This window comes from Bradyrhizobium huanghuaihaiense (assembly GCF_007830635.1).
Lineage (GTDB): Bacteria > Pseudomonadota > Alphaproteobacteria > Rhizobiales > Xanthobacteraceae > Bradyrhizobium > Bradyrhizobium huanghuaihaiense.
Genome location: NZ_VLLA01000031.1, coordinates 1 through 56,642 on the forward strand (window position 1 = coordinate 1; position 56,642 = coordinate 56,642).

Genomic DNA, 56,642 nt, shown 5'->3' on the forward strand with positions numbered 1-56,642 from the left:
GACCAATAGGCGGAGTTATCCGAAGCGGTCGACACGCGCTGGCCGGTCGAGATCCGGTTCTGCGTGGTCGCGAGCTGCGAGCTGACGTTGCGGAGAGTCTGCAGCGCGGTCATTGCAGACGAGTTGGTGAGAAGGCTAGAACCCATTTTTGATGTCCCTTTGAAGATTGAATTGAGTTTGGGGACATACCGGGCTTGCACCGGTACGGCAGGGCGGCGTCATGCCTTTGGGTCACCGAAATGCGGTGAAGAACCCAACCTGTCGTAGCGGTGAGGTTACCCGCCGAAGCTTGTGCGAGGCTTGTGGCTCTGTGACTCGGTTGCAACAACGAGCCGGATCATGGCGCGGACGCGCGGCGTCACACCGGACAAAAAAAGGGCCGCGCTTCGCGAGAAGCGCGGCCCGCCTTCAGATGACCTGAAGTTTAGCGGAACAGCGACAGGATGCTCTGGCTGCTGTTGTTGGCGATCGAGAGCGCCTGAACGCCGAGCTGCTGCTGGACCTGGAGGGCCGACAGACGGGTGGACTCCTGGTTCATGTCGGCGTCGACGAGCTGGCCGATACCACGATCCACCGAGTCCATCAGGTTCTTGACGAACTCCGTGTTGGTCGAGATGCGGTTCTTGACCGCACCGAGATTGGCGGCGGCCGAGGCAACCGTGCCGATTGCGGCGGTGACCTGCGCGATGTAGCCGTCGAGCTTGGCCTGGTCAGTCGCCGAGTCGGTCAGCGAGCCGATGTTGAGCGAGGAAACCGACGCGAACCCGGTCGTGCTGTTGCCGGTCACCGTATCCAGAATGCCGCTGGCCGTTGAGCCGCCGGTGGTGTAGAGCGCGTAGGTGGCGGTCGTCACGGTGATGGTACCGATGGTGGGCGTGCTGCCGACACGCGAGTACGACGACACGAGATTGAAGCTCGTCGGCGTGGCCGTGGACGACGAGGGCGTGACGTCGATGCTCAGCCAGTTGATGCCGTTGATCGTCGCCGAGTTCGCCGTCGACTTCAGCTGCGCCTGGATCTGGGTGACGTCTGCCTGGATCTTGGAGCGGTCGATACCGGCGGTCTTGGCTTCGACCAGCAGCGCCTGGAGCTTGGTCAGACCGGAGTCCTTGTCGCCGATGACCGTGTTCAGAGCGGTGTATTCGGTGTCGACGGTCGCGGCCGACAGACCGAGCGAGTCGGAGACCGCGGCGAGCGCGGCGTTGTCGGAGCGCATCGACGTCGCGATCGACCAGTAGGCAGCGTTGTCCGAAGCGGTCGACACACGCTGGCCGGTGGAGATGCGGGTCTGCGTGGAGGCGAGCTGCGAGCTGACAGACCGCAGGGTCTGGAGCGCGGTCATGGCAGTCGAGTTCGTAAGCAGGCTTGACATTGCGAATGTCCCTTTATGTACGCGTTACATTTTCACGAGGGGACATACCGGGCTTTCACCGGTACGGAGGGGCGGCATCATGCCTTTGGACTGATGTGGGTGAGGTCCAACCCGCCGTGCCGCATTGCTAGCACGCGAAATCTTGCCCGCAGATTAAGATCGGCTTGAATTTCTCAGCAAAATCATATGGTTACCATTACCCTCCAGTAACCATAAGCCGGTACTTCTCGCTAACCATAACCTGCCGGCCGACGATCGCGGCTACGAGAACGACCGCACCAGTCCGGAGGCCAGCAGGTTCCAGCCGTCGATCAGCACGAAGAACAGCATCTTGAACGGCAGCGCGAGGATCGTCGGCGGCATCATCATCATGCCCATCGACATGGTCAGCGTCGCCACGATCATGTCGATCACGAGGAACGGCAGCATGATGAGGAATCCGATCTCGAACGAGCGCCGGAGCTCGGAGATCATGAAGGCAGGAATGATCACGCGCAGATCGACGCGCTTGTCGTCGAACTTCTTGCGAAAGCTTTCGGCGGCGAGCGACTCGAAGGTCTGAAGATCCTTGTCGCGGACATGGGCCAGCATGAATTCGCGGAACGGATCGGTAATCTTCAGATAGGCCTCCTCCTCCGATATCTCGTTCTTCATGAGAGGCTGGACGCCGGTCTCCCAGGCGCGGTCGAAGGTCGGCGCCATCACGTAGAAGGTCATGAACAGCGCGAGGCTGACCATCACGAGATTGGCCGGCGTGGTCTGGAGGCCGAGACCGGAGCGCAGGAACGACAGCGCCACCGCAAATCGCGTGAAGCTCGTCACCATGATGAGCAGCCCCGGCGCCACCGACAGCACCGTGATCAGCGCCATCAGCTGAATGATGCGGCCGCTGGTCGAGCCGTTGCCGGGCGGCAGCAGCGAGTTGAGGTCCGGGATCTGGGCCAGCGCCACCTCGGGCAGCACGGCCAGAAGCAACGCGAGCAGCAGGACTTTCACTCTCACTGGATCACCAACGTCTCTATGATCAATTCGCGGACCTTGCCGGACGAGCGAATATTGGCGCGCTCGGTCAGGTCGTCGCGCAGGTGCTGGAGGCCGCGCGATCCCTCGAATTGCGTGACCGACGACGACCGCAGATAGGTCACGATGTCCTCGCTGATATGGGCGGCCAGGATGCCGGCATCCTCGTCGCTCATGCTCTCCGTCACCATGGAGGCTTCGACGCGGGCCCAGTTGTTGGCCGGCGCGGCCAGATTGGTCACGATCGGGGACAGTTTGCGAAGTCGGGCGCTGCCGGCGTAGCTCGACGCGATCGGCGGCTCCGAGGCGCTCTTCTTCGCGTCGGCGACGCGCTCGGCGGCCGCGAACAGATGCAGGCCCGCGAGTGCGCCCGCACCGATCGCGACCAGGGTCAGCGCCAGGATGGCCGCAATCAGGCGCATGGCGCCCCCTGCCCTCGCAGCGCGGTCATGCCGCCACGAACCTCAGAACGGTGCCACGGTGTCATAGATCCGATGCCCCCATCCAGGCTGCTGCACGTCAGACAGGTTTCCGCGACCACCATAGGACACGCGCGCCTCCGCGATTTTGTCGTAGGAGATCGTGTTGGTCCGCGAAATATCGCGCGGACGCACGATGCCGCCGACATTGAGCACGCGCATCTCGGTGTTGACGCGGAATTCCTGCGAACCGCTGATCATCATATTGCCGTTCGGCAACACGTCGGTGACGATTGCGGCGATGGACAGCTTGATGTCCTCGGTGCGATCGATCTGACCGTTGCCCTTGATCTGCGTGTTGGTGCTGAGGTTGGCGCTGGTGGAGCCCTTGTCGCTCCATCCCGCGACGTCCATCAGCCAGTCCAGCCCGAACTTGATCTGCGAATCGCGCGAGCGATCGGTCTTGTTGTCGAGCTTGGCCTTGTCCTGCATCGAGATGATCACCGTCACGACGTCGCCGGTGCGCCGCGCGCGGGGATCGCGGTAGAGATCGGTGCCATCGTCCCAGGTCGAGCGGTAGCTGACGGGCGTGCGCACGCGCGGCGTCACCGGGATCGGGTCGGCCTGCGTCCTCAGACCGCTGCCGACCGGCGACAATCGCGGACCGGTCAGGACCTCGGCCGGGTCACCGACGCATCCGGCAAGCATCAGGAGCGACAGGATGAGGATCAGATTCTTCATCTATTTGGTCTTTCCGTCATCCACGCGGCGCATTCCGCCGAGCACGTCGGCGAGGTGCGCGGCACGCGCCGTATCCATCTCGTTGAAAATTGCGCTCGAGCTCCTCGGGCTGAGCTTGGCAAGCACGGCTGCAGCGGTCTCGTCCGACATGCCGGCGATCTGGGTGGCCGCGGCGTCCGGCTTCATCCGCGAATAGATCTCGACGACCTGGGCCTCGGCCTTCTTCAGGAAGTCGTCGCGCAGCGCCATCCACTTCTCGTATTCGGCGCGCTTGGCCTCGACCTCGGCGATCCGCTCGCGGAGCTGTATCTCGGCCTTCTCCATTTCCTTGATCTGCCAGGCGAGCCTCGCATCGACGGCGGGATCGGCCACGTTGCTGCAGAACAGGGCGACCTCGTTGTCGGCGGACACAGCGGCCTGCTGCGGTGCAGGCTTCGGCGGCGCCGTGACGCTGCCGGGCTTGGCCGGACGCGCGGGCGCGGCTGCCGGTGCGGGTGCCGCTGCACGGGCAGGAGCAGAAGCAGGAGGCTCGGGTGCCGGCACCGCGCCGGTAGTCGCGGGCCCGGAATCTTCGGCCGCCCAGGCAGCCGCCCGGATTGATGCATTATCGCCTGGGATCGGCGACGCGGGGGCCGGCTTCTGCGGTCCTGGCGCGCGAGCACGCGCGAAGGAAAGCAGGTTGAGCGGCTTCGACGCCTTGGCTTCATCCAGCGCAAGCACGGGCGAAGCGCCCGTGAGCGCCACGGCCGCGACCAGCAGAAGGAGTTTGGCTTTGTGATCCAGCTTCAGCATCGGAGCGCGTGCGATTCTCGGTCGAGACCTGAGCATTGAGCGACCAAGCTTGCACGACGCTTATGCATCATTGGACGATGACATCTGCCTGCAGCGCGCCGGCCGTCTTGATCGCCTGGAGAATGGCGATGATGCCCGATGGCTTGAGGCCGATCTGGTTCAATCCGCGAACCAGGCGCTGGAGGTCGACGCCGCTCAGAATGGCCACCTGCGATCCGGCCTCGTTCGCCTCGACCACGGTCTGAGGGACGACCACCGTCTGGCCCCGCGAGAACGGTGCCGGCTGCGACACCACGGGCATCTCGGTGACGCGGACCGTCAGATTGCCGTGCGTCACCGCAACCGTCGATATCCGCACGTCGCGTCCGATCACCACCGTACCGGTGCGCTCGTTGATTACCACCCGCGCCGGAGTATCCGGTTCGACCGTCAGCTCGCCGATTTCCGCCAGGAAGCGGACCGGGCCGACATGGCGCGGCTTCGACAGCACGATAGTCCGATAGTCGCGCTCGAAGGCGATCTGCGAACGGTAGCGGCCGCCGGCGTAGCGGTTGACGGCGTCCAGGATGCGCGTCGCAGTGACGAAGTCGGGATTCTTGAGCTCCAGCACCAGGAATTCCATTTCATGGAGGCTTCCCTGCACCTCGCGCTCGACCAGCGCGCCGTTCGGAATGCGTCCGGCGGTCGGCGTGCCCTGGCTGACGCTCTGGGCCTGGCCGCCCACGCTGTAGCCGGCAACCGTGACCGCGCCTTGGGCCACCGCATAGACCGCACCGTCGGCGGCGCGCAGCGACGTCATCACCAGCGTGCCGCCGAGCAGCGAGGTCGCATCGCCGAGCGAGGACACGGTCACGTCCATGCGCTCGCCCGCGCCAATCGAGGGCTGCAGGTCCGCGGTCACCATCACGGCCGCGACGTTGCGCGTGCGCAGCGTCGTCGGGCGCGGAGGATTGTTGGTGCTGGTGGTCTCGTTCCTGACGTTGATGCCCATGTTCTCGAGCATCGATTGCAGGGACTGCTCCGTGAACGGGGCATTGCGCAGCGTGTCGCCGGTGCCGTTCAGGCCGATGACGAGGCCATAGCCGACGATCTGGTTCTCGCGCAGCCCCTTGATATCGGCAATGTCCTTGATGCGGACGGCGGCCTGGGCGCTGGCGGCGCAAAGGAGCAGGGCGAGCGCAAGCAGGACTCTGGTCATGATCCGTCCACGACCTTGACGGTGCCGTCCGGCTGGACGACGCCCCTGATGATCACGCCGGTATCGGTGTTGCGTACCGGGATGAGCGCGCCGGCCGCGCCCGACTGCATTGCCGAACCGTAAGTGACGATCGACAGCCCGCTGTCTTCGACGACGACCTTGACCATGGCGCCGCGGGCGACGGTCCAGGGATCCTCCACCGAGTTGGTCGGGATCGGCTGGCCCGGCAGCAGCGCGCGCCGGGCCATGCGACCGACCAGGACCTGGCGTCCTTCGATGAACATGGCGACGCCGAGCACGTTCGGCGCGAAGGCGCGCTCCGTGATCATGTCGTCCCGGATCAGCTCGCCGGCGCGGATCGAGACGGCAGGCACGGGAAGCCGCTTCTCCTCGGCGACGGCGACGCGCACCGAGGCGAGAACCAGCAGCACGGCGGCCAACCCGCGCACGATCAGGCCCACCCTGTTCAACATGGATACACCGGAACTAGCGAAGGCCCTTCGATACGGTCGAGGCCATTTCATCCGAGGCCTGAATGACCTTGGCGTTCATTTCGTAGGCGCGCTGCGCCGAGATCAACTCGGTGATTTCCTTGACGGGATCGACGTTCGAGGCTTCGAGATATTTCTGATTGATCTTGCCGTAGCCGGCATCGCCCGGGAGCCCGACGACCGGCGTGCCGGACGCCGTGGTCTCGCGATAGAGATTGCTGCCCAGCGGCTCGAGGCCCGCTTCGTTGGCAAAATTGGCGAGGTTGAGCTGGCCGATCTGCCGCGGGTTCACTTCCGTGTCCAGCTTGGCAAATACCTGGCCGGTAGCATTGACCGTGACCTCGACCGTTCCCTGCGGGATGGTGATTGCGGGATCCAGCAGATAGCCGTCGGTGGTGACAAGCTGACTGTTGGCATTGACGTTAAACGAACCCGCACGGGTGTACTGCACCTCGTTGTTGGGGCCCAGCACCTGGAACCAGCCGCGACCGTTGATCGCGAGGTCGTAAGGGTTGCCGGTTTGGGTGAGCGCACCCTGGATGTGCAGCTTGCGGATCGCCGCCGACTTGACGCCGAGACCGAGATTGGCGCCCTCCGGGATCGGCGACGAACCGTTGACGTTGGCGACGCCCTGCATGCGGTCCATCTGATAAAACAGATCGGTGAATTCGGCGCGCGCCCGCTTGTACGACGTCGAGTTGATGTTGGCGATGTTGTTCGCGATGACTTCGATATTGGTCTGCTGGGCATTCATGCCCGTAGCCGCAATGGCGAGCGATTTCACTTAACCCACTCCTTCAGATCAAATCGACATCCGGACGACTTCCTGGTAGGCCTGCACGACCTTGTCGCGAACCGCGACCGCCGTCTGCAAGGCCTGCTCGGCCGACATCAATGCTTCCACGACCTTTCGCGTCGATTCCTTGCCCTGCATCGCCGAGATCGACGCCGCTTCGCCGGCCTTCAGCGTGCCGATCGCGTCCGTCGTCACCTGCTTCATCACCGACTCGAATCCAACATCGTCGATCGACTGGATTGACGTCGGCGCAGCGGGCGCGATGGCCTGCGTTTCGGTGGCGCGGGATGCCGCTTGGCCTGCGGAAATCGCGGTGGATGAAATCGCCTCAAGCATTGTCAGCTCCTCAGAAGGTCGATGGTCATGCCCAGCATCGACCTCACCTGCTTCACCACCTGGAGATTGGCTTCATAGGATCGGTTGACTTCCCGCATGTCGGCCATCTCGATCATCATGTTGACGTTCGGCAGCTTGACGTAGCCGGCCTTGTCGGCGGCGGGATGCCCGGGGTCGTACTCGACGCGGTACGGTGTGGTATCGACGCCGATTTCCTTGACCTTCGCGAGCTGCGCGCCCGAGGCACGGTCCATCGCGGCATCGAACGTGATGGTCTTGCGCTGATACGGATCGGCGCCGGCAGTGCGGCCCGTCGAGGTCGCGTTGGCGAGATTTTCCGAGACGATGCGCATGCGCGTCGACTGCGCCTCGAGCCCGGAGCTCGCAACCGTCAGAGAGGCGCTCAGTGAGTCCAGCATGTCAATTCACCTCAGGTCTTCACGCTCGACAGCAGCATGCGGTGGAACGAGCGCACGACCGCCGAATTCATCGAGTAGTCGCGATTGACGTCGTTGCCCTTGATCATCTCTTGCTCGAGGCTGACGGAATTGCCGGAGTGCACCACTTCCCAGCTGTCCTTCTTGGCCGTCGCGCGCGTGTCGGTTTCGGCCGCGGACAGCTGCAGGTGTGACGGCGATGTCGCCGCAAGCCTGACCGGCATCGTGTCGAGCACCTTGTTGAACGGCTCGACGTCGCGCGCCTTGAAGCCCGGCGTATTGGCATTGGCGACGTTGGTCGCGATGGTCGACTGGCGGAGCTCGAGGTACCGCGCCTGCGACGATGCCAGTTCGAAGAGATAAAGCGGTCCCACGACAGCCCCATTCTGGTCCATTCGGGAGAACCCTAGGGCGTTAAGCTTTCGTCAAGCTGTTGGGCGAAGCACCATCCTCGGAAATCTACTGAACCTTCTCGGGGCGCGGTGCCTGCTTCGACTGCAGGAAGTAGATGATCTCGGCGACGGGCCGGAAGAATTCCGCCGGAATCACCTGGTCGACCTGAACCGCCTCGTAGAGCGCGCGCGCCAAGGCCTTGTTCTCGATCACCGGGATCCTGTTCTGCTCGGCGACCTCGCGGATCTTGAGCGCGATCACGTCCATGCCCTTGGCCACGACGAGCGGCGCCGGGTTTTCTTCACGCTTGTAGCGCAGCGCGATCGCAAAGTGCGTCGGGTTCGCGATCACGAGCGTCGCCCGCGCAGCGGAAGCGATCATCCGTTGCCGCGAGCGGTCGCGCGCCAGCGAGCGCAGGCGCGCCTTGACCAGCGGATCGCCCTCGGCCTGCTTGTGCTCGTCCTTGATTTCCTGCTTGGTCATGCGCAGCTCGCGCCGCCAGTGGAAGCGCGCCCAGGCGAGATCGATCGCGACCAGGACGATGGTCGCGATGCAGATGGCCGAGACGATCCGCATCGCGATGTTGAGGATCATCTCCGGCAGCGCAACCGGATCGGTGTACATCGCCTCGAACGCCTTCGCTTCGGACGAGCGCAGCACGAAGGCGACGACGGCGCTCACCGAGCTGAGCTTGAACAGCGACTTGGCGAACTCGACGAGGCCCTGCGTTCCGAACAGCCGGCTCCAGCCGCCGATCGGGGAGATCCGCGACAGGTCCGGCGCGATACGCTGCAGCACCAGGCGCGGCGCATTTTGCAGCAGCGATGCAGCGAGTCCGAACACCACCAGGATGACGAGCAGCGGCACCAGGAATCGAAACGCCTGAAGCCCCACTACGGTGAGGAGGTTCAGCGCGTCGGCCCCGGTGCCGAGGGGAAAGCCCTCGGGATCGTCGAGCAACCCCTTCAGCGTCGGCACCAATTGCTGCACGCCCTGGCCGATCAGGAATGCCTGGATCACCATCAGCGCGGCCATCGAGGCGAAGATGGATGCCTCCCGAGAGACCGGAATTCTGCCCTGTTCGAGCGAATCGCGGACTTTCTTCTCGGTCGGCTCTTCTGTCTTGCTCTCCTGATCGGATGTTTCTGCCATGCCCGTTCAGCGGTCAGCGGAAGACCAGCTCATCCTCCTGGTCGGGGTTGAGCTCAATTTCGCCCTTCTCCGCAAGGTCGAGTGCGAGGTCGGTGATCACACGGCGCGCCTCGAGCACGTCGCGCTGGTTCGACGGCTCGCCGATCGCGAGCTCGGCCTCGACGACGCGGCGGACGCGCGAGGCGACCGCGGACAGGATCAGCTCGCGGAAGTGCCTGTCGGTGCCCTTCAGCGCGACCACGATGCGGTCGGTCGGAACCTGGTCGAAGATCATGGTGCGCGCCTTCGGCGCCAGGTTGATGACGTCGTCGAAGGTGAACAGCAACTCCTTCAGCACCTCGGCCGACTTCGGTCGCTTCTCCGACAGGCTCTTCAGGATGTCCTCGATGTGGCCACGCTCCATCTTGTTGATGATGTCGGCGACACGGGCATAGGTGTCCGCGCCGAGGTTGCGGGCGAAATTCAGCGTCAGATCTTCGTGCAGCGTCTTCTCGAGGACCTTCATCGCGTCGTCGACAATCGGCTTGAGGCTGAGCACGCGCCGCATCAGCTCGTTGCGCAGGCTCGACGGCAGCTGGCTCATCACCTTGGCGGCGCAGGACGGCTTGACCTTGGACAGGATGAGCGCCGCGGTCTGCGGGTGCTCCTTGGACAGGTAGGTCGCCAGCGAATTTTCCGACACCGACGAGACGCGGTCCCACACCGACCGGCTCGAATTGCCGAGCAGGTCCGTCATGATCGCCGAGACTTGGTCGGCCGGAAGCACGTCGCCGAGCACGGCTTCCAGGCCACCGAGGGTGCCGAGAATGTTCGCGCCCATCGAGAACTGCTGGGCGAACTCCTCGACGATTCCCTCGAGCTCCTGCGCGGTGATCGGCCGCAGCTCCGCCGCCGCCTTGGTGACGATGCGGATCTCCTGCGGCTCAAACTGCTGAAGCACGCTCGCGGCCGCCTGCCGGCCCATCGCCAGCAGGAGCGCGGCGACCTTTTCCGTGCCGCCCAGCGTGGTAACGCCTCGCTGCTTGACGGGAGCGATGCCGACCGGTGCCGCCATGGTCAGGTATCACCCTGCCCCAGCGGCCCGACGATCTCCGTGAGCGAGACGCCGAAGCGGGAATTGTCCTCTTCGACCACAACCACCTCGCCGCGGGCGACGATGCGGCCGTTGACGACGACGTCGACGGGCTCCCCGACCCGGTGATCGAGCGGAACCACCGCGCCACGGCCGAGCTTCATCAGGTTCGCCACCGGAATGGTCGCCGAGCCGAGCACCACCTGCATGGTGACGGGAATGCGCAGGATAGCGTCGACATTGGCGAACTTGCCAGTCTCCTCAGCCGTGCGCTGGGCGATCTCCGCCAGCCGCTCCAGCGGGGACGTCTCGGCCTCTCCCGATGCAGGTGCAGACTCATAGTCGAAGGATTGCGCCATTTGGTATCGCCTCTTGGGTATTTCCACTCCCGGAACGCCGCGACGTCCCGATCGTCATTATTCCGCCAGTCCGGGCTTCAGTGCTTGTTCACGTCCGCGCCGCCGGCAGCCGTGACCGGTGCGAGCCCGCTTCTGGCATCGAGCGCCGCGATCGCCTCGTGAGCCTGGTCGATCTTCGCGCTGAGCACGTTGGCGATTCGCCCGAGGTTTGCCGTGGAGTCATGTGCCGCGGTGATGACCGTGTCGAAGGCGCCCGCCGTCTCGTGGACGACGGTGGAGAATTCGCCCTGATAGCTGCGCAACCGCGCCAGCTCGCGGTGCATCTTGGTCACCCGCATGCTGGTGAAGGCCAGCGCAATCAGCAGCACGGCATCAACGAGATAGGATATCATCGACGAACTCCCGTTTCTGATCGACGGGATCGGACACCTGCATGGCGTAATAACCATCCAGCTGGCCGATCTGACACCAGAACAGCACCTGATTATTGCTTTCGAGACGAGCCAGCGTGCGTGGCGTGGCTTCGAGCTCGAGCACCTGCCCGACCTGGAACTTCACGACGTCGTCGAGGGTCACCATCTTCTCGTCGAGCACGGCAGTCAACGTCACTTCGGTCTTGTTGACCTCGCTCTCCATCTGCTCGCGCCAACGCGGATCCGACGCACGACCGTCGCTGACGACGACATGGGCGAGCTTCTGGCGCAGCGGGTTGAGCGCAGAGTGCGGAATGATCAGGAACATCTGGCCGCCGCGATAGAGCGCCTGCACCATCATGTTCGCGCAGATCGACATATTGCTGCTGCGGCCGATCGCCAGCGACGCCATCGCCGTCTCGACCCGCTCGACACGGAAGGTGACGTTGGACGTGCCGGCAAAGGCGCCCTGCAGCGCCTTGGCGAACCGCTCGAACAGGGCCTGGACCAGGCGGATCTCGATGTTCGAGAACGTGCGCTCGACGTCGAGCGGCGGCTCGGCCCCGTCGGAGCCGAACATCGCCTCGACCATCGTGAACACGAAGTCGCGATCCAGCATGATGATGACGCGCGAGTCCCACTGCTCGGCATAGAGCACGGCGGCGACCGCGTTGCCCTCGTAATCCTTGATGATGTCGCCGAGGGGGTCGTTGGTAATGCCGTTGACCGAGAAATAGCAGGGCGTTCCCGCCATCGGCTGCAGGCTGTCCGTGCACGATGCCGCCATGCGATCGAAGATCACATTGAGCATCGGCATGCGTTCGATCGAGATACCCGCCGCATCCAGCAGGTAGTTCGGCAGCTGCTTCCGCTGATCGACCTCGACGTCTTCCATCGTCATGCGCGGGCCGCCTTCGGTTCAGCTTCGGTCGGGACGGCCTTGGGACCTGCAATCGTCTCGTTCTCGACGACATCGATCGAGGGACGCTCATTGCTCGAAATCATCTTGCGGCCGTGCTCGACCGCGATCTGCGGCATGGCGCCGTTCATGAAGGCCAGCAGCGTCTGCTTGACGATGATGTAGGGCCGGCACTTCTTCTCGCGCGTCATCTTGATCTTGATCGCGAACGGCGAAAGGACGCCATAGGATATGAAGATGCCGGCGAAGGTGCCGACCAGGGCCGCGCCGATGAAGCCGCCCAGCAGCTTCGGCGACTGGTCGAGCGCGCCCATCGCCTTGATGACGCCGAGCACCGCGGCGACGATGCCGAGGGCCGGCATCGCCTCGGACACCGTCACCAACGCATGGTAGGGCGCCAGTTTGCCCTTCACGATGGTGTGGATCTCCTCGTCCATCAGCGCCTCGATCTCGTGCGTGCGTGCGTTGCCCATGATGATGAGACGGACATAGTCGCAGATGAACTGCAGCAGCGACGGGTCGCCGAGCACGCTGGGGAACGCCTTGAAGATCTCGGACGACGAGGGATCGTCGATATGCGCCTCCACCTCGTTGCGGCCCTTGCCCCTGAGCTCACGCATCAGGGCGTGCAGCGCGCCGAGCAGGTCGAGGTAATAGCGCTGCCCCGGCACCGCGTTTGTGATGGCCTGCATGCAGGCGACCCCGGTGTCGACGACCGTCTTCCATGGATTGGCCAGGATGAAGGTGCCGACCGCGGTGCCTATGATGATGACGAATTCCCACGGCTGCATCAGCACGGCCAGATGCCCGCCCATGGCGGCAAATCCGCCAAGCAGCGCCGCCACCGTGATGAAAATCCCCACGAAACTGAGCAACGCGCCACTCCATCGCCGATCCCACCGGAAATATCTAGTCGGCGAGCCTTGCGCGAAGCTGGCTTCCCGCATCGCCAGCCTCGCGCAAGCAATTCGCGGCAGCTTGGGACGATGTCGCCATTGCGGCCAAAGGGACGCGTGTCATGCTATCCACCATCGCGGATTACACCAGACTGACCAAGGACCTGGGCAAGTCGATGACCCAGGTCGCGCAGGAGCCCGACGTCAGCCGCGAGACCGATTATTTTCTCAGCCATATCGGCAATGTGAAGACGATCGACGACTTCCTGAAGGACTACCGCCTCTACAGCTATGCGATGAAGGCCTACGGCCTCAGCGACATGACCTATGCCAAGGCGTTCATGCGCAAGGTGCTGACCGAGGGGGTCTCGGACAAGGACGCCTTCGCCAACAAGCTCACCGACACCCGCTACCGGCAGTTTGCGACCGCCTTCAACTTTGCCGCGCTCGGCGACCAGGCGACCCAGGCCGCGGCAGCCACGACCGGTACGGCGACCCAATACGTCACGCAGACGATGGAGGAGAAGGCCGGCGACCAGAACGAAGGTCTGCGGCTGGCGCTCTATTTCACCCGCAAGGCCTCCACGATCACCAACGCCTACCAGATCCTCGCCGACAAGGCGCTGACGCAGGTGGTGCAGACGGCGATGGGCTGGCCGGCGACGATCAGCTCGTCCGATATCGATGTCCAGGCCAAGATGATCACGGACAAGATCGATCTCACCGATTTCCAGGACCCGACCAAGGTCACCAAATTCGTACAGCGCTTCGCGGCGATGTGGGATGCGACCCAGGCCCAGAGCGACACCTCGACCAATCCCGCGCTGGTCCTGATCGCCGGCGCAGCGACGTCGGTCAGCATGGATACCAACGTGCTCACGACGCTTCAGAACATCAAGTTCAACAGGTAAGTCATGCAATCCGCTCTCTATGTGGGATTGTCGGCGCAGGTCGCCCTCGAAAAGCGCCTCCAGACGATCGCCAACAACGTCGCCAACGTCAACACGGCGGCATTCCGCACCGACGTGGTGAAGTTCGAGACCGTGCTGTCCAAGGCCGGCGCGAACCCGGTCGCCTTCTCCTCGCCCGGCGACAACATCATCTCGCGCGAGCAAGGCAACATCACCGAGAGCGGCAATCCGCTCGACGTCGCCGTGGTGGGACAGGGCTGGCTCGCCTTCGCCGGTCCGAACGGCACGGTCTATACGCGTGACGGCCGCCTCCAGATCGCCGCCAACGGCGACCTTCAGACGGTGTCCGGCTTCCCCGTCGTCGATGCCGGCGGCGCGCAGATCACGCTCGACCCGAACGGCGGACCGGTCTCGATCTCGCGCAGCGGCGCGATCACCCAGGACAACAACGAGATCGGCACCATCGGCCTGTTCAACATTCCCGCCGACGCCAATCTCGAGCGCTACGGCAATTCCGGCGTCACGCCCGACCGGCCTGCGACCGCGATCGCCGATTTCTCCCGCGACGGCTTCAAGCAGGGCTATGTCGAGGGGTCCGGCGCCAATCCGATGATGGAATTGACCAAGCTGATGGCCGCCTCGCGCGCCTTCGACGGCACCAATTCGATGATCGAGGGTACCGAGAGCTCGCTGCAGAACGCAATCCGGACGCTGGGCGAGCCGGGCAAATAGACTTGCAAGTAGACTGCGCCGCGTGCGCAATGAGGGTGGACGGTTTCCTTGAACGCTCTTCGGCAACTCGAGTGGGCGCTGCTGGAGCTTCAGCAGAGCACTCCCCTGGCCAGCGTCAGCGGCGCGATCTCCGAGATCGCACCGACGCATTTCCGTGTCTCCGGCCTGTCGCGCTTCGTCAGGCTGGGTGAGCTGATCGGCGTCAATTCCGGCGGCAAGCCCCAGATCGGCGAAGTGGTCCGGATCGACAGCGACGGCATCATCGCCAAGCCGTTCGACCGGCAGTTCGGTGGCGGCCTCGGCTCGGTCGCCTATCGGATGCCGCCGCTGTCCTTCGCGCCCGATCCGAGCTGGAAGGGCCGCGTCATCAATGCGCTCGGCGCCCCCTTGGACGGACAGGGTCCGCTCACGCCGGGATCGCGTGCCGTCTCGGCGGAGGCCGAGGCGCCGTCGGCCATGAAGCGCGCGCGCGTCCACAAGCCGCTGCGCACCGGCGTGCGCGTCATCGACCTGTTTTCCCCGATCTGCGCCGGCCAGCGCGTCGGCATCTTCGCCGGCTCCGGCGTCGGCAAATCGACGCTGCTCGCGATGCTCGCCCGCAGCCAGGGTTTTGACACCGTCGTGCTGGCCCTCGTCGGCGAGCGCGGCCGCGAGGTGCGCGAATTCATCGAGGACGTGCTCGGCAATAACCGCAGCCGCGCCGTCACCATCGTGTCGACGGGGGACGAAAGCCCGATGATGCGGCGGCTGGCGCCGAAAACGGCCATGGCGGTTGCCGAATATTTCCGCGACCGCGGCGAATCGGTCCTGCTCATGGTCGATTCGATCACCCGCTTCGCCCACGCGGCGCGCGAGGTCGCGCTCGCCGCCGGCGAGCCCGCAGTGGCGCGCGGCTACGCACCGACGGTCTTCACCGACCTGCCGCGCCTCCTGGAGCGCGCCGGCCCCGGCGAGGAGGGATCCGGCACGATCACCGGCATCTTCTCCGTGCTGGTCGACGGCGACGACCACAACGAGCCGATCGCCGACACCATCCGCAGCACGCTCGACGGGCACATCGTGCTCTCCAGGCACATCGCCGATCAGGCCCGCTATCCGGCCGTGGACGTCCTCGCCTCGGTCTCCCGCCTCGCCCACAACGTCTGGGACCCCGAGGAACGCGAATTGGTGAGCAAGCTGCGCACCATGATCGCCAAATACGAGGACACCCGCGACCTGCGCCTGATGGGCGGATACCAGCCCGGACGCGATTCGGGCCTCGACCAGGCGGTCGACATGGTTCCGCGAATCTACAGCGCGATGCGGCAGGACGCCTCCGCGCCGCCGAGCGCCGACCCGTTCCGCGAACTCCGGGACATGCTCAAGGGCGACTGACGCGCGATGAGATTCGGATGAATCGTCATCGCGCTCTAGGTTGTTGTTTACGCATGATCTTTCCGGACAACCGCTTCGTATCTTGCGCTAACGCCGCCCTCCGGGGCCGGACCATGCCTTAGCAGGCCGGGACGGGGCGCGCGGCGCCCGCGATTTTGCCTTGCTCACGATCCCGACAGCCGTTCACGCATGCCGCCACGCTGTCGACGCATGCACACCCCATGCTGCCGCCCTTCCTCTCATGAGCGCTTCAACCGTTTGGAGGAGCATGGGCGGCCGCAAGGGCAGGCGAAGCGAATCGTCGATTCTCCGAATCGCGCCCACAACAACTGCCGCGTGCAATTCCTTCGGGTTCCCTCGGGTAATTCTCCCGCAGATCGCACAAGTTGTGGATGATTCATCAACACAGATCGCCTTTGTCATGCACAAGCTTCGATCAACCTGCATCAACGGCAGACATCAACATGCTGTGCAATCAAACCGTCGTATAGTTGCGCGCATGTTGCGCGCGGGACAGCGTATTGCGTTCACCATCATGTGTTCCTGAGAGCGAGATTGTCTTGAACGTTACATTCGCCTGCGACGACATCCAGTCTCCGAGAGCGTCTCTACTTGATTTTGTTGAGAAGCTCATTCATCGTTTCGGCGGAAGATAAGAAACGTGTGCGTGTGACTGAACTTCAGGGGCTTCGGTTGAACAACTCCGATCCATCATCCGCTGGTGACGGCAACCCGGGCTCCCGTGCGACGACGCGATTGGCATGCCATCGGCAACGTAGCCTCGCGCTCCGGACTGCACCTCGCTCACTGGTCCGTATCGGGCGCATTGCAGTCTCTGCCATCGAGCGGAGGCCGGGCACCACGTGCTCATCGGACGCCTCCAGAGGTCTGACGTTCCTCGAAGGATTCGCGAGCCAGGGCGCAAGGCGGCTTCGGGACGCCGCAGACGAAGTTCCGGGGGCGAGGTAGGAATCCATGCCATTGGCAAGAGAAGCCGTCGAGCTGCTGGTCCAGGCGGCGCGGGCTTGGTATTTCGAAGGCAATCAGCATGGATTGCGCGATCGGGAATGGATGGCGCTGCGGTTTCTCGGCCGCGCCAACAGGTTTTCGCGCACACCGTCCGCGCTCGCCGGCTTCATCGGCGCCACCAGGGCGACGGCATCGCAGATCGTGAAGACGCTGGAGAGCAAGTCCTTCCTGGTGCGCAAGCCCTCGCATGAGGACAAGCGCTCCGTGGTGCTCCATGTCACCGCGCAGGGCGAGAAGTGCCTGAGCCAGCACGATCCGATCAACCACGTGGTGAATGCGGTCACGGCGCTCGGGACCGACGAGTGCATCCGCTTGCGCGACTCGCTGCGGGAGATCCTCAATCATCTCGACGCCGCTCATCAGCGACTCGACGCCAGCATCTGCCGGGACTGCATGTTTCTCGCCGAACGCAGCCCAGGCCTCGGACCAGCCGCGGCAAAGGGACGTACAACCGCCGAGTTCATGTGCCGGTTGTATCGCGCCCCTGTTTCGCTCGAGGAGACCGAGCTGCTCTGCACCAGCTTCGAGCGCACCCGCGACCGCCCCAAGATCGAGGAGCATCTCGATCGCGCGCGCGTGGCAAGCCAGGGCTGAGGCGCGCGCAATTTCCGGGAGGCAGCAGCGTCGCTCTTTCCGCTCGCATTTCCAATTGCAGACACGCCTTCGCATCCTCGCGGCTGATTTCGCCCGAGCTTTGCGTCGTCGCTCCGTCCTCTTGTCCAAGAGGGCGCAGGAAAGGCCGGGTGCCGGCTGGCACCCGCGGTCCGCTGCGCGAATGGGACACGCAGAGAAACCGCACAGCAGCATACAGGTGTAGCCAATCACTCGGCCTTCCCTGCGCGATGGTCGGACGGCTTATGCCGCGCTCTCCCGGGAGCCGAATTCCTTCTGGCCTCCCTCACGCTCACGGAATTCACCAGCACCGCGCCGGTTGACGCGACGCCGCATCCGCAAGAGCTTGACCGTAGCAACGACGGCCGGGACCACACGGTTTTGCCGTACGCACGGCCCGCCATTTCGCCGCAGTTTTCGCAACTCCGTCGACGGAGCCGCAAACTTACAGACGAGACGAACCTGTCAGCGCCGTCCGTCCGCGCGAAGCCTTGGGCTCACGGAGAGCAATCCGCCCTGCCCACGCCTCTCACGCCCGACGCTGCCGCGTCCACCGCAAGCCCGACTCGCGAAAATGACGACCACATGATCGCCCCTCAAGGATGAGCCGGGATGGGCGACAAATACGATATTTCCGAATTTCGGTAAAGCGGAATATTTTTGCGCGGGCGGATTGACAGCCGGGTGGGTGTTTTGCCCGTCGGGTCAACCAGCGTCCCGTAGCCCGGATGAGCGCAGCGACATCCGGACCTTCGCGAGAATTCCCGGGTATCGCTGCGCTCACCCGGGCTACGGGACTTCGGCGCTCCCGGTCGCATCTGCACAACAAAAAACACCCGGCGGTTTCCCGCCGGGTGCTCATTCAGATCTTTCGACAGATCTTACCAGTTGCGCTGAGCGCGGAGGATCATCGCGATCGAGTCCTGATCCTTCAGCTCGTAGGTCGCGGCCGGCTTGGCGGTCGTGCTGGACGGCGCGATGGCAACCACGCCAGAATACTTCTGGTCGAGGTGCGTCCAGGAGAGGTCGGCCGAGAAGGTCAGGTTCTTGACCGGGGTCCAGCGGGTGACGATACCGAGCTGGCCGATCGCGAAGTCCGGGTTACACGAGGTGACACCAGCCAGGCTGCCGAACGTGCCGCCAGCACCACCGGCGCCGCAGATCGAGGTCTTGGCCAGCGTGCCGAACTGGGCCTGAGCATAGGCACCGTAGAGCGCCGAGTTCCAGTAGGGATCCCAGTTGTGGGTGTAGGCGCCGCGGAAGCCCCAGGTCTTGACGGTTTCCTGCGAGCTGCCGGTCACGAAGACGGTGTCAGGAGCGTTGGCGAAGCCGACGCTGCCGTAGGCCGTGCTCGAGCTACCGAACAGCGCGTAGCTGCTGCCCGACAGGTTCTGGAAGTTGTAGCGGGTCGCACCGTCGGTGTAGACGCCCTGGATGTTGATCGTGTCACCCGCGCCGGTCGGGATGTTCTTGATCGACAGAGCGAGCTGAACCGCCCAGCCCCACTTGTCGTCGGGGTGACCGGTGGTTTCGGTCGCGCCGTAATAGCCCACGTGGTTGTCATGCGCAGCCACCGACGCCTGGAACAGGCCCCAGGCCTGGTCGACACGCACCTGACCCACGAGGTTCGGCGAACGCGAGCCGCCGATTGCGTTGGTGCCGTACGAGCCGCCGAGGATGCCAGAGGCGGTCGCGCCGGTCATGTTGAGGTTGCCGGCCTGATAGTACGCGGTCGCATCTTCAGCCGAGAACGACGCCGTCACGCCCTGGCCGAAATCGGCCGTGTAGGTGAACTGGGTGACGCCGGTCACGGTGCCGCTGCCGCCGACGAGGTTGTCGGTGATGTTGCCGGGATAGTTGGTCCAGGGCGCGTCGAACTGGGACACGGCCTTACCCATCGTGAAGCCAGCGAACTGGATGAAGGCGTAGTACACGCCGAGCGCACCGGCCGAGGTGTTGCCGTCGGTGCCGTTGACGTTGCCGCTGCCCGAGCCGACGAGGCCGGTGCCAGCAGCGTTCAGACCGAGCGTACCGCTGTACTGGGTCGCACCCGTCGCCGAACCGGTGGGCGTATAGTTGCCGGTCGTCCAGGTGAACACGCCGTCGAAGAAGGTACGGACCACGCCGTATTCGGTGGCCGTACGCGTGTCGATGTTCAGGTCTTCACGAGCGCGGAAGGTGTAGTAGTTCATCAGGCGGTTGCGCGCACCGGCAGTACCGCTCTGGTTCGGGTTGAAGTCCGAGTTGGAGCCCAGCACGGCGTCAGCGCGCAGGTAACCACCGAGCTTGATGCAGGTGTCGGTGCCCGGGATGTAGTAGAAGCCGGCGCCGTACAGCGAGCAGACCTTCACGTATTCGACCGCCTTGGCCTTCACGGGGAGATCGGCTGCGAACGCACCGGAGACGGCCATCAGGCCGGCTGCCGAGCCGAGAAAGAGCGTCTTCGTCAACTTCATTAGATAAACCTCCAGGTCGGTTCAGGGGGCTCGGCTCCTCGGTGGAGGCCGCTTGACCCTCTCAATTTCCGTTCAATTCAGGTCCGCACTGAAGGTCCGGACTGAAACGACAGCGAGGTGCCCCCCCTCCGTCGTGGATTCACATATAGTTTATAAAAACAATGGCCTCAATTCATTGATTTGATGAAGCGCAAGTTCGGAAAAGGCTGTTGCCTGCAAGCAACAGGAGACGCGGGGCGCGGTACAAGCAACTGAAATAAAAGAAAAAGCCCTCAGGGGGCATCCCGAGGGCTTTCTTGGAGGTCTCACATCGCCGTCCGTTGACAGTGGTCAAGAGCAGCAAATTCTGAGTGAAAGAGACGTAACTCAATTAATTGTTTTCTGCAAGTATTAAGTGCCGGCACGATTCCCAAATGAAGTGTTCCACGCAACGATAGGCGAGACGGCTTGCCAATATCCCGGTACAAGATCGATCAAGACAAAAAGAAAAATGATCGAGGCCAACGGGGGGAAGCCACATGATCGAGAAGAAGCTTGACCGGGCGATCACGGACTTCATCTGGAATATCGTTGAAATCCACTCGCAGCTGGAGGACATCCACAGCAGCTGGGCCGGACTGCTGGGCATCACCGAGCCGCAATGGCTGATCCTGATGGCCATCACCGAGCTGGACGAGGGACGAGGCGTCGCCGGAATCGACATTGCGAACAAGCTGCGGATCCACCCCGCCTTCGTAACCAACCAGACCAAGAGTCTCGAGAAGGGCGGCTTCCTGTTGCGACGGCCGGCGGCCGACGACGCCCGCTTCGTTCTGATGTCGCTGACGGAAAAGGCGACAACGGACATCGAAAAACTGTCCAAGCGGAAGCTCGCCCTGAATTCGACCATGTTCAACGAGCTCGACGAGAAGACCCTCGCCGATCTGAATGCCGCGCTCGCGACCATCGCCAAGAATGCCCGGCTCGCTGCACGGCTGCTGGCCATCGACGTGTCGTGATCCGCGGCTCTTCCCGACGCAGCCAAGGCGCGACGGCATGGGAAGGAATCCTCGGCGCGCATCAGGCCGTTGTCCCCATATGACTGTGCCGCGTTCGCCGCGAGAAGACCGCGGTTCAGTCATGCCGCTCACGCGCTAGAGATAGGTGACGGGGTCGAGGCGACGAGCCGCTCCAAGTTTGGCGTCGAGCCACTCGAAAATGAAGTCATCCACCGTGACGAAGTTCTCGACCTCGCCCAGAGGATACGGGATGCGGTTCGGCACGACGACCGAGCAGTCCGCTCCGGCCTGACGATAGCCGGCTTGCAGCTCGAGCGCCTCCTGCTCGCGCATCATCGAGCGGCTGCCGACCACCATGAGAAGCGGGCAGGCCATCCGGCGCGACGACGGCAGCGGACGCATCGGGACTTCGCCCGCGGCAACCTGCTCAACGCCTGTCATCCAATGAACCGATGCACGCTGCGTGACCAGCCGCAAAAGGCCGCCGTCGCACACGGCGGCGGCTATCCTGCGATCCGAGAGGACGAGGCGGGAGGCATGACTGGCGCCCGCCCCTTCGCCGTAGATCGCGATCCGCTGCGCGTCGACATCCGGGCGAGCCTCCAGATAGTCCAGCCAGCATTGGAGGATATGCTCCTGTTTGAGCGGGCGACGAACAGGCGAATTGCCGGGATCGATGAGCAGAAGCGACATGTTCCGGCGCAGCGCGGCGGGCAACAGCCTGCTCACCATCGAGGCCAGGGTGATGTCCTCGTCGGCGACGCAGATGACCGCGGGCGCGGAAGGCCCGTGACGGAGCGCCGGCAGGAAGTAACCGGTCAACGCGCCCTGATCGAAGCCGTCAATCTCGACGCGCTCGATCGCGTGAACCGCATCGTCCGCGAAGCTTCTCAGGCTGAGACTGACCTTGTCCGCGAAGTCGGCGCTCGCCAGATCTCCCGGAGACGACAGGCTTCGCGCGACTTCGAACGCCATGAGCGCGCACATCCATGCTTCGCGCGCGATCCGGCCGGCACCATCTGCGCGCGCGGATTCGGCGGAGCTCCGATAGTCTTCCGCGAGCCTCAACCAGTCTGAAACCCACAGATGCCTGTGCGCCTCACGCGCGAGCTCCGCGACAGACAGACTTTCGAAGAATTCGGACGCGCGCTTTCGCAAGCGTACCAGGCCTCCGCCGGCGCCATCGCTGGCGCCGTGAGGCCAATAATGACCTTCCATTTCTTTCCCCGAACGGCGCCGTCAGCGATTGGCCAGACTTGCCGGCTGCGCCGTCAGCGCAACGCCGTGCACGCCTGCTCGATGCGATCCCAGGCGTACCTGGTCGCGTGCATCACGCTTGCGTCTGCTGATGCTGTCGGCCTCGTCGATGTGTTTCGCTGCCATTCCGCGCAGGGGCAGAGCACCCCCCGCGCGGGATCGAGCCTTAGGTGAAGCGAAATCCCATCCGATGTTCAGTTCGTCTTCGCTTCGCGCGGGCACTGGGCCACACGGTGTGCCGCCCCCATCAGTCGGTCTCAACACAAGTTGCACGCCGACTCCAACTCAATCGTCACGTCTCAGCTCCGTTGCTGATCTACAGTTATGGCCCCGCGCCACTTTGCCATTTTTGCAGCCTTCCGTTTGCAGTTTTTTGTTGCGGCTAACGACTAAAATTTGGATGTCGTTTGATGACAGAAGAGGCATGACCCGTATCGGCGTTTCATGAACTTCTTATGGGTACATGCGGCGCGCCGCCAATCACGGCAGCGACGACGGATGCGGCCGATTGCCGCTTCGTCGCTGACGATCGTCTTCGCCCGGAATTCTGACTGTCGACGTGCCGGAAATCGACGAGTCGGCTCCCTGAGCGCGCTCATTCGCATACAAACATTCCGAACGTCCGGGAATAAACTTGTTTCAAGCAACGAGCGAATCTGCAGCCGTCGCCGGGCCGATTCGTCCGCGCTTCGGTGGCCACGGCGGGACCGGGGCTTGCCCGCCCTGCCGTCCGGCGCCTTGTATGCATTATCCCAGTTGCCATTGCCGGCCACTTCGCTTTACATGCCCGGCAAACGCCCCTCGGACGATGGCCGGGCGCAAAAATCACATGACATCTCCAAGGGACGAAACATGGCGCGTAACATTCTGATTCTCGGGGCTTCCTACGGCTCCCTGCTGGGCACGAAGCTGCTGATGGCAGGGTACAATGTGACCCTGGTCTGCCGCGCCAAGACTGCAGAGCTCATCAATCGCGACGGTACCGAGGTGCGCATCAAGTTGCGCGACGAGGCCGTGCACCGGGCAATCTTCTCGCGCAACCTGCCCGGCAAGCTCGATGCCGTGACGCCGGCCAACGTCGATCTCTCCCGTTACGATCTGGTTGGCCTGGCGATGCAGGAGCCGCAATACACCAACCACACGGTGCGCGTCCTCATGGTCAAGATCGCCGCGGCGAAGCTGCCGTGCCTGTCGATCATGAACATGCCGCCACTGCCCTACCTGAAGCGGATTCCGGCGCTTGCCGACATGGACCTCGAGGAGGCCTACACCAACGCGCAGGTGTGGGAGCGGTTCGAGCCGGGGCTGGTGACGCTGTGCTCGCCCGACCCGCAGGCCTTCCGCCCGCCGGAGGAAGCCGCGAACGTGCTTCATGTCGGCCTGCCCACCAATTTCAAGGCATCGGTCTTCGCGGACGAGAAGCACAACAAGCTGTTGCGCGAGCTCGAAGCCGACATCGACGCGGTGACGCTCGACGGCCATGACGTGCCGGTGAAGCTGAAGGTGTTCGATTCCCTGTTCGTGCCGCTGGCGAAATGGTCGATGCTGCTCACCGGCAATTACCGCTGCATCACCCCGAACGAGCCGCAATCGATCCGCGACGCCGTGCATGGCGACCTCGCACGCTCGCAGACGATCTACGACCATGTCGATGCCCTCGCCCGCCGCCTCGGCGCCGATCCGCAGGACCAGGTGCCGTTCGCGAAATACGCCAAGGCCGCCGAAAGCCTGCTCAAGCCGTCATCGGCCGCGCGCGCGGTCGCGAGCGGCGCGCCCTTCATCGAGCGCGTCGACCTCCTGGTGAAGCTGATCTCGCATCAGCTCGGCGTGCCCAATGCCGAGATCGACCGCACGGTGGAGACCGTCGACCTGAAGCTGAACGAGAAGATCGTGCAGGGCGGATCCGGCGCACAGTAGCGGACCGGCGTCCGCACTTGCCGACGTCGCCGGCATTCACGCGCTCAGGAAGGATTGAAGCCAGATCAGGCCGGTCACGGCGACGAGCGTGACCGCGCCGGTGCGCGTGATCAGGTCGGGCCGCCCGCGACGACGGGCACCATGGCCGAGCGTTGCACCCAGCGTCACCCACGCAGCGCCGGCCGTGACGATCAGAGACGCGATCATACCGAGCCGGGGCAGCAGCTCGATCAGCCCGGCTTGAAGCGGCAGCAGCAGGAAGGCGAACACCATCGCCTTCGGATTCAAGAGCGTCGTAAGCAGCACCTGGCGGAACGTCACCACCGCGCCACGGCGCAGCTCGCGCGCGTTGACGCGCCAGAGCATGACGGCAAGGCCAAGGATGTAGACGGTCACCGCCACGCGGAGCACGACAGCCGCGAGCGGGATGCCGCTCACGACGGGCCCAAGCGCCAGCCGGAGCAGCACTATCGCCGCGAGATAGCCGCACAGCTCCGCCGCGAGCAGATGGAGCGAGCGCGAGATGCCGATCCCTGCCCCCGATGTCGCGAGCAAGGTGTTGGTCGGTCCCGGCATGGCGAGAAGAAAACAGGTCGCCGTGAAGAAGGTCAGGAAGTTCATGTCCTCGGCTAGCAGGCAACCCGCGGACCGGCCTTGATCTGGGTCATGCGATGATGGGGTGTCCCTGTCGTGCCACGACAGACTGTTCCCAGTGTGATGCAGCAGCAACGCGGCGCGATGTCCCGGTCCGCCGCTCCTCATCACGCAAATGTGTCGCCTCGCGCGGCGCGAGCGTACGCACCGCGATATCACGACTGCGTGACGACAATGCGTGTCGCGCCTTCACCGCTTGCGCTGCGCGGCGCCGAAATGGCAGCGTTTGAAGGCGAATTGAGCCGGGCCGCCAGCGTTTCGCGTTTGCAACCGACATCGCAGGCGATCGTGACCGCCTGCCTGATCCCGCATTTGCGCAAGTGCAGCATGCGTGCGTGTCGGGCCCGGCTTGTTTGTTTGGCAAAAAGGAGAAAGATAGCTTTTGGAGTAAGCCATTACTTTCACAACCGGCAACCCGCCGCCTCTCCCGACACCGTCCTGCGATGCCGGCGGCCGGGATCGCACGACAACAACAAGAACAGACGATGGACCAGGCGATGCTGAGCGTCGTCCGCGCGGTGGAAGCGGGCGCGACGACGATGAAGGGCCTGATCGACGCCACCGGGCTCTCCCGTCTCAAGATCGAACGTGCGTTGACCGCGTTGGAGAAGCAGAAGTTGCTGGTCCGCGACGGCCAGGGCTTTCGTGCGACCGGCCTGCCGAAGACCGCAACGCCCGCGCGGCAATGCGGATCGTGCAACGCCTGCTGTGACATCCTCGAAGTGGCCGGTGTCGACAAGCCGGTGAACCAGCTGTGCCGGCATTGGCAGGCCGGCACCGGATGCACGATCTACGAGCGCCGCCCGCAGATGTGTCGGTCCTTCGTCTGCGCCTGGCTGCAGGGCCATCTCGACGACGACTGGTTCCCGGCTAAGTCGGGCATCGTGGTGCATTTCAGCCAGGACGCCGTCAACGTCACCGTCGATGACGATTGTCCCGACCGCTGGCGCGAGGAGCCGTATTTCAGCAAGCTCGCCGAATGGTCGCTGAACGGGATCAGGCGGATCGGAAATCGCGGTTATGCGACCCTCGTCGTCTCCGGCGCCGAGCGGTTCCTGCTGCTCGGACGCACCGTCGTTCCCGAGCCGACATTGTTCGGAACGGCGTTCCTGCCGCTCACGGCCGACACATTCCGGTTCTGGCGGGCGCGGTCGCCTGAACATTTGCAACGGCTGCACGCGCGCATCGCCGAGATCGAGCGGATCAGGCAGGAATTCGGCTCGTGCGCGATTCCAGAGAACGAGGACGACGACCCGCAGGCGCCCTACCGGCCCGCACTTCTGCGGCTCTCGAATCACGCCTGAACGCCGCCGTGGGCAACGCGGCCTGATTCGCGCTGCAGCGCTCGACGCGCAGCGGCGGGATTGATAAGCCCCTGTCCGCGGATGATGGGGACTTGAGTCGGGGACATGACGGTTGCGATCGAGATGGGGCAGACCACGGCAGGCGCCGCGGCGGCCATGGACCTCGAGGAACTGCTGGCGACCCGCCTCCTGGTGCAGGGCAATTCGGGCTCCGGCAAGTCGCATCTGCTGCGGCGGCTGCTGGAGCAGAGCGCGCCCTGGGTGCAGCAGGCCATCATCGATCCCGAAGGCGATTTCGTCACGCTGGCCGAACGCTTCGGCCATCTCGTGATCGACGCCGAGGACCACACCGAGCGCGGCCTCCAGGTTGCGGGCGAGCGCGCGCGGCTGCATCGCGTCTCCACCGTGCTCAATCTCGAAGGGCTGGATGCCGAGAACCAGATGCGGCGCGCCGCGGCCTTTCTCGGCGGGATGTTCGACGTCGACCGCGATCATTGGTACCCGATGCTGGTGGTGGTGGACGAGGCGCAGCTGTTCGCGCCGGCCGTCGCGGGCGAAGTCTCGGACGAGGCGCGAAAGCTCTCGCTCGGTGCCATGACCAATTTGATGTGCCGCGGCCGCAAACGCGGCCTTGCCGGCATCATTGCGACCCAGCGCCTCGCCAAGCTCGCCAAGAACGTCGCGGCGGAAGCCTCGAACTTCCTGATGGGCCGGACCTTCCTCGACATCGACATGGCGCGCGCCGCCGATCTGCTCGGCATGGAGCGGCGACAGGCGGAGGCCTTTCGCGATCTCGAACGCGGCCAGTTCATGGCGCTGGGACCTGCGCTGTCGCGCCGTCCGCTGCGCCTGAACATCGGCGCGACCGACACCCAGCCGCGCAATTCCACGCCGCGGCTGATGCCGCTGCCGGAGGCGACGACGGAAGATATGCGCGCCGTGATCCTGGCCGCACCGCCGCCCGATGCCAGCCGGCCGCAGCGCCGTCCGGCGCCGGATCTGCTCGAGCAGCTCCGCGCTGCGAAGGCGGCTGCCGTGCCGGAAGCACGCGCGGAGCCCATCGAGGTGCCCGTCAGCGCCGAAGAACTCGCCGAGCGGCGCGAGCGCGTCGATCGCACGCTGCGGGCCGTGCTCGCCGAGCCCGACGCCGGCTTCCGCGCCATCGGCGTGCTCTATCAGGAATTCGTGGTCCGTTGCCGCATCGAGGGCTTAGGGGCGGCCGTGCCCGATCTCAACGAATTCCGCCGCATGCTGACGCATGCGCGCGCCGGCGTCGGTACCGATCTCACTGAAGACGACGCCTGGCAGGACGTGTCGCTGCGCGCCTCGATCCTGCCCGACGACATGCAGGGCGTGTTCATGATGATCGCGCGCGCGGCGAAGGAAGGCTGGCCCTGCCCCGGCGATGCCGCGATCGCGCGGGCCTATGGCTCGCACTCGCTGCGCCGCGCGCAGCGCCTGCTCGGCTACATGGAGGAGCAGGGTCTCATCGTCGTCCAGCTCGACGGCGGCGGACGCAGGATCGTGACGCTGGTGGAATTGGCCTGGGCGACCGCGCCCGGCGATCCCAATGGCGACGATCTGCCGGCGGAGCCGGCGCAGAGCGCAGCTTCCGCTTGAAACGTTAGGCGGCCTCGGAGCCGCCGAGATAGGCGTCGCGCACCCGCGGATCGTCCTTCAGCGCCCGCGCCGGGCCCGACAGCACGATCTTGCCGGTCTGCAGCACATAGGCTTCATGCGCGATCTCAAGCGCGAGGCTGGCGTTCTGCTCAACCATGAACACCGACACGCCCTCCTGGTTGATGGTGCGGATCAGCTCCAGCACGCGATCGACATAGAGCGGCGACAGGCCCATGGTCGGCTCGTCCATCACGATCATCCTGGGCCGGCTCATCAGCGCGCGCGCCATCGCCACCATCTGTTGCTCGCCGCCGGACAAGGAGCCTGCGCGCTGCGACAGCCGCTGGCCGAGTTTTGGGAACAGCGTCAGCATCCTGTCGAGATCCTGCGCCACCGCATCGCGGTCGTTGCGCACGAAGGCGCCCATCAGGATGTTCTCACGGACGCTCATGTCGGCGAACAGCCGCCGCGCCTCCGGCACCGAGGCGATGCCGCGGCGGACGATCTGCGGCGTGGAAAGGCCGATCAGCGAGGCGCCGTCAAACGTCACCTCGCCTGAGCGCGGCTTCACGAGCCCCAAAATGATCTTCATCGTCGTCGACTTGCCGCTGGCATTGCCGCCGAGCAGGCAGACGATGTGGCCACGGGCGACCGTGATCGAGAGGTCGAAATGCACCTGGGCCTGGCCGTAGAAGGTGTTGACGCCAGATAGCGCCAGCAGCGGTTCGGGGACGTTCGCCGTCATGCCGCGCTCTCCTGCTCCGCCGTCCCTGATAGCCCGTGGCCGAGATAGGCCTCGATCACCTTTGGATCGGTTCGTACCTCTTCGCCCGGCCCTTCCGCGATCTTCTTGCCCTCGTCCATGACGATGACACGGTCGGACAGGCGCATCACCATCTCCAGCTTGTGCTCGATCAGGAGGATGGTCAGTCCCTCCGCCTTCAGCTCGGCGACGAGGGCCTGCATCTCCGCAGTCTCGGTCGGGTTCATGCCGGCGGTCGGCTCGTCGAGCAGCAAGAGGCGCGGCTTCAGCGCGAGCGCACGCGCGATCTCGACGCGGCGGCGGTTGGCGTAGGACAGGCTGTAGGCAGGCTGGTCGATGCGCGGCAGCAGCCGTTCGCCGAAGCGGGCGAGGATGGCCTTCACCTCCTCGCGCAGTCGCTCCTCTTCGGCCTTGACGCTGGCGGGGCGCAGCAGCGCCAGGCCCAGTTCGAGCAGCGGGCCGATCACCGGCACCGCCGGCTTCACCGCGCGCAGCCGCGTGTGGGCACCGATCAGGACATTGTCCATGACGCTGAGATTGCCGAAGACGCGGCCGAGCTGGAAGGTGCGCGCGATGCCTTGGGCCGCGAGCCGTTCCGGCGACAGGCCGGTGATGTCCTGGCCTTCGAAGCTCACAGAACCTGCATCCGGCCGGTCGAGCCCGGTCACGAGATTGAACAGCGTCGTCTTGCCGGCGCCGTTGGGGCCGATGATGCTGATGAGCTCGCCCCTGGCGAGGTCGAGATCGATGGCGTCGACGGCGGTGAGGCCGCCGAAACGGCGCGTCAAGCCGCGCAGGGACAGCATGGAATTGTGCTGCTCCGCCATCAGATCGTCCCCAACAGGCCCTGCGGCCTGAACCGCACAAGCAGCAAGAGCACGATGCCGTAGATCAGGATGCGGTACTCCGCCGCGATCCGGAAGACCTCGGGCAGGCCCACCAGCGCCACTGCCCCGACGATCGCACCGACCACATTGCCGAGGCCGCCGAGGATGACGACCGTCAGCGCCAGGATGGACTGCTGCGTGTTGAAGGTCTCGTGGTTGATGTAGGAGTAGAGATGCGCGGCGATGCCGCCGCTGACGCCGGCGGCGAAGCCGCCGAAGATGAAGGCCAGCGACTTGTAGCGGTTCAGGCTGAGGCCATAGGCGCGCGCGGCAATGTCGTCGTCGCGGATGGCACGGAAGCTACGGCCGAGATGCGAGCCGAGCAGGCGTCCTTGCAGCAGCGCCAGCACGACCATCACCGCAAAGCTGAACCAGTAGATCGAGGATGGGCTGATCAGGTCGTAGCCGAACAGCGACAGCGGCGGGATGCCGGAGATGCCGATCGGACCGCGCGTGACGCTCTCCCAGTTCAGGATCACCAGCGACACAATCTCGCCGATGGCGAGGGTGGCGATCGAAACATAATGCCCGCGCAGGCGGAAGGACGGCGAGATCAGCAGCGTGCCGAGCGCGGCGCTCATCAGGCCGCCGCCGATCACGGCAAGGCCGACAGGGACGGAGAGCGTCAGCGACAGCAGCGCCGACGTATAGGCGCCGATCGCGAGCAGCGCGGCATGTCCGAGCGAGACCTGGCCCATCGTGCCCGCAACCAGCGTCAGGCTGAGCGCGAGCATGCCGAGCAGCCAGGCGTTGATCAGGGTCTGGAGCACGTAGAAGGACACCGGGAAGAACGGCAGGACCGCAAAGATCGCGGCCGCGGCCAGCAACGCCCAGCGCGGGATGCGCACGGGGCGACTCGGCGCGATGAAGGTGCCGGTGAGCGGCTCGGGCGGGGCCTGCCGCGCGCTGGCGAACAGGCCGTTGGGCCGCAGCACAAGCACGACGACCAGCAGCAGGAACGCGAACAGGTTGCGGTAGCTGGTGCCGAACACAGCAACGCCGTAGCTTTCGACCAGTCCCAGCAAGAGACTGCCAATCACCGCGCCAGGCACGTTGCCGGCGCCGCCGACGACTTCGGCGACGACGCCCTTCAGCGTCGCCTGCAGGCTCATCGCGGTGTCGATCTGGTTGTAGTACATGCCGACCAGCATGCCGGAGACGCCGCCGAGCGCGGCGGCAATGCCGAACACCGCCTGATTGACGCGGTTGACGTCGACGCCCATCTGCATCGCGGCGTCGCGGTCCTGCGAAGCGGCACGCACCGCCCAGCCGAGCTTGCTATAGCGCAGGAATACGAACAGCAACAGCGCACTGGTGAGGCCGACGCCGGCGATCAAGAGATCGAGCGGACCGATGGTGCCGCCGCCGACCTGAAAGCGCACGTCCGGCAACTGGCTCGGCAGCGCGCGCGGATTGGGCGAGAAGGTCAGCATGACGAGCTGGTCGAGCACGAAGCTGATGCCGATCGTCGCCAGCAGCGGCGCGATGCGCACCGAGTTCTGCAGCGGCCGCAGGCCGAACCGCTCGATGATCAGGCCGACCACCGCCGCGGCCGCCGCGACCACGATGATGGTGAGCGGCAGCGGCGTGTGCAGCTGCACCACCGCGACCCAGCCGATATAGGCGCCGACCAGATAGATCGAGCCTTGCGCGAAGTTGATCAGCCGGCTGACGCCGAAGATCAGCGCGAGCCCGACCGCCACGAGGGCGTAGACATTGCCGACGATCAGCCCGTTGATCGTGTAGTCGAGCCAGGAAGACACGCTGAGGTCCCAATCAAGAAGAAATGGCCGGAGCCCGAAAGCGCGATGAGACCATCGCGCTTTAGTTTGTTTTTACGCATGATCTCTCCGGAAAACCGCTTCGCACTTTTCCGGATCATGCTTTGGTCCGGCCATCAGGTCAGGTCGGCTTGCCGTCCCAGAGCGCGAACTGGCCCTTGCGCACGACGAGCTCGGCGTTCATGGCGCCCTTGACGCGGCGGGTCGCGACGTCGAACGTCGCCGTGCCGAAGATGACGCTCGGGACGTCCTTGACCTTGGTGAAGGCGTCGCGGATCGCCTTGCGATCGGTGCCGCCGATCCTCACCACCGCAGCCGCCATGTTCATCGCGTCGTAGGCGTAGGCGTTGAAGGCGTCAGGCTCCAGCCCGTTGTACTTCTTCTTGAAGCCGGAAATGAACTTCTGCACTTCCGGCCGCGGGTCTTCCGGAAAGTAGCGCGTGCCGACGTGGACGTCCTCGACCGCCTCGCCGCCGAGCTCCAGAAACTTCGGCGAATAAACCGAGCTGGCCGCGCAGATCACCTGCTTCAGCCCGACCTGTCGCGCCTGGCGCGCGATCAGCGCGCCGTCGGAATAATAGGAGATCAGGATCAGTCCGTCCGGATTGGCGTCACGCACACGCACCAAGGTGGAGCGGAAGTCGCGCTCCTCAGCGATGTAGCCTTCGGTGACCGCAATCTCCGCGCCATACTCCTTGGCGGCGTTGACAAAGTAGTCGCGGCTGGTGCGGCCCCAATCGGTATTGAGGTGCAGCACAGCAAGCTTCTTCAGGCCGAGGCGCCTCACCGCGTAGGACGCCAGCAGCGGCTGTTCGTCGGCCTGGCTGACCGACGTGCTCCACATGAAGTCGCCGCCCTTGGTGAAATCAGGATGCGAATTGGTGAAGCCGAACTGCACGAGGCCGGCGCGCTGGTAGATCGGCGAAGCCGCCATCGACGCGGGGCTGGAAAAATCGCCGAGTTCCAGCACGATGGCGGGATTGGAAACGAACTTTTGGGCGATCGCCACCGACTGGCGCGGATCGCTCTGGCTGTCCTCGAACTGGTAGGCGAGCTTGCGGCCGTTGATGCCGCCGGCAGCCGTGATCTCGTCGAGCGCGAGGTCAAAGCCCTGCTTCCACTGCGTGCCATATTGCGCATTCGGTCCCGTCAGGGGGCCGCTGACGCCGAGCAGGATCGGCTCGGAGGATTGCGCGAGGGCGGCGCGCGAGAAGGTAGTACCCGCCATCATGGCGGCGAGCGAGCCCTTGACCAGCGTACGACGATCGATGTTGCTCATGCACGGCTCCATCCACTTTAGTTGTTACAGGCAGCAATTCTCGTGCCGGTGAGATTGCCTATTTCGAGGGCTCGCCGAGCGACAGCATCAGCCGGTTCGCCCAGTTGAAGAACGAGGCACCGTTGATGACGTCGACGATCTCGGCATCGTCGAGACCGGCGCGACGCAGCTCCGCGATATTGTCGGGACCGAATGCGATCGGCGTCTCGGCCAGTGCCACGGAGGCCTTGACCACGGCATTCCAGCGCTCGCCGAGATCGGCCCCGACGCCTTCATCGAGCAGGCGCTGCACGTCATCGCGGCGCTTGGAATAGGTGCTGGCGAAACGCGCATGCACGGAGGCGCAATAGATGCAGCCGTTGTAGCGCGAGGTCGCAGCGGCTGCGAGCTCGCGCTCGGCACGCGGCAGGCCGTCGGCAACGTTATAGAAGATGTCCTTGTCGGTCTTGGTACGGGCCTCCAGCACTTCGGGATCGCGCACCAAGAGACGAAAATATTCCGACTTGGCGCGGGCACGATCGACGAGGCCGGCGAAATGCCGCTCGGTCAGCTCGGCCTCGGGCAGCGGGTCGATCCACGACACCCAGCCGAGCTCGTCCTGGGTGAACACGACAGGCGGATTGATGGTGCTCATGATGCAACCTCCTACGCGCTTGCCGCTGCGAGCGTGCGCAAGCCGCTGACGACGCGGACCTGAAACGACAGGAACGCAACGAGCTGGGAGAACGTGACGATGCCGGTGGTCGACCAGCCGGCAGCCAGCAGCGCCTTCATGTCGGCGGATGCGGCATCGCGCGGGCGGAAGACCAGCAGATGCGCATGTTCAAGCGCCGCAACCAGCCGGTTGCCGAGCTGCGGTTTGCGCTCGGCACTCACGCGGTAGATCAAGCCAGCCTTGTTCTCGGCCGACAGCGGTCCGGCCGGAAAGGCGCCATAGGGACCCGTGGTTTTTCCGCGCTCAATCTCGATCTGGATCGGCTCGACCAGCGCCGCCCCATCCGCATTCGCTCCAAGCTTGTCGCGATAGAAGGCGGCGACGGGGGACTCGCCATGCAGCCCTGTCACGAAGGCCGCGACCGCGGCGCGTTCGGCAAGCGAGAAATCGCCGGGGTCGACCGGCTCGAACAGCGAGAGATAGCTCTTCTGCGCATTCTCGCGCGCCTGCAGGCGGCGCGCGCGGATGGCATCCAGGGTGGAGCCGGGCTCGATGCCGGCAAGCGTGTCGATGATATCCTTCGGTGCCATCATTCAGCCTCGTGCAGCGCGATCACATTCATCCCGGCTAGCCTGCCAGAGCAACGTCTTTGGCCGCCGTCCGGGTCCAGCCCAGCGCGGGCGCGACCTTGTCGGCGACCAGCTCGATCGAGCGCAGGACATAGGGGTGCGGCGCATCGACCGAATGCACCTGGAAGACGAGATCGGTCACCCGCTCCAGCGTGGCATCGGTGCGGAGCGAGGCGATCACCTCGTCGGCGGCGCCGACATGGGTGTCGAACGCCTCGATCATCTCCTCCAGCGTCTCGCCCGGCGGAAGGTGACCGCCCTTCATGAATTGCGGCAGCGCGCGGCGCAGTCCGATATCGGCAAGCCGCATCGCCTCGCGATGGTCGTCGGCAACGAAGACGCTGCGCGAGGCCATGATGCGCGGCTCGCAGCCCGGCGGCAGCGCTTCGAGATAGGCGTCGATGATCGGGTTCTGGATCTCGGCGAGCGTCGCGTTCGGCGCGTCCTTGGATCGCGGCTGGGTGCGCGACAGCAGGAGGCCATCGCCGGCCTTGCCCGCCCGCGCGCCGCCGGCGACGGAGAATGTCGCCTGCCAGATGCGCTTGTCCAGTTGCGGCCGCTGCGGATAGAGCGTGTCGCCGCCGTCGAGCTGCTTGCCGGTCAGTGCCTTGCGGACGATGTCCAGATTGCGTGCAAAGATCTCGTTGCGCTGGGCGCCGTCGAGGCCGAAGGCGGCAAAGGCCGACGGATTGCCGCCGGTGCCGACGCCGAGCTCGAAGCGGCCGTTGCAGAGCAGATCGAGCACCGCGGCGTCCTCCGCAACCCTCACTGCACTCTCCAGCGGCAGCGTCACGATGCCGGTGCCGAGGCGGATGCGCGAGGTTTGGGCTGCGACATAGCCGAGGAAGGTGAAGGGCGACGGCAGGCCGCCCTCGCGCTCGTGAAAGTGATGCTGCGCGATCCACGCGGAATCGAGCCCGGCCTTCTCGGCGCGCACGATCTGCTCGGCCGCAAAGCGGTAGCGGTCCGCCGCCGGCGCCTCGTCGAGCAGCCGCGTGAAGAAGCCCAGGCGTTTCAGGTTTGCAAAGCGTTTCATACGATCCCTGTCGGGCGAGGATGGGCCCCGATGATGTCGGTTGCCGCAGCTCCAGACAAGCGGGCATTGCGCAAGGCTGCCCGCCGGATCATCCCTCCTGCGCTGGACTCTGGCTGGGCAGACTGCCTACCAGCTCGGCAGCACCGCGCCCTTGAACTTGGTCAGGACGAACTCCTTCACCTCGGGCGTGTGATAGCTGTCCACGAGGATCTTGACCCAGGGCTTGTCCTTGTCGGCGGTGCGCACGGCGATCAGGTTGACATAGGGCCCCTTCGGATCCTCGCGCAGGATCGGATCCTTGACCGGATCGAGGCCCGCCTGAGTTGCATAGTTGGTGTTGATCGCGGCTGCGTCGACGTCGTCGAGCGCGCGCGGGGCCTGCGCCGCATCGACCTCGATGAACTTCAGCTTCTTGGGATTCTCGGTGATGTCGAGCACGGTCGGCTTGAAGGCGGTGCCATCCTTCAGCTTGATCACGCCCTTGTCGCGCAGCAGCAGCAGCACGCGTCCACCATTGGTCGGATCGTTCGGGATCGACACCTTGCCGCCCTCGGGGATGTCGGCGAAGGCCTTGTGCTTCTTCGAATAGACACCGATCGGGAAGTTCACGGTGAGGCCGACGGCCTCGATCTTGTAGCCGCGGTCGGCCTTCTGGTTGTCGAGGTAAGGCTGGTTCTGGAACGAATTGGCCTGGATCTCGCCGGCATCGAGCGCGGCGTTCGGCACCACGTAATCGGAGAACTCGAGCAGCTGGATGTCGAGGCCCTGCTTCGCCGCGATCGGCTTGACCGCCTCGAGGATCTGCGCATGTGGTCCCGGCGTCACGCCGATCTTGATGGTCTCGGCCGCGGCTGCGGCGGACCATGCGGCGAGCACGGCCGAGAGGATCAGGGGAAGGCGAAACGACATCTTGGTCTCCATCACTCAACGACAATCATTGGAACCGTATTCGCTTCTCCGCGAGGCGAAATCAATGAAATGGAAATCCAAATTGGCGGCCTGCGTGGGCAGCCTTTCTCCATTCGGCACGAAACAGGAAACGATTTCGCGGCGACGACAACGTCTCGCGCTGTCAGCCGGCGGTGAGACGGACGAGCCGACGACATCGTCAGCCCGACGCTATTTCGCCGTTCCGCTTCTGCTGGAGGCGTCCGATCGTCGATCGCCGGCAAGGCCGAGCACCATGTCCGAGAAGCGCTCGCCCTGCACGAGAACGTGGTCGTGAAGCCGCGTCGCGGCAAGTTGCTCGTCGCCGGCGCGGATCGCTTCGAGAATCCCGGCATGCTCCTGGAGCGATTGCAGCAGACGATTGCGCGCCCGAAGCTGGATGCGGCGATAGGCGCTCAGGCGCTTGTGCAGGGCGAAGGCCTGATCGGCCAGGAAGCTGTTGCGGCTTGCGCGATAGATCGCTTCGTGAAAATTGCGGTTGTCCGCGTAGTACTGCTCGCTGTCGCCCTCGCGCGCGGCGATCTCGCAGGCACGGTGAGCCGTCTCCATCGCCGCGTCATTGTCCGGCGTCAGCCGACGCGCGGCCAGCCGCCCGCACGCGCTTTCGATCTCGGCCATGGTCTCGAACATCTCGAACAGCCGGGTCGGTGACGGGACGCTGACGATCGCGCCCCGGCGCGGGCGGACATCGATGAAGCCTTCGGCGCCGAGCTGAAGTAGCGCCTCCCGGATGGGGGTGCGCGACACCCCGAATCGCTCCGCGAGCGAGGCCTCGTCCAGGCGGTCGCCCGGCAGGAATTCCCCTGCAATCACAGCGTCTTCGATCGACTGCTTCAGTCTGAAGGCCTGGCTCATTGTATGCACCTTATAGGCCAATTCCATACCACAAGCTTGACAAAACATACAGCATGCAGTTCATATATGAATTGTATGCAAGATTAGAAATAAAAAATGCAATCTAGCGACGGGAGGTATGGAATGAGGATTTCGAGACGCCAAGCCCTGGCTTTGGGGATCGCGGCCCCGGCCCTGCTCCGGTTCGGAGAGGCGCGCGCGGCAACGGCTCTGAAGATCTCGCACCAGTTTCCAGGAGGCACCGCGACCGAGGGCGATTTCCGCGACCGGCTCTGCCGGCGCTTTGCGGCGCTGATCCAGGAGCGCAGCAAGGGCGCGATGACCGCCGAGATCTATCCGGGCTCGTCGCTGATGAAGACCAACGCGCAGGTCTCGGCGATGCGCAAAGGCGCGCTCGACATGAGCCTCATCCCGATCTCCTACGCCGGCGGCGATCTTCCCGAACTGAACATCGGCCTGATGCCGGGCCTCGTCACCGGCTACGACGAAGGCCTCGGCTGGAAGAACAAGCCGATCGGCCAGGAGTTCAGCAAATTCCTCGCCGCCAAGGGCCTCGTCATCGTCACCTGGATCTGGCAGGCCGGCGGCGTCGCCAGCCGTGCGCGTCCGCTGGTCGAGGTCGGCGACGCCAAGGGCATGAAGATCCGCGGCGGCTCGCGCGAGATGGATCTCGTGCTGCAGGCCGCCGGCGCCTCGGTGCTGTCGCTTCCCTCCAACGAACTCTATGCGGCGATGCAGACCGGGGCGTGCGATGCCGCCCTCACCTCGTCCACCAGCCTGACCTCGTTCCGCCTCGAAGAGCTCGCCAAGCATCTGACGACCGGTCGAGCCAAGAGCTACTGGTTCATGCTCGAGCCGCTCGTGATGTCGAAGGCTGTGTTCGACCGGCTTTCCAGCGAGGAGCGCGACATCATCGTCTCGGTCGGCGCCGAACTCGAAGCGTTCGGCCGCGCTGCGGCGGTGGAGGACGACGTCCGCGTAGCCAAGGTCTACCAGGCCGCCGGCGCGACCGTGCACGATCTCGACGACAAGACGGTTCGGGCGTGGCGGGAGCTTGCGCGCGACACGGCCTGGAAGGACTACGCCAACAAGAACGAGAACTGCGCCCGCCTGATCAAGCTTGCCATGGAGGCCGGCTCATGAGCGCGCACGGCATCGATCTCGGCCATTCAGCCACAGTGACGGCGGCGCGCCCCGGTTCTCCGGTGGGACGGATCGCCCGCGCGATGACCGTGCTCAACAGGGCGATCGTCGTGCTCTGCTCGATCGCGCTCATCGTCGCGAGCACGATCCTGAGCTACAGCGTGGCCGCGCGCTACTTCTTCAACGCGGCAACCTATTGGCAGGACGAGGCCGCGGTGTTCCTGCTGGTCGGCGCCACGTTCCTGTCAACCGCGTTCGTGCAGGCCGGGCGCGGCCATATCGGCATCGAGGCCCTCACCGGCTACCTGTCGAAACGCGGCAATGCGATCCGCATGCTCGTGGTCGACACCGCGAGCCTGCTGTTCTGCTGCTTCTTCGCCTGGAAATCCTGGACGCTGTTCCACGAGGCCTGGGTCGACGGCCAGGTGTCCGGATCGACCTGGGCCCCGCCGCTGTGGATTCCCTACAGCATGATGTCGCTCGGCATGACGCTGATGACGCTGCAGATCGCGCTTCAACTCGCCGCGAGCGTCGACGCATGGAGGAGCAAATGAGCACGCTTGCCGTCGGACTGATGTATGGGGGTGCGACCCTCGCCGTCATGGCCTCGGGCATGCCGATCGCGCTGGCGCTCGGCGCGGTTGCCGTCGTCTTCATGTATTACTTCATGCCCGCCGCATCGCTCGATACGGTGACGCAGAACGTCTACGAGGAGATGGCCTCGATCACGCTGCTGGCGATCCCGCTATTCATCCTGAAGGGCGCCGCGATCGGCAAGTCGAAGGCGGGACAGGATCTCTATAGCGCGCTGCATGTCTGGATGGGCCGCATTCCCGGCGGCCTCGGCATCGCCAACGTCTTCGCCTGCGCGCTGTTCGCCGCGATGGCCGGATCGTCTCCGGCGACCTGCTCGGCGATCGGCTCGGCCGGCATTCCCGAGATGCGCAAGCGCGGCTATTCCGGCGGCTTCGCCGCGGGCGTGATCGCAGCCGGCGGCACGCTGGGCATCCTGCTGCCGCCCTCGATCACCATGATCCTGTACGCGGTCGCGGCGGAGCAATCGCTCGGACGTCTGTTCCTCGCCGGCATCGGACCAGGCTTGCTCCTGGTGCTGCTGTTTGCAACCTACGCGGTGCTGAGGTTCAAGGCCGAATACAAAGCGGCGCAGCGCGCCTATGCGGCCGATCCGGCGCAGCATCCGATCCTGTCGAACGAGCGCTTCACCATGGCGATGCGGTTCGGCGCGCTGCCGCGCGTGCTGCCCTTCGTCGTGCTGCTCAGCGGTGTCATGATCGCGCTCTATGGCGGCTATGCCACGCCGTCGGAGACCGCCGGGCTCGGCGGCATCCTGGCGCTGGTCCTGATCGCCTCGATCTACGGCGTGTGGCGCCCCAGGGATCTCGGTCCGATCCTGGAATCGACGCTGAAGGAATCGACCATGCTGATGCTGATCATCGGCATGTCGCTGCTCTACTCCTATGTGATGAGCTATCTCCACATCAGCCAGGCGGCGGCGCAGGCGATCGTCGCGATGCAGCTGTCGCGATGGGTGCTGCTGGGCGCGATCCTGGTGCTGGTGGTCGTGCTCGGCTTCTTCCTGCCGCCGGTCTCGATTATCCTGATGACCGCCCCGATCATCCTGCCGCCGCTCAAGGACGCCGGCTTCGACCTGATCTGGTTCGGCGTGGTGATGACGATCGTGATGGAGATGGGCCTCATCCATCCGCCCGTCGGCCTCAACATCTTCGTCATCAGGAACATCGCACCCGACATCCCGTTACGGGACGTGATCTGGGGCACGCTGCCCTTCGTCCTGCTGATGGCGTTCGCGGTCGTCCTGCTGTGCCTGGTGCCGTCGATCTCCACCCTTCTGCCCAACCTCGTGATGGGTCCGCCATCGCGATAACCCGAGGAGGCACGAACCATGCTGAACGACATCCGATCCGGACGCATCGCCGCGCCCGAATTCCTGCAAGGGCTGATCGACACGCTGACACAACGCGGCCGCGCGGTCCTGGGCATGAAGGCGGAACGGGAGGGGAGCGAGGATCGCGACCTCGAGCTGCTCGGCGAGGCACTGCTGTCGCGGCGCGGCGAGGCCTCCGGCGTTGCGATCGCGCAATCGCTGCTTGCGGCCTTCGAGCGGGCGGCCGAGCCGCAGCGGCTCAAATTCCTCTCCTCCCTCGCCGACCGGTTCGGGCCGGACCGTCGCGCGATCGAGCTTGCGATCGCCGCCTACCAGCGCAAGGAGGGCGGCGACGGCAGCAAGCTCGAAGCACTCCATGCCGCCGCGGAGCCGCGCCGGCAGGAGCTGATCCGGCGCCTCAACCTCGCGCCCGGCGGAACGTCGTCGCTGGTGCGGATGCGGGAGGTGCTGCTGTCGCTGCTGCGCGAACATCCCGAGCTCCAGGCCGTCGACGACGATTTCGTCCATTTGTTCTCGTCCTGGTTCAACCGGGGCTTTCTCGTGCTGCGGCCGATCGACTGGACCACCTCGGCCAACATCCTGGAGAAGATCATCAGGTATGAGGCCGTCCACGCGATCCAGGACTGGGACGATTTGCGCAACCGGCTCGAGCCGCCGGACCGCCGCTGCTACGCGTTCTTTCATCCGCAGCTGGTCGACGAGCCGCTGATCTTCGTTGAGGTCGCGCTCACCAGGGAGATCCCCGGCGCAATCGGACCGCTGCTGGACAAATCGCGCCAGGCGATTGCCGCGCACGAGGCGACGACCGCCGTGTTCTACTCGATCTCGAACACGCAAAAGGGCCTTGCCGGCGTCTCTTTCGGCAATTTCCTGATCAAGCAGGTGGTGCAGGATCTCGCCCGCGAGCTGCCGAACCTGAAGACCTTCGTCACCCTGTCGCCGGTGCCCGGCTTTGCCGGCTGGGCGAGGCGCGAGCTCAAGACCGAGGCCTCCGCGGCGATCGACGAGGATACAAGGCGGGCGATGGCCGCACTCGATGAGGGCGGCGACATCGCGCAGGCGAAAGAGCCGATCACGGCGCTTGCCGCCTATTACTTCCTCAAGGCAAAGCTGCCGTCGGGCAAGCCGGTCGACCCGGTCGCCCGCTTCCATCTCGGCAACGGCGCGCGCCTGGAACGGCTGAATTTCCTGGGCGACAGCTCCGCCAAGGGCGTGAAGCAGTCGTACGGGCTGATGGTGAACTATCTCTACGCGCTCGAGCACATCGAGGCGAACCATGAAGCGTTTGCCGAACACGGCACCGTCGTGGCGTCCGACAAGGTGAAGAAGGCGCTTCGCGCGAAATTGTCATCGCGCGACCTCGTACCCAGTCCTCACACCAACTCGCAACGGAAGATCTCGTCATGACCTCGAACCTGTATGATCGCCTGCTCGCCGGCGCGGAGTCCGACCAGTCCATCTGCATCGAGAAGGACGACGGCACGACCTTGAGCTATGCCGACCTTGCTGCGCTGAGCGGCAGGTGCGCGAATTTCCTCGCCAAGATCGGCATCGGCCCGAACCACCGCGTCGCAGCCAAGGTCGAGAAATCCGTCGAGGCCGTCGCGCTCTATCTTGCGACGCTGCGCGCCGGCGCCGTTTATCTGCCGCTCAACACCGCCTATACGCCGACTGAGACCGAGTATTTCATCCGCGACGCGCAGCCGACCTTGATCGTGTGCGATCCCAGGGAGGAAGCCGATTTGCGCGCCATCGCCGCCAAGGTAGGCGGCCGGGTCGAGACGCTCGATCACCGCGGCAAGGGCTCGCTCGCCGATGCCGCGGCAGACTTCCCGGCGGGATTCGGCACCGTCGCCAGGACGCATGACGATCTCGCAGCCATCCTCTACACGTCGGGCACGACCGGCCGCTCGAAGGGAGCCATGCTGACACACGGCAATCTTTCTTCGAACGCCCTGACGCTCGTCCAGGAGTGGCGCTATGTGAGCAAGGACGTGCTGATCCATGCCCTGCCGATCTATCACGTTCACGGGCTCTTCGTGGCCTGCAACGTCTCCTTCGCCGCACGCGCGCGCATCCTGTTCATGCAGAAGTTCGACGCCGAACGCATTCTGGCAACGATGGCGCGCAGCACCGTTCTGATGGGCGTGCCGACTTTCTATGTCCGCCTGCTCGAGAGCGCGAACCTGAGCAAGCAAGCCACCGCCAACATGAGGCTGTTCGTCGCCGGCTCGGCGCCGCTGCTGGCCGAGACCCACCGGGCCTGGAAGGAGCGGACCGGACACGCGATTCTGGAACGCTACGGCATGACCGAGACCGGCATGATCGCCTCAAATCCCTACGAGGGCGCGCGCATTGCCGGCTCGGTCGGCCGGCCGCTTCCCGCCGTCGAGGTTCGCGTCACCGATCCCGAGACCGGCGCAATCCTCCCCGTTGGCGACGTCGGCATGATCGAGGTGAAGGGGCCGAATGTGTTCGCCGGCTACTGGAACATGCCGGACAAGACCGCGGCCGAATTCCGCAGCGACGGCTTCTTCATCACCGGCGACCTCGGCAAGCTCGACGCGCAGGGCTATCTCCACATCGTCGGCCGCGGCAAGGATCTCATCATCACCGGCGGCTTCAATGTCTATCCGAAGGAGATCGAGACCGAGATCGACGCCATTGACGGGGTGTCCGAAAGCGCCGTCGTCGGCGTGCCGCACGCCGACTTCGGCGAAGGCGTCACCGCCGCCGTGGTCCGCTCGCCCAATTCGTCGGTGGACGAACGCGTCATTCTCGATGCGCTGTCGGGGCGCCTTGCGAAATTCAAGCAGCCCAAGCGCGTCATCTTCGTGGACACCTTGCCGCGCAACACCATGGGCAAGGTGCAGAAGAATCTGCTGCGCGAGCGCTTCGCCACGATTTACACGACCAAGGCCGGCTAGACCGAGCAGCGCCGGAAAGAGCAGGCTGCCTGCTGCAAGTGTGGCCATTTCCGGGCTGCGGCAACGAATCTGTCGCCGGAGCAACACTACGAAACTTGATGCGTTTGCACGGGACGGGTTAGCGTTGTCTCGCGGCCTTAGAACTTCCCCAAGTTCCTCTAGATCGCACTGGACCGCCGCCTGAACGTTTCAGCCGGCGGTCCAGTCCAGCCGCATCTGCTAGATGATGCCGCTCTGCCGAAGTGCTGCGATTGCAGCCGTGTCATAGCCGAGCTCGGCGAGGACGCGGTCAGTATGCTCACCGAGCGTGGGTGGACGCGCCGCAATCTCTCCCGGCGTCTCCGACAGCCGCACGGCGGCACGCATCACCGGCGCGGGTTTCGGCAAGCCGGGATAGTCGACGTCCTGCATGAAACCGGCGGCGCGGATGTGCGGATGATCCAGCGCCTGTTGCGGGCTCAGCACGGGCCCGGTCGGGATCATCGCCTTACCCAAGGTGTCGACGGCCTCCTGCGTGGTGCGCTCGGCGCACCAGCGCGCCATCCGTTCGCTGATGACGGCGCCGTTGTTGCCGCGGCTGATGTCGTCGGCAAAGCGCGGATCGTTCAGCCATTTGTCTTCCTCGCCCATCAGCTTGGCCCAGCGCTTGAACAGCGGATGTCCCGTGACCTGGCACAGCACCCAGCCGTCTTTGGTGCGGTAGATGTCGGCGGGCGCTGCGGTCTGACCGAGATTTCCGGTCGGCACGCGGTTGACGTTGATGACGGCCTGCTCGATCAGCGTGGCATTGGTGAAGGACAGCGCGGTTGCCAGCAGGGCACCCTCGACGATCTGCCCGCGGCCGGATTTGCCGCGCTCGATCAGCGCGGCGAGCGTCCCGAACGCGCAATGCAGCGCGGTACCGAAATCGACCCAGTTCACCGCGGCCCGGTAGGGCGGATCGCCGGCGCCGGTCATGTAGACCGAGCCCGACATGACCTGGCCGACACCGTCGAAGCCGACGCGATCGGACCATGGCCCGGGCCCGCCGAATGCCGTTGCCGTGGTCAGGATGATGTCCGGCTTGATCGCTCGAAGCGAGTCGTAATCGAGCTTCATCGCGCGCAGGGTCTGCGGCGGCAGATTGGCAACGACCACGTCGGCGGTCGCGATCAGGCGGCGCATCACCTCCTGCCCCTCCACCGTCATCGGATCGAGCGTGATGCACTTCTTGTTGCGGTTGATCTGGAGGAACAGCGCCCCTTCGCCGCCCTCGCCGACCGGCGCGACGAAGCGGTCCTCGCTGCCGTCGCGCTTCTCCACGCGAATGACCTCGGCGCCGAATTCGGCGAGCAGGGTCGCGCAAATACGGCCCCGCGATATAGCGCCCGAAATCGAGGACGCGCACGCCTTCCAGAACTCCTCCCATCGGTCCTTTCCTTGATGTCTTTTGCCCAGATTACAGGGACTGGTTGCCGCGGCAAGGTGGCGAAAGGCGTGACTCCCGCCCTCAAGATGTGATCGCCGAACCGTTTCGGCTGGCGGAAATTGTGCTCTAGTATGGCTTTTCCGTCCTCCCACCCAGAGCGCACAGCCATGCCGCAACAATTCGATCGATCCGCAGAAGATCTCGGCAACGCGATTCATTTCGAGCACGTCAACATCCAGGTCCCGGACCAGCGCCTGGCGACATTATTCTACGTCACGGGACTGGGGCTCACCCGCGATCCCTATCTGATGGTGTCCGACACCAACATGTGGATCAATGCCGGACGGAGCCAGTTCCACCTGCCGAGCGGCAGGCCGCAGGTGCTGCGCGGCCATACCGGCCTCGTCATCGAAGGACGCGAGGCGCTGCTGGCGCGGCTGGCGTCGGTCGCGAAGAAGCTCGAAGGCACGGCCTTCGCCTTCACCGAACGCAACGACCATGTCGAGGCCGTCTGCCCGTGGGGCAACCGCATGCGCGTTTATGAGCCGGACGCGGCGCGCTTCGGCCGCATCACGCTCGGCATCCCCTACGTCGAGTTCGACGTGCCGATCGGAACGGCGCCGGCGATCTGCGCCTTCTATCCGGAGGTCATGGGAATGCCCGCTGGTTTGCGCAATGGCGACGGCACCGTTGCGGCGGTGAATACGGGCCGCGACCAGCATCTGTTGTTTCGCGAGACCGACCGGCCGCAGGGCGACTATGACGGGCACCATGTGCAGATGTACATCACCGACTTCTCCGGCCCGTACCGCAAGCTGCTCGCGCGCAATTTGATCTCGCGCGAGGACAATCAATATCAGTACCGGTTCTGCGACATCGTCGATCTCGACAGCGGCAGGCCGCTGTTCACGGTCGAGCACGAGGTGCGGAGCGCCACCCACCCGATGTTCATGCGGCCGATGGTCAATCGCAATCCGGTGGTCAACAACCGCAATTATGCGTACGGCCACGATCAGACGTCGTGGGCGATGGGGCCGGATCAGTACGACTGAAAGCGCGCTCAGGCTTCGCGATAATCGAGCAAGATCAACCCGACCAGAATGAAGGCGACCGGCCAGATCCAGGCCGCCGCCCGGCTGACCCGGCCGTCGAGCCGCAATTCGAGCCAGCGCGCCCAGCCGGCGGCGACACCGCAGAGCGCGAGCGGGGTGTGGCTCATCTCGATGAGCAGCTGGTCCTTGATGTTGGCGATCGCATGGGAATGCGTGAGCAGCAGCGCGCCGCCGAGTGCCGTGGTCAGGGGAAACACCAGGGCTGCCGGCCCGGCCTTGCTGCCGCGTAAACGCACGCGCCATTCGAACAGGCCGAACACGGCGATCAGCAGGACGAAGATGCGATGCTGCGCCACTTCGGGATCGCGCAGCGACTCGAAGAAGCCGGCAGGACCAAGTGGCCAGGCCTGCTCGTCGGCGCGGAAGAACAGGAAGGCCGCCATCACAAGGAAGAGCAGCGGCCAGTGCCTCGCCCAGCGGCCCCAGCGAAAATGCTCGAGCAGCGCCAACAGCCCGATCAGCACCACGAAGACGCCGGCCCAGTGATGGTTGTACTCGGACCAGGCGATGTCCTCGGCATTGCGCGGCAGGATCGTGCCTTCGCCGGGAACGTAGGCCGCCTGTGCGTTGGCGCGCCCGGCGTCCGCAAGCGTGATCCTGGCCTGCAGCTGCGCGACGGTGAGCTTGTCGTAATCCGGGCTGATCAGGCGCGGCGGCCATTGCGGCGTCGCGCGCTCGACGATCTCCTGCCAAGCGAGGCGATCGTGCGGGAGATCGACGCCCGGTGGCAATGAGGTCAGGGAGGCCGCAGCAAGCAGCACGGTGAGGCCGATGCCGATCTCGACCTCGGCGAAACGCTTGAGGCGAAGGATCGGCGTCGTGGGGTCGCGGCGCAGCCGCTCGACCAGGAAGTAATTGCCCGCACCAAGCATCAGCAGCATCAAGAGCAGGCCGAGCTTGGCCAGAGTCATGACGCCATAGGCGGTGCCGTAGATCGCGGCGACCGAGCCGATATAGTTCGCCGCCATGACCAGGCCGCCACAGACGATCGCTGCGACCGCGGCCATCGACATCAACGAATAGCGGCGCGCGATGAGGCGCCAGTCGCCGGCGTCCTTGCAGCCGCTCAGCGCGATCAGGAAATAGGGCAGACCGCCGATCCAGACCGCCGCGCCCGCCATGTGACCTGCGTCGGACAGCAGCAGGGGCCAGCGCACGTCCGGCCGGCTGGCTGCATGCGTAAGCCGGGTCTGCATCGCTAGCGCCAGCACCGACATGGCAAGAAGCGCGGCCGACCGCAGCCGGTGCGCGGGACCGTTGGCCAGGATTGCGATGCCCAATGCACAGGCCGCGATGACGATATCCGCGCGGCCGAAATCGGCACTGACCGCCTCGCTCCAGGGCACCCGGAGCGTCCCGACCAGCGCGGCCGCATTGAGCGCCAGCGAGGCGACGGTGAGGAGCGCCCATGCGAAGGCGCTGAACCGCAGGAACGCGCGGCATCGCTCCTCGATCGTGAGGCCATAGACGGAGAGCTTCGGCTGCAGCGGCCCCCACAGCAACAACTGAAAGGCAAGCCCGCCAAGCGCGAACGACTGGGCGATCAGGATCAGGCCCCGCAGGACCACCGACAGATAGCCGAAAATGTCGAGGAGCAGGTACACGTCAGTGGACGGTGAACGGAATGTCGCCACGGGTGATGTGGCCGTCGACGCTGAGCACCTGCCAGCGCAGATGCCATGCACCCGCCGGCAGCCGCGTCGCGTCGGCATTGAGCTCGTCCGCGGGCGCGTCGGAAGCCGGCGTCAGGGCGCGCGCCGCACCGTCCGGCGCCAGCAGCGTCAATTTGGAGCGCGCGCGATCGATCCGGCTGTTGAAGTGAAGGCGGATCGCGACGGTGTCGCCCGATACGGTCGCGCCGGCGGCCGGCGAGGATGAGACGATGATGGCGTGGGCCTGGGATGCGTTCGGATGAGCAAGAAACCACAGGGCGGATAGAACGAACGCGATTCGGAAGAACGCGCGCATGATGCTCACTCGCTGTCGACAGCCGTCTGTTTCACCCGCCCCCTGGCGTGTGATCTTTACCGGACGCTATGTTGGCGCGAGTTGGTTGTTCGCAAGGGCGCGCGGAATTTTGATCTGACCACGGATCGCGGAAAGTCGCCGATTGTTGCCGTTGCGACACACTGAGGTGCGATCAGCCCGGCGCGGCGTCCCTGCTCAACTCGTCAGGATCGACCATGCGCCGCCGGCCGCTCGGAGCCATGCGGCGATAGAGCACGACCGAGAGCAGCCATGCGATCACGAACAACGTGATCACGGCAAAGCCGACATTGGCGAGCGAATCGTTGAGGGCCTCGACCAGCGACCACGGCCCGCCCGACAGGCCGAGCCGGTCCGCGATCAGACCCAGCGCCTCGATGCCGCCGACCAGCAGCGCGACCGCGACGGAGGCGCCGGTAATCGTGAGGTTGTACCAGAGCTTGCGATAGGGATCGACGAAGGCCCAGCGATAGGCGCTCACCATCAGCGCGGAATCGGCGGTGTCGACCAGCGCCATGCCGGCGGCGAACAGCGCGGGGAAGACCAGTACCTGCGCAAGCGAGACGCCGCGCGCAGCTTCCGTGGCGGAGATGCCGAGCAGGCCGATCTCGGTCGCGGTGTCGAAGCCGAGCCCGAACAACAGGCCGAGCGGATACATGTGCCAGGGTTTTGTGACGAGGCGGAACATCGGGGCGAGCAGCCGCGCCAGGAAGCCGCGCGACGCGAGCAGCGCCTCGAGCTGCGCAGCATCGTGAATGCCCTGCTCGCGCACCTCGCGCAGGATCCGCCACAGCCCGGCGAAGATGGCGAGATTGATTGCCGCGATCACCAGCAGGAACAGCGCCGACACCGAGGTGCCGATCAGGGAGCCGATCTCCTTGAGCAGGCTGTCGCCGCCGAGGCTCACGACGCCGAGCGCGAGCAGCATGGTCGCGACCAGGACGACGGTGGAATGGCCGAGCGCGAAATGGAGACCGGCGCTGCGTGGCGTATCGCCCGCCTGCATCAGCTTGCGCACGACATTGTCGATCGCGGCGATGTGGTCGGCATCGACGGCATGGCGTAGGCCGAACACCCAGGCCAGCAGCGCGGTCGCCATCACTGTCGGCCGGTCGCCGAACGCTGCGAAGGCGAAAGCCCATGCGGCGATGTTGGCGGCGATCAGCCCGCCGAACAGCACGCCAGGCTCGAACGCCTGCCTCAAGACACCACCTGACCGAACCACGCCACCTCCAAGTATGATGTTTATACATATCCATCATACTGGCCGGCAAGAGCCGGGCCATGTTGCTGCGGCGCGGCCGATCGCCCGGGAACGCGCATCTGGGCGCGTTCGTCATTTCGCCGCAGGGTATCCCTTTGACTCCACGACATCAGGCGTCCCAAGCTAGAGTGCACGTAACTTGCATGCCGTTGGCGACTTTTCTTTGTGAAGGTGGAGGTCATCTGATGAACGAGAACGACATCCGGGGTCTGATCGCGGAGGTGAAGCAAGGCACGCTGTCGCGACGCTCGTTCATCCGGTCCATGGCTGCGGTCGGGATCGCAGCGCCGGTCGCAAGCCAGATCCTGCTCTGGAACGACGTGGCGATGGCGGATGCGACGCTCGCATACAAGCCGACCAAGGCCGGCGGCGGCGGCGCGCTCAAGATGCTGCTCTGGCAGGCGCCCACTTTGCTCAATCCGCATTTCGCGCTCGGCACCAAGGACCAGATCGCCTCGCGCATCTTCTTCGAGCCGCTCGCCGGCTGGGACAAGGACGGCAATCTCATCCCCTGCCTTGCCGCAGAGGTTCCGACCAAGGCGAACGGCGGCCTTGCGGCCGACGGCATGAGCGTGATCTGGAAGCTGAAGCAGGGCGTCAGATGGCATGACGGCAAGCCCTTCACCGCCGACGACGTCGTCTTCACCTGGCAATACGCCGCGGATCTCGCAACCGCGGCCTACACCACGGGCTCCTACAAGGACATCAAGGTCGAGAAGATCGACGACCACGCCGTCAAAGTGATCTTCAGAGCGCCGACGCCGTTTTGGGCCGACCCGTTCGTCGGCGGCCAGGTCGGCCAGATTCTGCCGAAGCATCATTTCGGCGATTATATCGGCGCAAAGTCACGCGAGGCTCCCGGCAATCTGAAGCCGGTCGGCACCGGCCCATACAAATTCGTCGAGTTCAAGCCGGGCGATTTGATCCGCGCCGAACGCAATCCCGACTATCACATCAAGAACCAGCCGTATTTCGACACGATCGAGGTCAAGGGCGGCGGCGATGCGGTCTCTGCGGCGCGCGCCGTGCTGCAGACCGGCGAATACGACTTCGCCTGGAACATGCAGGTGGAGGAGGAGGTCCTCAAGCGCATGGAGGCGGGCGGCAAAGGAAAGCTCGACATCACGCCCTCCGGCAATGTCGAGTTCATCATCCTCAACACGACGGACCCCTGGACCGAGGTCGACGGCGAGCGTTCAAGCGTCAAGACCAAGCACCCGACGCTGTCCGATCCCGCCGTTCGCCGCGCGATCAATCTCTTGATCGACCGCGACTCGGTCCAGAAGTTCATCTACGGACGCGGCGCCATCGCAACCGCGAGCTTCGTCAATGCGCCCACGCAGTTCAAGTCGCCCAAGCTGAAATACGAATTCGACATCGACAAGGCCAACAAGATCCTCGACGAGGCCGGCTGGACCAGGGGCGCGGATGGCATCCGCGAGAAGGACGGCAAGAAGCTCAAATACGTGTTCCAGACCTCGACCAACGCCCCGCGGCAGAAGACGCAGGCCATCATCAAGCAGGCCTGCCAGAAAGCCGGCATCGAGATCGAGGTCAAGGCGGTCACCGCATCGGTGTTCTTCTCCTCTGATGTCGGCAACCCCGACACCTATTCGAAATTCTACGCCGACATGGAGATGTACAACACGACGCAACCGCAGCCCGATCCGGAGCGCTTGTTGAACCAGTGCGTCTCCTGGGAGATCGCCACCAAGGATAACAAATGGCTCGGCCGCAACAATTCGCGCTATTCCGATCCCGAAGCCGACAAGGCCTACAAGGCCGCACAGAACGAGCTCGACCCGGTCAAGCGCGCCGCGCTGCTGATGAAGGTCGACGAAATCTTCTGCGAGGCCCACGTGTTCCTGCCGCTGCTCTCGCGCCACATCGTCAACGCCGGCGTCAACAGCCTGATGGCCGACATCTCGGGCTGGGACACCATCACGTGGAATCTGGCGAGTTGGTACCGGAGTTCGTAGCTCGCAAAGGACGTAGAATGCGTAGCGTCGCGGTCCGTTTATCGTGGCGCTTCGAAATTCAGCTCGGATGGCTGAACAGGTCCGTCGTGGCGTGATCGACTGCGATATCGACCAGCGCGGGACCGTTTGAAACCAGCGCTTCCGCCAGGATGCGGTCGACATCGCCGGCATCGGTGACGCGCTGCCCCGCGCAACCCATTCCCCTGGCGAGCGCGACGAAGTCGAGCCCGGGCAGGTCGATCCCGGGCGGGCGATGCGCCTGCATGAGCTGGCTGAAGGCGCGCATTGCGCCATAGCCGGAATTGTTCATGATCACGAAGGTGATCGGCAGCTGGCGTTGCGCGGCGGTCCAGATCGCCTGGATGCAGTACATCGCCGACCCGTCGCCAATGAGGGCGACGATGCGGCGGCCGGGCCGTGCCAATGCAACGCCGACCGAGGCCGGCAGGCTGTAACCAAGTCCGCCGCTCGCCATGGTGTAGAAGCTGTCCGCGCCGCGCATGGGCAGGAATTGCTGGATCGCGGGACGATGCGATGGCGCCTCCTCGACCACGACCGCATCGCGCGGCATCAGCGCCGACAACCGGCTCAGCGCATAGGCGGGCGGAATCGGATTTCTCGCGGCGGGAGCAGCAGGCCGCGTGCGCGCGGCCGGCGCCTCGCGCGTCGCAATGTCGGGCAGCGCCGACTGAAGCGCGCCGAGCGCCTTGGGGAGCGTGCTGATGATGGTGTCGCCCACGGCCGCGGACGCCGCTTCGGTCGGATCGTCGGTGATCTGCCAGACCGGCGTTCCGTCATCGAGCAGTTCGCATTGCCCCTCGACGTGGAAGGTGAACACCGGAGCTCCGACCACGACGATCAGATCGGCGCCGCGCAGGGCACGGGCGAGACCGCCCGGAGCTGCGGGAAGGAAGCCTGCAAATTGCGGATGCAATTCCGGAAAGCTCGACCGGCTCGACATCGGGCTTGCCCAGACGGCCGCCCGCGCCTTTTCGGCGACCGCAACCATTGCGTCGACACAGCCATTGCGATCGATCTCAGGGCCAACGACGAAGACAGGTCGCTTGGCCGCTCCGATCGCTGCGCCGAGCCGAACGATCGCCGCCGGATCCGGCGCAAATTCGGTCGCGATGTGGCGGACCGGCGGAGCCACGGCAGGCCGCGCCCAATCATCCGACGGCACGGACACGAAGGTCGGGCCGCGCGGATGCTGCATGGCCGTGTGGAAAGCCTGCGCAATAGCCGCAGGAACATCCTCAGGCCGCGCCGGCTCCGCACTCCATTTCACATAGGGTTTTGGAAACTGCTCGGCGTCCTCGGCGAAGAGGTAGGGGCGCATCCGCAGCAGGCTGCGCGCCTGCTGCCCTGACGTCACGACCATCGGCGTCTTGTTGCGAAAGGCCGTGAAGAGATTGCCAAGGGCATGGCCGAGCCCGGCGGCCGAATGCAGATTGACGAAGGACGGACGTCCGGTCGCCTGAGCATAGCCGTCGGCCATGCCCACCACGCAGCCTTCCTGCAGCCCCAGCACGTAGTCGATGTCGTCGGGCCAGTCGCCCAGGAAGGCAAGCTCGGTCGAGCCGGGATTGCCGAAGACGCGATCGACGCCGAAGGAGCGAAGCACACCGAGGGTCGCTTCCCGAACCGTAAGAACTTTCGAATTCATGAACAGACGTCCTGGTGGGCTTCGTTTGCGGCGTAGTTAGAACGGATAGTGCTGCGGCTGCGTCTCGATGGTGATCCAGCGCAGATCGGTGAATTCGGCGATCCCGGCCTGACCGCCGAAGCGGCCGTAGCCCGATCCCTTCACGCCGCCGAACGGCATCTGCGCCTCGTCATGCACGGTCGGGCCGTTGACATGGCAGATGCCGCTTTCGATGCGCTGCGCCACCGTCAGCGCACGCGCGACGTCGCGGCCGAACACGGCGGCCGAGAGGCCGTACTCGGTGTCATTGGCGAGCCGCACGGCCTCGTCGACGCCGCGTGCGCGGATCACGGAGACGACCGGACCAAAGCTCTCCTCGGTGTAGATACGCATGCCTGGCGCGACGCGGTCGAGCACCGTTGCCGGAACGACCGTGCCGGTGCGCTCTCCGCCCGCGACCTTGACGGCGCCCTTGGCGATGGCGTCGTCGATCAGGGCAACGACCTGCCTGGCGGGAGCTTCATCAATCATCGAGCCGACAACCACCGGGCCGGAGCGCGGGTCGCCGGCGGGAAGCGCGCTCGCCTTCTTCGCGAGCTTCTCGACAAAGGACGCGGCCACCGCCTCGTCGACGATCACCCGCTCGGTCGACATGCAGACCTGGCCCTGGTTGATGAAGGCGCCGAATGCCACGGCCGCGACGGCGGCATCGAGGTCTGCGTCGTCGAGCACGACCAGCGGCGCCTTGCCACCGAGCTCGAGCAGCACCGGCTTGAGGTGACGTCCGGCGAGCTCGGCGATGACGCGGCCGACGCGGGTCGAACCGGTGAAGTTGATCCGCCGTACCGCGGGATTGGCGATGAGACGTTCGACCACAGCCGGCGCATCGGCGGGCGCGTTGGTGAGGACGTTGACGACACCGGGCGGGAAGCCTGCGTCCTTGAAAACCTCGCCGACCAGCCGGTGCGTCCCGGGGCAGATTTCGGACGCTTTGAGCACGACGGTGTTGCCGCAGGCGAGCGGCGTCGCCACGGCGCGGACGCCGAGAATGATCGGCGCATTCCACGGCGCGATGCCGAGGCACACGCCCGCCGGCTGGCGCACGGACATCGCGAGGCATCCCGGCTTGTCGGACGGGATCACCTCGCCCGCAATCTGCGTGGTCAGCGATGCCGCCTCGCGCAGCATGCCGGATGCGAGCTTGACGTTGAAGGCCGACCAGACCTCGGTCGTGCCGATCTCGGCCATCATGATCCTGATGAAGGCATCGCGCTTGGCATCGAGCGCGTCGGCGGCCTTCAGCAGCAGCGCCCGCCTCGCGTTGGGGCCGAGCGCCGACCATGCGGGAAGCGCGGCTGAAGCTGCGGCCACCGCGGTGTCCGCATCCGAAACCGTCGCGGCAGCCGCCCGGCTTGCCACCTCCTGCGACAGTGGATTGCGCCGCTCGAATATCTTGCCGGTCGACGCGGCCTGATCCTGGCCGCTGATGAGAAGACTGACGTCCATGAGAACCTCCCTGATGTTTTGGCGATGTCTTGGCTGGGCTCAGCCGAGTAGCCGCGATTTGCTGGTTTCGTGCGCGAAGCCGAGCGCGATCATCGCTGCGAGCGCGAGCGCGACGTAGTAGCCCGTGATCGCGTAGGTGGAGCCCGTTTGCGCAAACAGGCTGGTGGCGACGAGTGGCGCGATGCCGCCGCCGAGCACCGTGCCGAACTGCTTGCCGATCGACACGCCGGTGAAGCGGATGCGGGTCGGAAACAGCTCCGGGAAATAGCTTCCCTCGGTGCTGAACATCAGCGGATGGATGATGCCCGCAGCAAGGATCACTGCCCCCATTATCAGAAGTGTGTCACGGCTTGCGACCACGCCGTAGAACGCAAACATCGAGGCCGCCGCGAGCACGACGCCCGCCAGGAACAGGCGCTTGCGTCCGATCCGGTCGGACCAGGCGCCGATCAGCGGCATGGCCACGAGCCCGACGAGATTGGCAAACAGCACGGCCTGCGTGATCACGTCCTTCTGGACGCCGAGCTGACGCGTCGCGAAGGAGATGGTGAAGATGGCGGTCAGGTAGAAATAGGACGTTTGCGCCATCTCGGCGAAGAACACGATGAGGATCGGCCGCCAGTGTCCCCTCACTGCTTCGACGGCCGGCACCGCTTCGGAGTCTTCGGCGTCGCGGAACGTCGCGCTCTCCTCGATGCGCCAGCGCATGTAGACGCCGAGCGCGACCAGCACGGCGCTGATCAGGAACGGAACGCGCCAGCCCCATGACAAAAGGTCCGCCTCCGGCAGCCGCGAGATCGCGAGTGCCGCGAACGAGGCGAGCACGACACCGACGGGACCCGCGGCCTGGATCACCGCGGCTGAGAAACCGCGCTTGTTTCCGGGCGCCGTTTCGATCGCCATGAGGATCGCCGCGGTGGACTCGCCGCCGAGCGCAAAGCCCTGAAGGAAGCGCAGCACGACCAGCGCGACGGTCGCGCCCACACCCGCGCTGCCGTAGGTCGGCAACAGCCCGATCGACATGGTCGCAAGCCCCATCAGGAGCAGCGTGCACAGCAGGACGGATTTGCGCCCCAAGCGGTCGCCGAAATGGCCGAACACGAGACCGCCGAGCGGACGTGCCAGAAATCCGACGGCGAACGTCGCGAACACCGCGATGGTTGCGGTGAGCTGGTCGAACTTCGGAAAGAACAGCTGGTCGAACACCAGCGGCGCGATCAGGCCGTAGATGAAGAAGTCGTACCATTCGATCGCGGTGCCGATGGTGCCGGCGATCAGAATGCGCCGGCGGCTGCTCGCGGTCTGCCCGGCGCCGGCGGCAGCGGCATGATCGTCGTAATCCTCGAATGCTCCAGTGGTCATGTTTCCTCCTCCGGTGTTGTTGTCGTCTTGTTATTGTTGGCCGTACTGGCGCAGATTGAATGCGGGGCGAAGCTCTGCTCAGCTTGCCAGTCGCGCGCTGTCGCTCACGCCATGCCCGAGCGCGCGTGCAAGGATGTGTCCGATCGTCCCGGCTTGTGACGCGCTGCCGCGCCAGGCGACGATCTGGTCGGGACGTATCAATGCGAGGTCCGCCTCATAGAGGTCGCGCAACGATGCCGGCAGCGTCACCAGCTTCACGTCGACCCCGAGCTTGCGGACGGCATCCGTGACCGCTGCGCGAGCCGGCGCGACCTCGCCGAACTGCAGCAGCGTCCACTCGAACCCGAACAGGTCGTAGAGGGACACGCCGTCCTCCAGCCAGGCATGCGGTGCGCGGCCGCCCGGACAGGCGCTCGGGATGTAGACGTTGGCAGCATCCGGCGGCGGCTGGCTGCCATCGGAGACGATGATCGGCGAGCCGTCGTAACGTCCGCCGAAGGTGACGCCGGGGATGTTGAACTCGGCACGAGCATGCTGCTCGAGATAGACGCCCGCGATCCGCCGCGCCTCGCTGCCCTCGTCCATGGCGTCCTCGATGTCAGGCGCGGGCGCGAAGAGACCGAGGGAGTCGGCGAAGCGCCGCGCATAATCGGTGTTGCGGAGCGCCACCGGCCGCCGCTCGACCTCGTAGCTGTCGAGCAGTGTCACCGGGCTCACGCCCTTGACGACGCTTGCGAGCTTCCAGCCGAGATTGACCGCATCCTCGATCGCTGTGTTGTAGCCGAGCCCGCCGGTCGGCGTGAACAGATGCGCCGCATCGCCGCCGAGGAGCACCCTGCCCCGCTGCATCCCGTTCGCGACCAGCGCGTGACCGGCGGTCCAGGTCAGGAACGACAGCACCTCACACGGGATGGGCGCGCCGCAGGCACGCTGAAACGCGGCCCTGGCCTCGTTGAGCGTGATCGCGCCCTCGTCCTCGCCCGGCCGAAGCTGCGTGTGAAAGGCGAATTCGTCCCGTCCGTTCACGGAGGCCATGAAAGCGCGGCGGTCGCCGTTGAAGCAATTGTACATCCACGCCTTGGCGTGCGGGACGCTGGCGTAGAACTCCGGCGCGCGAAGATAGACCGCCAGCATGCGGCCGCCCATGAAGTCGCGCTGCGCCCCGGTCTCGCCGCCGTAAACAATACCCAGCGCTTGCCGGACCATCGAGCGCGGCCCGTCGGCGCCGACCAGGAAATCGGCCCGGACCTGGAAGCGGCTGCCATCGTCGAGACGTTCGATCTCGCCGACGATGCCGTCATCGCTTTCGGTGTAGCCGATCAGCCGGTGACCGTAGTTGAGCTTGATTCCGGGGAGCCGTTCGGCATGGCGGCGCAGCACCGCCTCGACATATTTCTGCGAGACCCGATGCGGCAGCTCCGCCGCGCTCCAGGAGCCGGACATGCCCTTGATCAGCTCGCCAGCGCGTGACGATGACGGCAATGCAAAGCGCGCCAGCTCGTAAGCCGTATAGCGCGTGAAGTAGGCAACGTCGGTCGGATAATCGGCGGGCAACCCTTCGCGCCTGATCTCGTCGGCAAAACCAAGCCGCCGGTAGTGCTCCATCGAGCGCGCCTGCGTCGCATTGGCCTGCGGATTGAATGCCGTGCCCGGCTTTTCATCGACCAGGATCGCGGACACGCCGCGCCGGCCGAGCTCGTTGGCCAGCATCAGCCCGCAGGGCCCCCCGCCGACGATGAGCACCGCGGCCGTCAGACGTGTTTCCAAGACGCTTCTCCCTACCAGCATTATTTTGCATGGTAAGGTAGCCTGACGATATCGTCAAGTAGCCTGACTAATCGGCATCCTCGAGCGTGTCGAACCTCTCACCATAGACCGCC

54 protein-coding genes and 1 pseudogene (1 of these 55 running past the window's edge) are annotated in these 56,642 nt (G+C 65.0%); 15 read left to right on the top strand and 40 right to left on the bottom strand.

What is annotated here, in order from left to right; translation table 11 throughout:
- From IQ16_RS37905 to motA, 18 genes are all read right to left on the bottom strand, one after another.
- On the bottom strand, positions 1-146 hold a 146-nt coding region (locus IQ16_RS37905), incomplete at its 3' end, for a flagellin N-terminal helical domain-containing protein (protein WP_488226081.1).
- A 278-nt stretch (positions 147-424) separates the two neighbouring features.
- The gene (locus IQ16_RS37910; RefSeq protein WP_018641252.1) at positions 425-1,372 is read right to left on the bottom strand and encodes a flagellin N-terminal helical domain-containing protein; all 948 of its coding nucleotides are present in this window, start codon (positions 1,370-1,372) and stop codon (positions 425-427) included.
- A 261-nt stretch (positions 1,373-1,633) separates the two neighbouring features.
- Positions 1,634-2,374 carry a flagellar type III secretion system pore protein FliP gene (gene fliP / locus IQ16_RS37915; RefSeq protein WP_018641253.1) on the bottom strand — a complete coding sequence of 247 codons (741 nt, stop codon included), beginning with the start codon at positions 2,372-2,374 and terminating at the stop codon, positions 1,634-1,636.
- Entirely contained in the window at positions 2,371-2,814 is a 444-nt protein-coding gene (locus tag IQ16_RS37920) for a flagellar basal body-associated FliL family protein (RefSeq protein WP_018641254.1), read from the bottom strand. Before IQ16_RS37920 ends, fliP begins: the two co-directional genes overlap by 4 nt.
- Before the next feature lie 42 nt (positions 2,815-2,856).
- Complete coding sequence (gene flgH, locus IQ16_RS37925) at positions 2,857-3,552, bottom strand: flagellar basal body L-ring protein FlgH (RefSeq protein ID WP_018641255.1); 696 nt, start codon at positions 3,550-3,552, stop codon at positions 2,857-2,859.
- Entirely contained in the window at positions 3,553-4,344 is a 792-nt protein-coding gene (locus IQ16_RS37930; protein ID WP_018641256.1) for a MotE family protein, read from the bottom strand. It abuts the gene before it with no gap.
- 67 nt (positions 4,345-4,411) lie between these two features.
- On the bottom strand, positions 4,412-5,542 hold the full coding sequence (flgI, locus tag IQ16_RS37935; protein ID WP_018641257.1) for a flagellar basal body P-ring protein FlgI: 1,131 nt from the start codon (positions 5,540-5,542) through the stop codon (positions 4,412-4,414).
- A complete protein-coding gene (gene flgA / locus IQ16_RS37940; protein ID WP_080648016.1) occupies positions 5,539-6,015 on the bottom strand; it encodes a flagellar basal body P-ring formation chaperone FlgA in 477 nt (158 codons plus the stop codon). The genes flgI and flgA overlap by 4 nt, the downstream gene beginning before the upstream one ends.
- A 13-nt stretch (positions 6,016-6,028) precedes the next feature.
- Entirely contained in the window at positions 6,029-6,817 is a 789-nt protein-coding gene (gene flgG / locus IQ16_RS37945) for a flagellar basal-body rod protein FlgG (RefSeq protein WP_018641259.1), read from the bottom strand.
- 18 nt (positions 6,818-6,835) lie between these two features.
- The gene (gene fliE / locus IQ16_RS37950; RefSeq protein WP_018641260.1) at positions 6,836-7,165 is read right to left on the bottom strand and encodes a flagellar hook-basal body complex protein FliE; all 330 of its coding nucleotides are present in this window, start codon (positions 7,163-7,165) and stop codon (positions 6,836-6,838) included.
- 2 nt (positions 7,166-7,167) lie between these two features.
- Positions 7,168-7,584 carry a flagellar basal body rod protein FlgC gene (flgC, locus tag IQ16_RS37955; protein ID WP_018641261.1) on the bottom strand — a complete coding sequence of 139 codons (417 nt, stop codon included), beginning with the start codon at positions 7,582-7,584 and terminating at the stop codon, positions 7,168-7,170.
- 11 nt (positions 7,585-7,595) lie between these two features.
- Complete coding sequence (flgB, locus tag IQ16_RS37960; protein ID WP_018641262.1) at positions 7,596-7,997, bottom strand: flagellar basal body rod protein FlgB; 402 nt, start codon at positions 7,995-7,997, stop codon at positions 7,596-7,598.
- Between the two features lie 64 nt (positions 7,998-8,061).
- Positions 8,062-9,147 carry a flagellar biosynthesis protein FlhB gene (flhB, locus tag IQ16_RS37965; RefSeq protein ID WP_018641263.1) on the bottom strand — a complete coding sequence of 362 codons (1,086 nt, stop codon included), beginning with the start codon at positions 9,145-9,147 and terminating at the stop codon, positions 8,062-8,064.
- Positions 9,148-9,160: 13 nt separating this feature from the next.
- Positions 9,161-10,201 carry a flagellar motor switch protein FliG gene (locus IQ16_RS37970; RefSeq protein ID WP_018641264.1) on the bottom strand — a complete coding sequence of 347 codons (1,041 nt, stop codon included), beginning with the start codon at positions 10,199-10,201 and terminating at the stop codon, positions 9,161-9,163.
- A 2-nt stretch (positions 10,202-10,203) separates the two neighbouring features.
- Complete coding sequence (fliN, locus tag IQ16_RS37975) at positions 10,204-10,578, bottom strand: flagellar motor switch protein FliN (RefSeq protein ID WP_018641265.1); 375 nt, start codon at positions 10,576-10,578, stop codon at positions 10,204-10,206.
- A 77-nt stretch (positions 10,579-10,655) separates the two neighbouring features.
- A complete protein-coding gene (locus IQ16_RS37980; RefSeq protein WP_145832062.1) occupies positions 10,656-10,970 on the bottom strand; it encodes a hypothetical protein in 315 nt (104 codons plus the stop codon).
- A complete protein-coding gene (locus tag IQ16_RS37985; protein ID WP_018641267.1) occupies positions 10,951-11,892 on the bottom strand; it encodes a flagellar motor switch protein FliM in 942 nt (313 codons plus the stop codon). Before IQ16_RS37985 ends, IQ16_RS37980 begins: the two co-directional genes overlap by 20 nt.
- On the bottom strand, positions 11,889-12,785 hold the full coding sequence (gene motA / locus IQ16_RS37990; RefSeq protein WP_018641268.1) for a flagellar motor stator protein MotA: 897 nt from the start codon (positions 12,783-12,785) through the stop codon (positions 11,889-11,891). The genes IQ16_RS37985 and motA overlap by 4 nt, the downstream gene beginning before the upstream one ends.
- Positions 12,786-12,982: 197 nt before the next feature.
- Here motA and IQ16_RS37995 point away from each other — a divergent pair, with 197 nt between their 5' ends.
- From IQ16_RS37995 to IQ16_RS38010, 4 genes are all read left to right on the top strand, one after another.
- On the top strand, positions 12,983-13,717 hold the full coding sequence (locus tag IQ16_RS37995) for a DUF1217 domain-containing protein (protein WP_425249003.1): 735 nt from the start codon (positions 12,983-12,985) through the stop codon (positions 13,715-13,717).
- Positions 13,718-13,720: 3 nt separating this feature from the next.
- Positions 13,721-14,449 carry a flagellar basal-body rod protein FlgF gene (gene flgF, locus IQ16_RS38000; protein WP_018641270.1) on the top strand — a complete coding sequence of 243 codons (729 nt, stop codon included), beginning with the start codon at positions 13,721-13,723 and terminating at the stop codon, positions 14,447-14,449.
- A gap of 48 nt (positions 14,450-14,497) precedes the next feature.
- A complete protein-coding gene (gene fliI / locus IQ16_RS38005) occupies positions 14,498-15,823 on the top strand; it encodes a flagellar protein export ATPase FliI (protein ID WP_018641271.1) in 1,326 nt (441 codons plus the stop codon).
- Positions 15,824-16,798: 975 nt separating this feature from the next.
- Complete coding sequence (locus IQ16_RS38010) at positions 16,799-17,446, top strand: MarR family winged helix-turn-helix transcriptional regulator (RefSeq protein WP_018641272.1); 648 nt, start codon at positions 16,799-16,801, stop codon at positions 17,444-17,446.
- A gap of 899 nt (positions 17,447-18,345) precedes the next feature.
- Here IQ16_RS38010 and IQ16_RS38020 read toward each other — a convergent pair.
- Positions 18,346-19,920: a porin gene (locus tag IQ16_RS38020; protein ID WP_018641273.1), complete on the bottom strand. Its 1,575-nt coding sequence runs from the start codon at positions 19,918-19,920 to the stop codon at positions 18,346-18,348.
- A 518-nt stretch (positions 19,921-20,438) separates the two neighbouring features.
- Between IQ16_RS38020 and IQ16_RS38025 the strand changes: the two genes are divergently transcribed.
- Entirely contained in the window at positions 20,439-20,918 is a 480-nt protein-coding gene (locus IQ16_RS38025; protein WP_018641274.1) for a MarR family winged helix-turn-helix transcriptional regulator, read from the top strand.
- A gap of 135 nt (positions 20,919-21,053) precedes the next feature.
- On the opposite strand, the gene IQ16_RS38030 is transcribed toward IQ16_RS38025, so the two are convergent.
- Positions 21,054-22,136, bottom strand: coding sequence for an alpha/beta hydrolase family protein (locus tag IQ16_RS38030; RefSeq protein WP_018641275.1), 1,083 nt, complete (start codon positions 22,134-22,136; stop codon positions 21,054-21,056).
- An 891-nt stretch (positions 22,137-23,027) separates the two neighbouring features.
- On the opposite strand from IQ16_RS38030, the gene IQ16_RS38040 reads away from it, so the two are divergent.
- Positions 23,028-24,092, top strand: coding sequence for a ketopantoate reductase family protein (locus IQ16_RS38040; protein ID WP_018641278.1), 1,065 nt, complete (start codon positions 23,028-23,030; stop codon positions 24,090-24,092).
- A 36-nt stretch (positions 24,093-24,128) separates the two neighbouring features.
- On the opposite strand, the gene IQ16_RS38045 is transcribed toward IQ16_RS38040, so the two are convergent.
- Together IQ16_RS38045 and IQ16_RS45355 are read right to left on the bottom strand one after the other, a co-directional pair.
- Positions 24,129-24,713, bottom strand: coding sequence for a LysE family translocator (locus tag IQ16_RS38045; RefSeq protein WP_026311735.1), 585 nt, complete (start codon positions 24,711-24,713; stop codon positions 24,129-24,131).
- 188 nt (positions 24,714-24,901) lie between these two features.
- Positions 24,902-25,075: a hypothetical protein gene (locus IQ16_RS45355; RefSeq protein ID WP_018641282.1), complete on the bottom strand. Its 174-nt coding sequence runs from the start codon at positions 25,073-25,075 to the stop codon at positions 24,902-24,904.
- A 156-nt stretch (positions 25,076-25,231) separates the two neighbouring features.
- On the opposite strand from IQ16_RS45355, the gene IQ16_RS38050 reads away from it, so the two are divergent.
- Together IQ16_RS38050 and IQ16_RS38055 are read left to right on the top strand one after the other, a co-directional pair.
- Positions 25,232-26,050, top strand: a complete 819-nt coding sequence (locus IQ16_RS38050) for a CxxCxxCC domain-containing protein (protein WP_018641283.1) — start codon at positions 25,232-25,234, stop codon at positions 26,048-26,050.
- Between the two features lie 105 nt (positions 26,051-26,155).
- On the top strand, positions 26,156-27,670 hold the full coding sequence (locus tag IQ16_RS38055) for a helicase HerA domain-containing protein (RefSeq protein WP_018641285.1): 1,515 nt from the start codon (positions 26,156-26,158) through the stop codon (positions 27,668-27,670).
- A gap of 4 nt (positions 27,671-27,674) precedes the next feature.
- Here IQ16_RS38055 and IQ16_RS38060 read toward each other — a convergent pair whose 3' ends face one another.
- The 9 genes from IQ16_RS38060 to IQ16_RS38100 form a co-directional block, all read right to left on the bottom strand.
- On the bottom strand, positions 27,675-28,415 hold the full coding sequence (locus IQ16_RS38060; RefSeq protein WP_018641287.1) for an ABC transporter ATP-binding protein: 741 nt from the start codon (positions 28,413-28,415) through the stop codon (positions 27,675-27,677).
- Entirely contained in the window at positions 28,412-29,260 is an 849-nt protein-coding gene (locus tag IQ16_RS38065; protein WP_018641289.1) for an ABC transporter ATP-binding protein, read from the bottom strand. Before IQ16_RS38065 ends, IQ16_RS38060 begins: the two co-directional genes overlap by 4 nt.
- A complete protein-coding gene (locus tag IQ16_RS38070; RefSeq protein WP_018641291.1) occupies positions 29,260-31,083 on the bottom strand; it encodes an ABC transporter permease in 1,824 nt (607 codons plus the stop codon). Before IQ16_RS38070 ends, IQ16_RS38065 begins: the two co-directional genes overlap by 1 nt.
- Before the next feature lie 139 nt (positions 31,084-31,222).
- Positions 31,223-32,380 carry an ABC transporter substrate-binding protein gene (locus IQ16_RS38075; RefSeq protein ID WP_018641292.1) on the bottom strand — a complete coding sequence of 386 codons (1,158 nt, stop codon included), beginning with the start codon at positions 32,378-32,380 and terminating at the stop codon, positions 31,223-31,225.
- A gap of 58 nt (positions 32,381-32,438) precedes the next feature.
- On the bottom strand, positions 32,439-33,014 hold the full coding sequence (locus IQ16_RS38080; RefSeq protein WP_018641293.1) for an alkylhydroperoxidase domain protein: 576 nt from the start codon (positions 33,012-33,014) through the stop codon (positions 32,439-32,441).
- Between the two features lie 11 nt (positions 33,015-33,025).
- Entirely contained in the window at positions 33,026-33,628 is a 603-nt protein-coding gene (locus tag IQ16_RS38085; RefSeq protein WP_018641294.1) for a CMD domain protein, read from the bottom strand.
- Between the two features lie 34 nt (positions 33,629-33,662).
- Complete coding sequence (locus IQ16_RS38090; RefSeq protein WP_018641295.1) at positions 33,663-34,700, bottom strand: putative FMN-dependent luciferase-like monooxygenase; 1,038 nt, start codon at positions 34,698-34,700, stop codon at positions 33,663-33,665.
- A 126-nt stretch (positions 34,701-34,826) separates the two neighbouring features.
- Complete coding sequence (locus tag IQ16_RS38095; protein WP_018641296.1) at positions 34,827-35,621, bottom strand: MetQ/NlpA family ABC transporter substrate-binding protein; 795 nt, start codon at positions 35,619-35,621, stop codon at positions 34,827-34,829.
- Positions 35,622-35,819: 198 nt separating this feature from the next.
- Positions 35,820-36,503 carry a GntR family transcriptional regulator gene (locus tag IQ16_RS38100; RefSeq protein WP_035665836.1) on the bottom strand — a complete coding sequence of 228 codons (684 nt, stop codon included), beginning with the start codon at positions 36,501-36,503 and terminating at the stop codon, positions 35,820-35,822.
- Between the two features lie 123 nt (positions 36,504-36,626).
- On the opposite strand from IQ16_RS38100, the gene dctP reads away from it, so the two are divergent.
- The 5 genes from dctP to IQ16_RS38125 are packed head-to-tail and all read left to right on the top strand — an operon-like array spanning position 36,627 to position 42,500.
- The gene (gene dctP, locus IQ16_RS38105; protein ID WP_018641298.1) at positions 36,627-37,646 is read left to right on the top strand and encodes a TRAP transporter substrate-binding protein DctP; all 1,020 of its coding nucleotides are present in this window, start codon (positions 36,627-36,629) and stop codon (positions 37,644-37,646) included.
- Positions 37,643-38,200 (top strand): TRAP transporter small permease, encoded by a 558-nt coding sequence (locus IQ16_RS38110; RefSeq protein WP_018641299.1) that lies wholly within the window; start codon positions 37,643-37,645, stop codon positions 38,198-38,200. Before dctP ends, IQ16_RS38110 begins: the two co-directional genes overlap by 4 nt.
- Positions 38,197-39,552 (top strand): TRAP transporter large permease, encoded by a 1,356-nt coding sequence (locus IQ16_RS38115; RefSeq protein ID WP_026311738.1) that lies wholly within the window; start codon positions 38,197-38,199, stop codon positions 39,550-39,552. Before IQ16_RS38110 ends, IQ16_RS38115 begins: the two co-directional genes overlap by 4 nt.
- 18 nt (positions 39,553-39,570) lie before the next feature.
- Positions 39,571-40,980, top strand: coding sequence for a malonyl-CoA decarboxylase (locus IQ16_RS38120; protein WP_018641301.1), 1,410 nt, complete (start codon positions 39,571-39,573; stop codon positions 40,978-40,980).
- On the top strand, positions 40,977-42,500 hold the full coding sequence (locus tag IQ16_RS38125; protein WP_018641302.1) for a malonate--CoA ligase: 1,524 nt from the start codon (positions 40,977-40,979) through the stop codon (positions 42,498-42,500). Before IQ16_RS38120 ends, IQ16_RS38125 begins: the two co-directional genes overlap by 4 nt.
- A gap of 219 nt (positions 42,501-42,719) precedes the next feature.
- On the opposite strand, the pseudogene IQ16_RS38130 reads toward IQ16_RS38125, so the two are convergent.
- Positions 42,720-43,908, bottom strand: a pseudogene (locus IQ16_RS38130) (CaiB/BaiF CoA transferase family protein).
- Between the two features lie 167 nt (positions 43,909-44,075).
- Here IQ16_RS38130 and IQ16_RS38135 point away from each other — a divergent pair.
- On the top strand, positions 44,076-44,960 hold the full coding sequence (locus IQ16_RS38135) for a VOC family protein (protein ID WP_018641304.1): 885 nt from the start codon (positions 44,076-44,078) through the stop codon (positions 44,958-44,960).
- 8 nt (positions 44,961-44,968) lie between these two features.
- On the opposite strand, the gene IQ16_RS38140 is transcribed toward IQ16_RS38135, so the two are convergent.
- The 3 genes from IQ16_RS38140 to IQ16_RS38150 all read right to left on the bottom strand — a co-directional run bounded on the left by IQ16_RS38140 (position 44,969) and on the right by IQ16_RS38150 (position 48,210).
- Complete coding sequence (locus IQ16_RS38140) at positions 44,969-46,624, bottom strand: copper resistance D family protein (RefSeq protein ID WP_018641305.1); 1,656 nt, start codon at positions 46,622-46,624, stop codon at positions 44,969-44,971.
- Between the two features lies 1 nt (position 46,625).
- A complete protein-coding gene (locus IQ16_RS38145) occupies positions 46,626-46,988 on the bottom strand; it encodes a copper resistance CopC family protein (RefSeq protein ID WP_026311739.1) in 363 nt (120 codons plus the stop codon).
- Between the two features lie 172 nt (positions 46,989-47,160).
- A complete protein-coding gene (locus IQ16_RS38150) occupies positions 47,161-48,210 on the bottom strand; it encodes a HoxN/HupN/NixA family nickel/cobalt transporter (protein WP_018641307.1) in 1,050 nt (349 codons plus the stop codon).
- A gap of 245 nt (positions 48,211-48,455) precedes the next feature.
- Between IQ16_RS38150 and IQ16_RS38155 the strand changes: the two genes are divergently transcribed.
- Positions 48,456-50,249 carry a peptide ABC transporter substrate-binding protein gene (locus tag IQ16_RS38155; protein ID WP_018641308.1) on the top strand — a complete coding sequence of 598 codons (1,794 nt, stop codon included), beginning with the start codon at positions 48,456-48,458 and terminating at the stop codon, positions 50,247-50,249.
- Between the two features lie 58 nt (positions 50,250-50,307).
- Here IQ16_RS38155 and mdlC read toward each other — a convergent pair whose 3' ends face one another.
- From mdlC to IQ16_RS38180, 5 genes are all read right to left on the bottom strand, one after another.
- Entirely contained in the window at positions 50,308-51,915 is a 1,608-nt protein-coding gene (gene mdlC, locus IQ16_RS38160) for a benzoylformate decarboxylase (protein WP_145832066.1), read from the bottom strand.
- Positions 51,916-51,951: 36 nt separating this feature from the next.
- A complete protein-coding gene (locus IQ16_RS38165; RefSeq protein ID WP_018641310.1) occupies positions 51,952-53,400 on the bottom strand; it encodes an aldehyde dehydrogenase in 1,449 nt (482 codons plus the stop codon).
- Positions 53,401-53,439: 39 nt separating this feature from the next.
- Complete coding sequence (locus tag IQ16_RS38170; RefSeq protein ID WP_018641311.1) at positions 53,440-54,762, bottom strand: MFS transporter; 1,323 nt, start codon at positions 54,760-54,762, stop codon at positions 53,440-53,442.
- A 78-nt stretch (positions 54,763-54,840) separates the two neighbouring features.
- On the bottom strand, positions 54,841-56,550 hold the full coding sequence (locus tag IQ16_RS38175) for an FAD-dependent oxidoreductase (RefSeq protein WP_018641312.1): 1,710 nt from the start codon (positions 56,548-56,550) through the stop codon (positions 54,841-54,843).
- 46 nt (positions 56,551-56,596) lie between these two features.
- Positions 56,597-56,642, bottom strand: the 3' end of a protein-coding gene (locus IQ16_RS38180; RefSeq protein WP_018641313.1) for a MarR family winged helix-turn-helix transcriptional regulator. Its footprint extends 422 nt past the window's final position; only the last 46 of its 468 coding nucleotides appear in the window; its start codon lies off the right edge, out of view; its stop codon occupies positions 56,597-56,599.

What these genes read in the sequence shown, in the direction of transcription:
- IQ16_RS37910 (WP_018641252.1), bottom strand. Translation starts at nt 1,372, where the DNA reads ATGTCAAGCCTGCTTACGAACTCGACTGCCATGACCGCGCTCCAGACC.
- IQ16_RS37920 (WP_018641254.1), bottom strand. Translation starts at nt 2,814, where the DNA reads ATGCGCCTGATTGCGGCCATCCTGGCGCTGACCCTGGTCGCGATCGGT.
- flgH (WP_018641255.1), bottom strand. Translation starts at nt 3,552, where the DNA reads ATGAAGAATCTGATCCTCATCCTGTCGCTCCTGATGCTTGCCGGATGC.
- IQ16_RS37930 (WP_018641256.1), bottom strand. Translation starts at nt 4,344, where the DNA reads ATGCTGAAGCTGGATCACAAAGCCAAACTCCTTCTGCTGGTCGCGGCC.
- flgI (WP_018641257.1), bottom strand. Translation starts at nt 5,542, where the DNA reads ATGACCAGAGTCCTGCTTGCGCTCGCCCTGCTCCTTTGCGCCGCCAGC.
- flgA (WP_080648016.1), bottom strand. Translation starts at nt 6,015, where the DNA reads ATGTTGAACAGGGTGGGCCTGATCGTGCGCGGGTTGGCCGCCGTGCTG.
- fliE (WP_018641260.1), bottom strand. Translation starts at nt 7,165, where the DNA reads ATGCTTGAGGCGATTTCATCCACCGCGATTTCCGCAGGCCAAGCGGCA.
- flgC (WP_018641261.1), bottom strand. Translation starts at nt 7,584, where the DNA reads ATGCTGGACTCACTGAGCGCCTCTCTGACGGTTGCGAGCTCCGGGCTC.
- flgB (WP_018641262.1), bottom strand. Translation starts at nt 7,997, where the DNA reads ATGGACCAGAATGGGGCTGTCGTGGGACCGCTTTATCTCTTCGAACTG.
- flhB (WP_018641263.1), bottom strand. Translation starts at nt 9,147, where the DNA reads ATGGCAGAAACATCCGATCAGGAGAGCAAGACAGAAGAGCCGACCGAG.
- IQ16_RS37970 (WP_018641264.1), bottom strand. Translation starts at nt 10,201, where the DNA reads ATGGCGGCACCGGTCGGCATCGCTCCCGTCAAGCAGCGAGGCGTTACC.
- fliN (WP_018641265.1), bottom strand. Translation starts at nt 10,578, where the DNA reads ATGGCGCAATCCTTCGACTATGAGTCTGCACCTGCATCGGGAGAGGCC.
- IQ16_RS37980 (WP_145832062.1), bottom strand. Translation starts at nt 10,970, where the DNA reads ATGATATCCTATCTCGTTGATGCCGTGCTGCTGATTGCGCTGGCCTTC.
- IQ16_RS37985 (WP_018641267.1), bottom strand. Translation starts at nt 11,892, where the DNA reads ATGACGATGGAAGACGTCGAGGTCGATCAGCGGAAGCAGCTGCCGAAC.
- IQ16_RS37995 (WP_425249003.1), top strand. Translation starts at nt 12,983, where the DNA reads ATGACCCAGGTCGCGCAGGAGCCCGACGTCAGCCGCGAGACCGATTAT.
- flgF (WP_018641270.1), top strand. Translation starts at nt 13,721, where the DNA reads ATGCAATCCGCTCTCTATGTGGGATTGTCGGCGCAGGTCGCCCTCGAA.
- IQ16_RS38010 (WP_018641272.1), top strand. Translation starts at nt 16,799, where the DNA reads ATGCCATTGGCAAGAGAAGCCGTCGAGCTGCTGGTCCAGGCGGCGCGG.
- IQ16_RS38020 (WP_018641273.1), bottom strand. Translation starts at nt 19,920, where the DNA reads ATGAAGTTGACGAAGACGCTCTTTCTCGGCTCGGCAGCCGGCCTGATG.
- IQ16_RS38025 (WP_018641274.1), top strand. Translation starts at nt 20,439, where the DNA reads ATGATCGAGAAGAAGCTTGACCGGGCGATCACGGACTTCATCTGGAAT.
- IQ16_RS38030 (WP_018641275.1), bottom strand. Translation starts at nt 22,136, where the DNA reads ATGGAAGGTCATTATTGGCCTCACGGCGCCAGCGATGGCGCCGGCGGA.
- IQ16_RS38040 (WP_018641278.1), top strand. Translation starts at nt 23,028, where the DNA reads ATGGCGCGTAACATTCTGATTCTCGGGGCTTCCTACGGCTCCCTGCTG.
- IQ16_RS38045 (WP_026311735.1), bottom strand. Translation starts at nt 24,713, where the DNA reads ATGAACTTCCTGACCTTCTTCACGGCGACCTGTTTTCTTCTCGCCATG.
- IQ16_RS45355 (WP_018641282.1), bottom strand. Translation starts at nt 25,075, where the DNA reads ATGCTGCACTTGCGCAAATGCGGGATCAGGCAGGCGGTCACGATCGCC.
- IQ16_RS38050 (WP_018641283.1), top strand. Translation starts at nt 25,232, where the DNA reads ATGGACCAGGCGATGCTGAGCGTCGTCCGCGCGGTGGAAGCGGGCGCG.
- IQ16_RS38055 (WP_018641285.1), top strand. Translation starts at nt 26,156, where the DNA reads ATGACGGTTGCGATCGAGATGGGGCAGACCACGGCAGGCGCCGCGGCG.
- IQ16_RS38060 (WP_018641287.1), bottom strand. Translation starts at nt 28,415, where the DNA reads ATGACGGCGAACGTCCCCGAACCGCTGCTGGCGCTATCTGGCGTCAAC.
- IQ16_RS38065 (WP_018641289.1), bottom strand. Translation starts at nt 29,260, where the DNA reads ATGGCGGAGCAGCACAATTCCATGCTGTCCCTGCGCGGCTTGACGCGC.
- IQ16_RS38075 (WP_018641292.1), bottom strand. Translation starts at nt 32,380, where the DNA reads ATGAGCAACATCGATCGTCGTACGCTGGTCAAGGGCTCGCTCGCCGCC.
- IQ16_RS38080 (WP_018641293.1), bottom strand. Translation starts at nt 33,014, where the DNA reads ATGAGCACCATCAATCCGCCTGTCGTGTTCACCCAGGACGAGCTCGGC.
- IQ16_RS38085 (WP_018641294.1), bottom strand. Translation starts at nt 33,628, where the DNA reads ATGATGGCACCGAAGGATATCATCGACACGCTTGCCGGCATCGAGCCC.
- IQ16_RS38090 (WP_018641295.1), bottom strand. Translation starts at nt 34,700, where the DNA reads ATGAAACGCTTTGCAAACCTGAAACGCCTGGGCTTCTTCACGCGGCTG.
- IQ16_RS38095 (WP_018641296.1), bottom strand. Translation starts at nt 35,621, where the DNA reads ATGGAGACCAAGATGTCGTTTCGCCTTCCCCTGATCCTCTCGGCCGTG.
- IQ16_RS38100 (WP_035665836.1), bottom strand. Translation starts at nt 36,503, where the DNA reads ATGAGCCAGGCCTTCAGACTGAAGCAGTCGATCGAAGACGCTGTGATT.
- dctP (WP_018641298.1), top strand. Translation starts at nt 36,627, where the DNA reads ATGAGGATTTCGAGACGCCAAGCCCTGGCTTTGGGGATCGCGGCCCCG.
- IQ16_RS38110 (WP_018641299.1), top strand. Translation starts at nt 37,643, where the DNA reads ATGAGCGCGCACGGCATCGATCTCGGCCATTCAGCCACAGTGACGGCG.
- IQ16_RS38115 (WP_026311738.1), top strand. Translation starts at nt 38,197, where the DNA reads ATGAGCACGCTTGCCGTCGGACTGATGTATGGGGGTGCGACCCTCGCC.
- IQ16_RS38120 (WP_018641301.1), top strand. Translation starts at nt 39,571, where the DNA reads ATGCTGAACGACATCCGATCCGGACGCATCGCCGCGCCCGAATTCCTG.
- IQ16_RS38125 (WP_018641302.1), top strand. Translation starts at nt 40,977, where the DNA reads ATGACCTCGAACCTGTATGATCGCCTGCTCGCCGGCGCGGAGTCCGAC.
- IQ16_RS38135 (WP_018641304.1), top strand. Translation starts at nt 44,076, where the DNA reads ATGCCGCAACAATTCGATCGATCCGCAGAAGATCTCGGCAACGCGATT.
- IQ16_RS38145 (WP_026311739.1), bottom strand. Translation starts at nt 46,988, where the DNA reads ATGCGCGCGTTCTTCCGAATCGCGTTCGTTCTATCCGCCCTGTGGTTT.
- IQ16_RS38155 (WP_018641308.1), top strand. Translation starts at nt 48,456, where the DNA reads ATGAACGAGAACGACATCCGGGGTCTGATCGCGGAGGTGAAGCAAGGC.
- mdlC (WP_145832066.1), bottom strand. Translation starts at nt 51,915, where the DNA reads ATGAATTCGAAAGTTCTTACGGTTCGGGAAGCGACCCTCGGTGTGCTT.
- IQ16_RS38165 (WP_018641310.1), bottom strand. Translation starts at nt 53,400, where the DNA reads ATGGACGTCAGTCTTCTCATCAGCGGCCAGGATCAGGCCGCGTCGACC.
- IQ16_RS38170 (WP_018641311.1), bottom strand. Translation starts at nt 54,762, where the DNA reads ATGACCACTGGAGCATTCGAGGATTACGACGATCATGCCGCTGCCGCC.
- IQ16_RS38175 (WP_018641312.1), bottom strand. Translation starts at nt 56,550, where the DNA reads ATGCTGGTAGGGAGAAGCGTCTTGGAAACACGTCTGACGGCCGCGGTG.